This window comes from Microbacterium sp. SGAir0570 (genome assembly GCF_005491085.2).
GTDB classification, from domain to species: domain Bacteria; phylum Actinomycetota; class Actinomycetes; order Actinomycetales; family Microbacteriaceae; genus Microbacterium; species Microbacterium arborescens.
In genome coordinates, this window is sequence record NZ_CP027929.1 from 2,041,099 (window position 1) to 2,097,390 (window position 56,292).

Annotated in this window: 52 protein-coding genes and 3 rRNA genes (1 of these 55 only partly in view); 16 read left to right on the plus strand and 39 right to left on the minus strand. The window is 67.9% G+C overall.

Annotated features, from left to right (window positions below; translation table 11 throughout):
• Both hrpA and C1N74_RS09660 read left to right on the plus strand, forming a co-directional pair.
• A protein-coding gene (gene hrpA, locus C1N74_RS09655; RefSeq protein ID WP_137750424.1) for an ATP-dependent RNA helicase HrpA crosses the window boundary here: on the plus strand, nucleotides 1–202 show its 3' end. It extends 3,770 nt beyond the left edge of the window; only the last 202 of its 3,972 coding nucleotides appear in the window; its start codon lies off the left edge, out of view; its stop codon occupies nucleotides 200–202.
• A 20-nt stretch (nucleotides 203–222) separates the two neighbouring features.
• Entirely contained in the window at nucleotides 223–1,164 is a 942-nt protein-coding gene (locus C1N74_RS09660; RefSeq protein ID WP_088381065.1) for an NADP-dependent oxidoreductase, read from the plus strand.
• A gap of 108 nt (nucleotides 1,165–1,272) precedes the next feature.
• Here C1N74_RS09660 and mmsB read toward each other — a convergent pair whose 3' ends face one another.
• The 5 genes from mmsB to C1N74_RS09685 all read right to left on the minus strand — a co-directional run bounded on the left by mmsB (nucleotide 1,273) and on the right by C1N74_RS09685 (nucleotide 7,227).
• The gene (mmsB, locus tag C1N74_RS09665) at nucleotides 1,273–2,505 is read right to left on the minus strand and encodes a multiple monosaccharide ABC transporter permease (protein ID WP_023950246.1); all 1,233 of its coding nucleotides are present in this window, start codon (nucleotides 2,503–2,505) and stop codon (nucleotides 1,273–1,275) included.
• 23 nt (nucleotides 2,506–2,528) lie between these two features.
• Entirely contained in the window at nucleotides 2,529–4,058 is a 1,530-nt protein-coding gene (gene mmsA / locus C1N74_RS09670; RefSeq protein WP_023950245.1) for a multiple monosaccharide ABC transporter ATP-binding protein, read from the minus strand.
• Between the two features lie 97 nt (nucleotides 4,059–4,155).
• Nucleotides 4,156–5,283, minus strand: coding sequence for a multiple monosaccharide ABC transporter substrate-binding protein (gene chvE / locus C1N74_RS09675; RefSeq protein ID WP_064955581.1), 1,128 nt, complete (start codon nucleotides 5,281–5,283; stop codon nucleotides 4,156–4,158).
• 63 nt (nucleotides 5,284–5,346) lie between these two features.
• On the minus strand, nucleotides 5,347–6,063 hold the full coding sequence (locus C1N74_RS09680; protein WP_071919348.1) for an L-ribulose-5-phosphate 4-epimerase: 717 nt from the start codon (nucleotides 6,061–6,063) through the stop codon (nucleotides 5,347–5,349).
• 156 nt (nucleotides 6,064–6,219) lie between these two features.
• Nucleotides 6,220–7,227, minus strand: a complete 1,008-nt coding sequence (locus C1N74_RS09685; RefSeq protein WP_023950239.1) for a LacI family DNA-binding transcriptional regulator — start codon at nucleotides 7,225–7,227, stop codon at nucleotides 6,220–6,222.
• Between the two features lie 188 nt (nucleotides 7,228–7,415).
• Here C1N74_RS09685 and C1N74_RS09690 point away from each other — a divergent pair, with 188 nt between their 5' ends.
• Complete coding sequence (locus tag C1N74_RS09690) at nucleotides 7,416–7,925, plus strand: hypothetical protein (protein WP_137750425.1); 510 nt, start codon at nucleotides 7,416–7,418, stop codon at nucleotides 7,923–7,925.
• Here C1N74_RS09690 and C1N74_RS09695 read toward each other — a convergent pair.
• Nucleotides 7,918–9,249, minus strand: coding sequence for a M20/M25/M40 family metallo-hydrolase (locus tag C1N74_RS09695; RefSeq protein WP_137750426.1), 1,332 nt, complete (start codon nucleotides 9,247–9,249; stop codon nucleotides 7,918–7,920). The two genes, C1N74_RS09690 and C1N74_RS09695, sit on opposite strands and share 8 nt — an antisense overlap.
• Before the next feature lie 51 nt (nucleotides 9,250–9,300).
• On the opposite strand from C1N74_RS09695, the gene C1N74_RS09700 reads away from it, so the two are divergent.
• Entirely contained in the window at nucleotides 9,301–10,314 is a 1,014-nt protein-coding gene (locus tag C1N74_RS09700; RefSeq protein ID WP_064955584.1) for a Gfo/Idh/MocA family protein, read from the plus strand.
• Between the two features lie 6 nt (nucleotides 10,315–10,320).
• Here C1N74_RS09700 and C1N74_RS09705 read toward each other — a convergent pair whose 3' ends face one another.
• Nucleotides 10,321–11,850 carry a CitMHS family transporter gene (locus tag C1N74_RS09705; protein ID WP_137750427.1) on the minus strand — a complete coding sequence of 510 codons (1,530 nt, stop codon included), beginning with the start codon at nucleotides 11,848–11,850 and terminating at the stop codon, nucleotides 10,321–10,323.
• A gap of 153 nt (nucleotides 11,851–12,003) precedes the next feature.
• Between C1N74_RS09705 and C1N74_RS09710 the strand changes: the two genes are divergently transcribed.
• Nucleotides 12,004–13,662, plus strand: a complete 1,659-nt coding sequence (locus tag C1N74_RS09710) for a sensor histidine kinase (RefSeq protein WP_137750428.1) — start codon at nucleotides 12,004–12,006, stop codon at nucleotides 13,660–13,662.
• On the plus strand, nucleotides 13,659–14,312 hold the full coding sequence (locus C1N74_RS09715; protein ID WP_023950227.1) for a response regulator: 654 nt from the start codon (nucleotides 13,659–13,661) through the stop codon (nucleotides 14,310–14,312). The genes C1N74_RS09710 and C1N74_RS09715 overlap by 4 nt, the downstream gene beginning before the upstream one ends.
• On the opposite strand, the gene C1N74_RS09720 is transcribed toward C1N74_RS09715, so the two are convergent.
• Complete coding sequence (locus tag C1N74_RS09720; protein WP_036304552.1) at nucleotides 14,291–14,686, minus strand: membrane protein; 396 nt, start codon at nucleotides 14,684–14,686, stop codon at nucleotides 14,291–14,293. The genes C1N74_RS09715 and C1N74_RS09720 overlap by 22 nt on opposite strands.
• Before the next feature lie 68 nt (nucleotides 14,687–14,754).
• On the opposite strand from C1N74_RS09720, the gene C1N74_RS09725 reads away from it, so the two are divergent.
• Entirely contained in the window at nucleotides 14,755–15,879 is a 1,125-nt protein-coding gene (locus C1N74_RS09725; protein ID WP_137750429.1) for a class I SAM-dependent methyltransferase, read from the plus strand.
• Nucleotides 15,880–15,885: 6 nt separating this feature from the next.
• Here the strand turns inward: C1N74_RS09725 and C1N74_RS09730 are convergent, their stop codons facing one another.
• From C1N74_RS09730 to C1N74_RS09795, 14 genes are all read right to left on the minus strand, one after another.
• Nucleotides 15,886–16,908, minus strand: a complete 1,023-nt coding sequence (locus C1N74_RS09730; protein WP_023950221.1) for a 1-aminocyclopropane-1-carboxylate deaminase — start codon at nucleotides 16,906–16,908, stop codon at nucleotides 15,886–15,888.
• Between the two features lie 25 nt (nucleotides 16,909–16,933).
• On the minus strand, nucleotides 16,934–17,590 hold the full coding sequence (locus C1N74_RS09735; RefSeq protein WP_137750430.1) for a GntR family transcriptional regulator: 657 nt from the start codon (nucleotides 17,588–17,590) through the stop codon (nucleotides 16,934–16,936).
• Nucleotides 17,591–17,689: 99 nt separating this feature from the next.
• A 5S ribosomal RNA gene (gene rrf, locus C1N74_RS09740) occupies nucleotides 17,690–17,806 on the minus strand.
• Nucleotides 17,807–17,905: 99 nt separating this feature from the next.
• Nucleotides 17,906–21,012 (minus strand): 23S ribosomal RNA (locus tag C1N74_RS09745).
• 374 nt (nucleotides 21,013–21,386) lie between these two features.
• A 16S ribosomal RNA gene (locus C1N74_RS09750) occupies nucleotides 21,387–22,906 on the minus strand.
• Together the 16S, 23S and 5S rRNA genes form the textbook arrangement of a ribosomal RNA operon.
• A 502-nt stretch (nucleotides 22,907–23,408) precedes the next feature.
• Nucleotides 23,409–24,188: an ABC transporter ATP-binding protein gene (locus C1N74_RS09755; protein WP_137750431.1), complete on the minus strand. Its 780-nt coding sequence runs from the start codon at nucleotides 24,186–24,188 to the stop codon at nucleotides 23,409–23,411.
• Nucleotides 24,185–25,000, minus strand: coding sequence for an ABC transporter ATP-binding protein (locus tag C1N74_RS09760; protein WP_137750432.1), 816 nt, complete (start codon nucleotides 24,998–25,000; stop codon nucleotides 24,185–24,187). Before C1N74_RS09760 ends, C1N74_RS09755 begins: the two co-directional genes overlap by 4 nt.
• Nucleotides 24,997–25,872 carry an ABC transporter permease gene (locus C1N74_RS09765; protein WP_137750433.1) on the minus strand — a complete coding sequence of 292 codons (876 nt, stop codon included), beginning with the start codon at nucleotides 25,870–25,872 and terminating at the stop codon, nucleotides 24,997–24,999. Before C1N74_RS09765 ends, C1N74_RS09760 begins: the two co-directional genes overlap by 4 nt.
• On the minus strand, nucleotides 25,869–26,855 hold the full coding sequence (locus C1N74_RS09770) for an ABC transporter permease (RefSeq protein ID WP_309147428.1): 987 nt from the start codon (nucleotides 26,853–26,855) through the stop codon (nucleotides 25,869–25,871). The genes C1N74_RS09765 and C1N74_RS09770 overlap by 4 nt, the downstream gene beginning before the upstream one ends.
• Complete coding sequence (locus tag C1N74_RS09775; RefSeq protein ID WP_023954586.1) at nucleotides 26,852–28,366, minus strand: ABC transporter substrate-binding protein; 1,515 nt, start codon at nucleotides 28,364–28,366, stop codon at nucleotides 26,852–26,854. The genes C1N74_RS09770 and C1N74_RS09775 overlap by 4 nt, the downstream gene beginning before the upstream one ends.
• 79 nt (nucleotides 28,367–28,445) lie before the next feature.
• Entirely contained in the window at nucleotides 28,446–29,210 is a 765-nt protein-coding gene (locus C1N74_RS09780) for a DUF1684 domain-containing protein (RefSeq protein ID WP_064954913.1), read from the minus strand.
• A 57-nt stretch (nucleotides 29,211–29,267) separates the two neighbouring features.
• Entirely contained in the window at nucleotides 29,268–29,672 is a 405-nt protein-coding gene (locus C1N74_RS09785; RefSeq protein WP_137750435.1) for a hypothetical protein, read from the minus strand.
• A 9-nt stretch (nucleotides 29,673–29,681) separates the two neighbouring features.
• On the minus strand, nucleotides 29,682–30,143 hold the full coding sequence (locus C1N74_RS09790; protein WP_023954592.1) for a DUF3817 domain-containing protein: 462 nt from the start codon (nucleotides 30,141–30,143) through the stop codon (nucleotides 29,682–29,684).
• Between the two features lie 22 nt (nucleotides 30,144–30,165).
• Complete coding sequence (locus C1N74_RS09795) at nucleotides 30,166–30,591, minus strand: MarR family winged helix-turn-helix transcriptional regulator (protein WP_081731878.1); 426 nt, start codon at nucleotides 30,589–30,591, stop codon at nucleotides 30,166–30,168.
• Nucleotides 30,592–30,960: 369 nt separating this feature from the next.
• Here C1N74_RS09795 and C1N74_RS09800 point away from each other — a divergent pair, with 369 nt between their 5' ends.
• Nucleotides 30,961–31,389 carry a MarR family winged helix-turn-helix transcriptional regulator gene (locus C1N74_RS09800; protein ID WP_181405511.1) on the plus strand — a complete coding sequence of 143 codons (429 nt, stop codon included), beginning with the start codon at nucleotides 30,961–30,963 and terminating at the stop codon, nucleotides 31,387–31,389.
• Complete coding sequence (locus C1N74_RS09805) at nucleotides 31,386–32,741, plus strand: MFS transporter (protein ID WP_137750437.1); 1,356 nt, start codon at nucleotides 31,386–31,388, stop codon at nucleotides 32,739–32,741. Before C1N74_RS09800 ends, C1N74_RS09805 begins: the two co-directional genes overlap by 4 nt.
• 106 nt (nucleotides 32,742–32,847) lie before the next feature.
• Here the strand turns inward: C1N74_RS09805 and C1N74_RS09810 are convergent, their stop codons facing one another.
• Complete coding sequence (locus C1N74_RS09810; protein ID WP_237049171.1) at nucleotides 32,848–33,345, minus strand: TetR/AcrR family transcriptional regulator; 498 nt, start codon at nucleotides 33,343–33,345, stop codon at nucleotides 32,848–32,850.
• Nucleotides 33,346–33,439: 94 nt separating this feature from the next.
• On the opposite strand from C1N74_RS09810, the gene C1N74_RS09815 reads away from it, so the two are divergent.
• A complete protein-coding gene (locus tag C1N74_RS09815; RefSeq protein WP_071917971.1) occupies nucleotides 33,440–34,150 on the plus strand; it encodes an MBL fold metallo-hydrolase in 711 nt (236 codons plus the stop codon).
• 34 nt (nucleotides 34,151–34,184) lie between these two features.
• On the opposite strand, the gene C1N74_RS09820 is transcribed toward C1N74_RS09815, so the two are convergent.
• The 6 genes from C1N74_RS09820 to nrdH all read right to left on the minus strand — a co-directional run bounded on the left by C1N74_RS09820 (nucleotide 34,185) and on the right by nrdH (nucleotide 40,043).
• On the minus strand, nucleotides 34,185–34,562 hold the full coding sequence (locus C1N74_RS09820) for a hypothetical protein (RefSeq protein ID WP_137750438.1): 378 nt from the start codon (nucleotides 34,560–34,562) through the stop codon (nucleotides 34,185–34,187).
• Between the two features lie 136 nt (nucleotides 34,563–34,698).
• On the minus strand, nucleotides 34,699–35,868 hold the full coding sequence (locus C1N74_RS09825; RefSeq protein ID WP_137750439.1) for an RtcB family protein: 1,170 nt from the start codon (nucleotides 35,866–35,868) through the stop codon (nucleotides 34,699–34,701).
• Nucleotides 35,869–36,205: 337 nt separating this feature from the next.
• Nucleotides 36,206–37,183, minus strand: coding sequence for a class 1b ribonucleoside-diphosphate reductase subunit beta (gene nrdF / locus C1N74_RS09830; RefSeq protein ID WP_023954600.1), 978 nt, complete (start codon nucleotides 37,181–37,183; stop codon nucleotides 36,206–36,208).
• 35 nt (nucleotides 37,184–37,218) lie between these two features.
• Nucleotides 37,219–39,387, minus strand: coding sequence for a class 1b ribonucleoside-diphosphate reductase subunit alpha (gene nrdE, locus C1N74_RS09835; RefSeq protein WP_023954601.1), 2,169 nt, complete (start codon nucleotides 39,385–39,387; stop codon nucleotides 37,219–37,221).
• Nucleotides 39,357–39,806: a class Ib ribonucleoside-diphosphate reductase assembly flavoprotein NrdI gene (nrdI, locus tag C1N74_RS09840; RefSeq protein WP_023954602.1), complete on the minus strand. Its 450-nt coding sequence runs from the start codon at nucleotides 39,804–39,806 to the stop codon at nucleotides 39,357–39,359. Before nrdI ends, nrdE begins: the two co-directional genes overlap by 31 nt.
• A 3-nt stretch (nucleotides 39,807–39,809) precedes the next feature.
• The gene (gene nrdH, locus C1N74_RS09845; protein WP_023954603.1) at nucleotides 39,810–40,043 is read right to left on the minus strand and encodes a glutaredoxin-like protein NrdH; all 234 of its coding nucleotides are present in this window, start codon (nucleotides 40,041–40,043) and stop codon (nucleotides 39,810–39,812) included.
• Nucleotides 40,044–40,426: 383 nt separating this feature from the next.
• On the opposite strand from nrdH, the gene C1N74_RS09850 reads away from it, so the two are divergent.
• On the plus strand, nucleotides 40,427–41,632 hold the full coding sequence (locus C1N74_RS09850) for an MFS transporter (RefSeq protein ID WP_023954604.1): 1,206 nt from the start codon (nucleotides 40,427–40,429) through the stop codon (nucleotides 41,630–41,632).
• Between the two features lie 24 nt (nucleotides 41,633–41,656).
• On the opposite strand, the gene C1N74_RS09855 is transcribed toward C1N74_RS09850, so the two are convergent.
• The gene (locus C1N74_RS09855) at nucleotides 41,657–42,064 is read right to left on the minus strand and encodes a pilus assembly protein CpaE (RefSeq protein WP_137750440.1); all 408 of its coding nucleotides are present in this window, start codon (nucleotides 42,062–42,064) and stop codon (nucleotides 41,657–41,659) included.
• An 80-nt stretch (nucleotides 42,065–42,144) separates the two neighbouring features.
• Between C1N74_RS09855 and C1N74_RS09860 the strand changes: the two genes are divergently transcribed.
• Entirely contained in the window at nucleotides 42,145–43,314 is a 1,170-nt protein-coding gene (locus C1N74_RS09860; RefSeq protein ID WP_137750441.1) for an acyl-CoA dehydrogenase family protein, read from the plus strand.
• A 132-nt stretch (nucleotides 43,315–43,446) separates the two neighbouring features.
• On the opposite strand, the gene C1N74_RS09865 is transcribed toward C1N74_RS09860, so the two are convergent.
• Entirely contained in the window at nucleotides 43,447–43,719 is a 273-nt protein-coding gene (locus C1N74_RS09865) for a metal-sensitive transcriptional regulator (RefSeq protein WP_023954607.1), read from the minus strand.
• 59 nt (nucleotides 43,720–43,778) lie between these two features.
• On the opposite strand from C1N74_RS09865, the gene C1N74_RS09870 reads away from it, so the two are divergent.
• Both C1N74_RS09870 and C1N74_RS09875 read left to right on the plus strand, forming a co-directional pair.
• Nucleotides 43,779–45,059, plus strand: a complete 1,281-nt coding sequence (locus C1N74_RS09870; RefSeq protein ID WP_137750442.1) for a DUF445 domain-containing protein — start codon at nucleotides 43,779–43,781, stop codon at nucleotides 45,057–45,059.
• 4 nt (nucleotides 45,060–45,063) lie between these two features.
• Complete coding sequence (locus C1N74_RS09875) at nucleotides 45,064–45,537, plus strand: histidine phosphatase family protein (RefSeq protein ID WP_137750443.1); 474 nt, start codon at nucleotides 45,064–45,066, stop codon at nucleotides 45,535–45,537.
• A 21-nt stretch (nucleotides 45,538–45,558) separates the two neighbouring features.
• Here the strand turns inward: C1N74_RS09875 and C1N74_RS09880 are convergent, their stop codons facing one another.
• A complete protein-coding gene (locus C1N74_RS09880; protein WP_023954610.1) occupies nucleotides 45,559–46,035 on the minus strand; it encodes a YbaK/EbsC family protein in 477 nt (158 codons plus the stop codon).
• A gap of 94 nt (nucleotides 46,036–46,129) precedes the next feature.
• On the opposite strand from C1N74_RS09880, the gene C1N74_RS09885 reads away from it, so the two are divergent.
• Nucleotides 46,130–47,200, plus strand: coding sequence for a Glu/Leu/Phe/Val dehydrogenase family protein (locus C1N74_RS09885; protein ID WP_023954611.1), 1,071 nt, complete (start codon nucleotides 46,130–46,132; stop codon nucleotides 47,198–47,200).
• Nucleotides 47,201–47,348: 148 nt separating this feature from the next.
• Here the strand turns inward: C1N74_RS09885 and mgtE are convergent, their stop codons facing one another.
• The 5 genes from mgtE to C1N74_RS09910 all read right to left on the minus strand — a co-directional run bounded on the left by mgtE (nucleotide 47,349) and on the right by C1N74_RS09910 (nucleotide 54,168).
• Nucleotides 47,349–48,707 carry a magnesium transporter gene (gene mgtE, locus C1N74_RS09890; protein ID WP_064954926.1) on the minus strand — a complete coding sequence of 453 codons (1,359 nt, stop codon included), beginning with the start codon at nucleotides 48,705–48,707 and terminating at the stop codon, nucleotides 47,349–47,351.
• 368 nt (nucleotides 48,708–49,075) lie between these two features.
• Entirely contained in the window at nucleotides 49,076–50,722 is a 1,647-nt protein-coding gene (locus tag C1N74_RS09895; protein ID WP_137750444.1) for an ABC transporter ATP-binding protein, read from the minus strand.
• On the minus strand, nucleotides 50,719–51,636 hold the full coding sequence (locus tag C1N74_RS09900) for an ABC transporter permease (protein WP_023954614.1): 918 nt from the start codon (nucleotides 51,634–51,636) through the stop codon (nucleotides 50,719–50,721). The genes C1N74_RS09895 and C1N74_RS09900 overlap by 4 nt, the downstream gene beginning before the upstream one ends.
• Nucleotides 51,633–52,598, minus strand: a complete 966-nt coding sequence (locus C1N74_RS09905; protein WP_137750445.1) for an ABC transporter permease — start codon at nucleotides 52,596–52,598, stop codon at nucleotides 51,633–51,635. The genes C1N74_RS09900 and C1N74_RS09905 overlap by 4 nt, the downstream gene beginning before the upstream one ends.
• Before the next feature lie 43 nt (nucleotides 52,599–52,641).
• Nucleotides 52,642–54,168, minus strand: coding sequence for an ABC transporter substrate-binding protein (locus tag C1N74_RS09910; RefSeq protein WP_064954929.1), 1,527 nt, complete (start codon nucleotides 54,166–54,168; stop codon nucleotides 52,642–52,644).
• A 150-nt stretch (nucleotides 54,169–54,318) separates the two neighbouring features.
• Between C1N74_RS09910 and C1N74_RS09915 the strand changes: the two genes are divergently transcribed.
• On the plus strand, nucleotides 54,319–54,987 hold the full coding sequence (locus tag C1N74_RS09915) for a DUF1028 domain-containing protein (protein WP_071917962.1): 669 nt from the start codon (nucleotides 54,319–54,321) through the stop codon (nucleotides 54,985–54,987).
• Here the strand turns inward: C1N74_RS09915 and C1N74_RS09920 are convergent.
• Nucleotides 54,968–55,561 carry a helix-turn-helix domain-containing protein gene (locus C1N74_RS09920; protein WP_023954621.1) on the minus strand — a complete coding sequence of 198 codons (594 nt, stop codon included), beginning with the start codon at nucleotides 55,559–55,561 and terminating at the stop codon, nucleotides 54,968–54,970. The two genes, C1N74_RS09915 and C1N74_RS09920, sit on opposite strands and share 20 nt — an antisense overlap.
• Nucleotides 55,562–55,662: 101 nt before the next feature.
• Entirely contained in the window at nucleotides 55,663–56,229 is a 567-nt protein-coding gene (locus C1N74_RS09925) for an NADPH-dependent FMN reductase (protein WP_137750446.1), read from the minus strand.
• Nucleotides 56,230–56,292 lie beyond the last annotated feature (63 nt).

A 56,292-nucleotide genomic window follows, 5' to 3' on the forward strand; every position in this document is an offset into this window, starting at 1 on the left:
CCTCACGGAGTTCGAGCGCGCCGCGGCGCTCTTCGCCGAGGCGGGCGGGACGATCCCGCCGGCCGACGACGCTCCCGCGAACCTCCGGCATGCCCGATGGCTGCTCGAGGAGTACCGTGTGAGCCTGTTCGCCCAGCGCCTGGGCACCGCCGAGCCGGTATCGATCCAGCGGATCACCAAGACGCTCGCCGGCACGGGCTGATCAGTCGGTAGCGTGGCCCCATGGCCCATGCAGTGACGTATTCCGAGTTCGGCGGACCCGAGGTCCTCACCCTCAGCGAGATCGAGGTGCCCGCGCCGGGCCCCGGTCAGGTGCGGGTGCGCGTGACCGCGGCCGGGGTCAACCCGATCGATCACAAGCTCCGGGCGGGTCTGCGGCCCTCCGCCACGATCTCGAAGCCCCGGCGCGTCGGCAACGACGGCGCCGGCGTCGTCACCGAGGTCGGCGCCGATGTCGACGGTTTTCGCGTCGGCGACGACGTCGTGGTGTTCGGGGCGAGCGGCGTCTACGCGACCGACATCGTCGTCACGCCCGACAAGCTCACGCCTCTCCCCGCCGGCGTCTCCCCCGCCGTCGGCGCGGCGCTCGGCATCCCGGTGGCGACGGCGTACCAGGCGCTGCGGTCCCTCGACGTCGGCCCGGCCGACACCCTGCTGATCCACGGCGGCAGCGGGTCGGTCGGTCAGGCCGCCATCCAGTTCGCCCGGCTCCGCGGAGCGTCCGTCGTCGCCACGGCGAGCGACGCCCGCGCGGACCGCGTCCGCGAGCTCGGCGCGACGCCCGTCGGATACGGCGACGGACTCGCCGACCGCGTCCGGGCTGCCGCGCCGCAGGGCGTGACCGTGGCGCTCGACTGCGCCGGCACCGACGAAGCGCTCGAGGTCTCGCTCGAGCTCGTCGCCGACCGGTCGCGCATCGCGACGATCGTACGCGGAGCGGATGCCGCAGGGCTCGGCATCCGCGCGTTCTCCGGCGGAAGCCCCGAACCGCTCACCGAGCAGCAGGTCGCGTGGCGGGCCGAGGCGATCCCGGTGGTGGCGGCGCTGCTCGCCGCCGGCGCCTTCCGCGTCGAGCTGGGGCCCGAGCTGCCCCTCGCCGAAGCCGCCGAGGCCCACCGTCTCGTCGCGGCCCACACGCCGGGCAAGATCACCCTCGTGCCCTGACCGCCTGACCGCCCGGCGGTGGCTCTGTGGCGCACAGCGAAGCGGCGCCCGCACCGGCGATCCTCGGAAGGATGCCGGCGCGGGCGCCGCTTCGTGTGCGCGCCGGGATCAGTTGCCCGAGCGCCGCTTGTTGTAGACGTCGAAGGCGACCGCGAGCAGCAGCACCAGACCCTTCACGGCCTGCTGCCACTCGATGCCGATGCCCATGATCGACATGCCGTTGTTGAGCACACCGATGATGAGGCCACCGATGATCGCACCGCCGATGGTGCCGACACCACCCTGCACCGCCGCGCCGCCGATGAAGGCCGCCGAGATCGCCTCGAGTTCGAAGCCGTCACCGGCCTTGGGGCCGGCGAGGTTCAGTCGCGCGGTGAAGATGAGTCCGGCGAGAGCGGCGAGCACGCCCATGTTGACGAACAGCCAGAAGTCCGCGCGGCGCGTCTTGATGCCCGAGAGCTCGGCCGCGTGGCGGTTGCCGCCGATCGCGTAGATGTGGCGGCCGAACACCGTGCGGTTCATGACGATGCCGTACACCAGCACCAGCACCGCGAGCACGATCAGGGTGACGGGGATGCCCTTGTATGAGGCGAGCGCCCACGTGAACCATCCGATGACGACGGCGATGAGGGCGAGCTTCGCGACGAACCAGACCAGCGGCTCGACGTCCTGCGAGTACTTCTGGCGTCCGGCGCGGGTGCGCCACTGCTGCACGATCAGGGCGACGATACCGAGCGCGCCGATGACGAGAGTGAACAGGTCGGGATCGGATTCACCGAAGATGCCCGCCAGGAAGCCGTTGCCGAGCGCTCGGTACTCGGTGGGGAACGAACCGATGTTCGCGTTGCCCAGCACGACGAGTGCGAGACCTCGGAAGATGAGCATGCCCGCCAATGTCACGATGAACGCGGGTATGCCGACGTAGGCGACCCAGAAGCCCTGCCAGGCCCCCACGAGCGCGCCGATCAGGAGCGACAGGACGATGGCGAGCCACCACGGCATGCCCATCTTGACCGCGAACACACCGGAGACGGCACCGATGAACGCGGCGACGGATCCGACGGAGAGGTCGATGTGGCCGGCGATGATGATCATCACCATGCCGATGGCCAGCACCAGGATGTAGCCGTTCTGCACCACCAGGTTCGACAGGTTCTGCGGGCGCAGCAGGATGCCGTTGGTGAGGATGGCGAAGAGGGCGACCACCGCGATCAGCGCGATGAAGATGCCGTTCTTGCCGAGGTCGGCGAGGATGTGTCCGAGCCACCGCGTGAAGCGGTTCTCGTTCGGGTTGATCCCGCCGCCGGCGGCGGTCTCGGGAGCGTTCAGGTTCTGAGACATTCGAGGATCTCCTGCGGCCCCGCTCAGCGGGGCTTCTCCATGGTCATGAGTTTGAGGACCGACTCGGGGGTCGCGTCGGCGATGGGCAGCTCACCGGTGATGCGCCCCTCGGAGAGGGCGTACACGCGGTCGGAGATGCCGAGCAGCTCGGGCAGCTCGGACGAGATCACGATGATCCCCTTCCCCGCTGCGGCGAGCTTGTTGATGATCGTGTAGATCTCGTACTTCGCCCCCACGTCGATGCCGCGGGTGGGCTCGTCGAGGATGAGCACCTCGGGATCGGAGTAGATCCACTTCGACAGCACGACCTTCTGCTGGTTGCCGCCGGAGAGCTTGCCGGTCTTGGCCAGGACGGTCGGCGCCTTGATGTTCATGCTCTTGCGGTACTGGTTGGCGACCGAGAACTCCTCGTTGTCGTCGACCAGACCGGCCTTCTCGAGCTTCTTCAGCGACGCCATCGAGATGTTGCGCTTGATGTCCTCGATGAGGTTCAGGCCGTACGTCTTGCGATCCTCGGTGGCGTACGCGAGCCCGTTGGCGATGGCCTCGGAGACGGTGCGCGTGCGGATCTCCTTGCCGCGCATGAACACCTTGCCCGAGATGCGGGTGCCGTAGCTGTGACCGAACAGGCTCATCGCGAACTCGGTGCGCCCGGCGCCCATGAGCCCGGCGATGCCGACGATCTCGCCCGCACGGACGGTCACCGACACGTCGTCGACGACGACGCGGGTCGGGTCCTGCGGGTGGTGCGCGGTCCAGTTCTCGACCCGCAGCAGCTCGTCGCCGATCTGAGGCTCGTGGTCGGGGTAGCGGTGCTCGAGGTCGCGGCCCACCATGTCTTTGATGATGCGGTCCTCGGTGACGTCGTTCTTCGAGATCGTCTCGATGGTCTTGCCGTCGCGGATGACGGTGACGGTGTCGGCGACCTTCTTGATCTCGTTCAGCTTGTGGCTGATGATGATCGACGTGATGCCCTGCTCGCGCAGGCTCAGGATCAGGTCGAGCAGGTGGTCGGAGTCCTCGTCGTTGAGCGCGGCGGTCGGCTCGTCGAGGATGAGGAGCTTGACCTCCTTCGACAGGGCCTTCGCGATCTCGACCAGCTGCTGCTTGCCGACACCGATCTGGTTGACCTTCGTCGTCGGGTTCTCCTTGAGCCCGACGCGACGCAGCAGCTCGGCGGCGGCGAAGTTGGTCTTGTTCCAGTCGATGAGGCCGCCGACGCCCTTCCGTTCGTTGTTGAGGAAGATGTTCTCGGCGATCGAGAGGTACGGACTGAGCGCCAGCTCCTGGTGGATGATGACGATGCCGCGCGCCTCGCTGTCGCGCAGATTCTTGAACTCGACGGTGTCGCCCGCGTAGACGATCTCGCCGTCGTAGGTGCCGTGAGGGTAGACCCCCGACAACACCTTCATGAGGGTCGACTTCCCCGCGCCGTTCTCACCGCAGATCGCATGGATCTCGCCGCGCTGGACGGCGAGATTGACATTCGAGAGCGCCTTGACGCCGGGGAAGGTCTTGGTGATCCCGCGCATCTCGAGGATGGTTTCGCTCACGTCTCCGACTTCCTTGTGGGGTGGATGGTTTCTCGGGTGCGGCGGCGGGAGCGGGGAAGCTCCCGCCGCCGTTCCGAGGATGGGCGGATGCCGCGGCTCAGAGACCGAGCTCTTCGGCGGTCCAGTAACCGGTCTCGACGAGAGCGGACTCGACGTTGTCCTTCACGACGGGGACCGGGGCCAGCAGGAACGAGGGGACCACCTTGACGTCGTTGTCGTACGTCTCGGTGTCGTTGACCTCGGGCTCCTCGCCCTTCAGGGCAGCGGCGGCCATGTCGGCAGCGACCTTGGCGAGCTCGCGGGTGTCCTTGAAGATGGTGGCGTACTGCTCACCGGCGAGGATCGCCTTGACCGAGTCGACCTCGGCGTCCTGGCCCGAGATGATGGGCCACTCGGCGCCGAGCGAGTATCCCGCGCCCTCGAGCGCGGAGATGATGCCGCGCGAGATGCCGTCGTAGGGCGAGAGGACCGCGTCGACCTGCGTGCCGTCGGAGTAGTTGGCCGTGAGGATGTCCTCCATGCGGCTCTGAGCGGTCTCGCCGTCCCAGCGCAGCGTCGCGGCCTGCTCGATGTCGGTCTGGCCCGACTTCACCACGAGCGTGCCGTCGTCGATGAGGGGCTCGAGGACCTCCATCGCGCCGTCCCAGAAGAAGAACGCGTTGTTGTCGTCGAGCGAGCCGGCGAACAGCTCGATGTTGAAGGGGCCCGCGGGGGCGCCGTCGAGCGGGTTGCCCTCGAGGTCGGTCAGACCGAGTCCGTTCAGGACGGTCCATGCCTGCTGACGGCCGACGAGCGCGTTGTCGAACGTGGCGTAGTAGTCGACGTTCTCGGTGCCCTTGATGAGTCGGTCGTAGGCGATGACGGGGATGTCGGCGTCCGCGGCGTTCTGCAGCGCCTCGGTCAGCGTCGTGCCGTCGATCGAGGCCACGATGAGCGCCTCGGCGCCCTTGGTGATCATATTCTCGATCTGCGAGACCTGGGTGGGGATGTCGTCCTCGGCGTACTGGAGGTCGACCTGGTAGCCCTGGTCCTCCAGTGCCTTCTTGACGGCGTCGCCGTCCTGGATCCAGCGCTCCGAGCTCTTGGTGGGCATCGCGACGCCGATGAGGCCGCCGTCGCCGCCGCCCTCACCGCCGCCGGCGCCGCCGCCGGTGTTGGAGCAGGCCGAGAGCGCCAGGGCGCCGACGGCGAGCGTCGCTGCTGCGAACAGGAACTTCTTGTTCACTGTGTGTCCTTTCCAGTGACTTCACTGTCTTGCGGGAAATGGTGACCGCGCCCCGGTGCGGGGCTACCGGCGGTCGTCGGTGGTCTGTCCGTAAACGTTCTGATACCGGTCGTACAACGCATCGATCGCGTCCTGCGGGATCGGGAGCAGCTCCCCCGCCTGCCGGGCGATGTGGACCGTGCGAGCCACGTCCTCCACCATCACCGCAGCCTTGACCGCATCCTTCGCACTCGACCCGATCGTGAACGGCCCATGGTTCTGCATCAGCACCGCCCGAGAACGATGCCCCCGAAGCGTCTGCACGATCCCCCGGCCGATCGAGTCATCACCGATGATCGCGAACGGCCCCACCGGAATCGGACCCCCGAACTCATCGGCCATCGCCGTGATCACACACGGGATCTCCTCACCCCGCGCCGCCCACGCCACCGCGTACGTCGAATGCGTGTGCACCACACCACCTACCTCGGGCATGTTCCGATACACATACGCATGAGCGGCCGTGTCACTCGACGGCGACCGATCACTGCCCGGCGTCCCCGGCACCACATTGCCGTCCAGATCGCACACGATCATGTTCTCCGGAGCCAACTCGTCATACGACACCCCCGACGGCTTGATCACGAACAGATCAGCCCCCGGAACCCGACCCGACACGTTGCCGCCGGTCCACACGACCAGCCCGTAACGCACCAGCTCGGCGTGCAGCGACGCCACCTCGGCCCGAACCCGCGCCACCGCGACTTCGACCTTGACGCCATCGACATACTCGCTGCTGATCGCTGCGTTGCGTGCCACTCGAGTGCTCCTTCGCCCGCCACCTTCGGCGGGCCTCGATCGTGTGACGATCAATGTGACCGTTCACATTGCGACACTATAGCCACGGTCGGATCGGGGGTGTCAACTCCCGGCGTGTCTCGGATCGATAACGACGGCTCAGCGGCGCGCGCCGGTCGAGGACCGCACGACCAGCTCGGGCACGAGCACGGCCGGGTCCACCTCGCCCGATCCCTGGCCGAGCAGCAGGTCCACGCAGCGACGCCCCAGCTCGGCGAAGTCCTGGCGCACGGTCGACAGCGGCGGCCAGAAGTGCGCCGCCTCGGGAATGTCGTCGAATCCGATGATGCTGATGTCGCGGGGGCAGTCCAGCCCCTCATCGCGAATCGCGTGCAGAAGCCCGAGCGCCATCTGGTCGTTCGACGAGAAGATCGCGGTGAAGTCCCGGACGCGCAGCAGCTCACGACCGGCGTAGTACCCGAACTCCGCAGTCCAGTCCCCCAGCACGGGCGCCGTCGTCGGGATGTCCGAGTCGCTCATCTCCTCGAGGAATCCGCGCATCCGCGCCTCGGCCTCGATCCAGTCCTGCGGGCCGGCGATGTGGTAGATCGACCGGTGGCCGAGCTCGATGAGATGGCGCGTGGCCAGCCGGGCGCCGGCGATCTGGTCGACCGACAGCGCGTGGCCCGGGTCCACCTCGGTCGACTGCAGGGTCACGTACGGAATGCCGATCGGCTGGGCGGCGAGAGCACGGAACACGCGCACTTGCGGCGCGATCACGACGAGCCCCTCGACCGCCTGCGCCACCAGGTGGGCGAGCCCCGCCTGGATCGAACTCGGATCCCGGGCGTCGACGTTGGCGGTCGAGACCCAGTAACCGCGCTCGCGCGCAGCCGACTCGATGGCCGCGATGGAGGATGCGGGGCCGTACTGCGTCGCGGACGAGGTCAGCACGCCGATGGTGTGCGACCTGCTCGTCACGAGTGCGCGGGCGGCACGATTGGGGCTGTAGTCGAGCTCGGCCATCACGGCGAGCACGCGCTCTTTGGTCTCGGGGCGGATGCTCGGATGGTTGTTCAGGACGCGCGACACCGTCTGGTGCGATACGCCGGCCAGCCGCGCGACATCGCGAATGCTCGGGCGACGGCCCGCAGCGTCTTCGCTCATGCTTCCTCCGGCCCGATGCGCACGTTCACATCGGCTCGAGCCCATTATGCACCGGCAAGTTTCGAAAACACGCGCCGGGGGAATGTGACAGTCACACGGGAGGGAGCCGCGCGCGTGTGACGGCGGTCCCCGTCGTCACACCGTCGACTCGCGAGGCCGAACCTTCGCCGTCACCGTATGCTGACCGCATGTCCGACGTGGCGCGCTTCCTGCCCCTGAGTCACCGTTCCCCGGACGACGTGACAACGCCCGACCGGCGCGCTCAGATCGCCGCGCTCCTCGCTCTCGCCGCTCCGGTGTTCGACGCCGCCTCCAGCGACCGCCGACGCGCCTTCCTCGACGAGGCGGGGCTGTCGCGCGACATCGACGGCGGCGCGGCCCTCGGTGAGGTCGCCGACGAGATCGCGCAGGGGCGACGCCGCAGCATCCGCGAACTGACCGCGGTCACCCGCGCCTACCTCGGCTTGCCGGGCGACCGACCGCCGCTCCCCTTCGACATCGCCGGCGCGGTCGCGCTCGCGGCCGGGGCGAGAGCGCCGTTCGCGCGACGCGCGGCGATCGCGGGGCACACCGTCCGCGCGACCGATGCGGGCTGGACGTTCGGACGCGGTCCCGAGATCTCGGCGAGCGCCGACGACATCGTGGCGTTCCTCACGGGCGTGTCCGATACCCCGCCGCGGCGGACGCGGATCAGCTGAGACGCAGCAGGTCGCGGTAGAAGCCGATCCCCCGCAGCCACACGTCGACCCTGATGCGCTCGTCGTGCGCGTGGAGGGCTTCGCGCTCGGATGCGGTGAGCCGGAAGGGCGCGAAGCGGTAGACGTTCTCGCAGATCGCTGTGAACCATCTGCTGTCGCTCGCACCGAGCTGCAGGTACGGCGTCGGGACGACATCGGTACCGAGAGCCGAGCCGACTGCCGTCGCGATCCGGCGCCACCCCTCACCGCGCCAGGGCGACACGGGTGAGGGATCCGAGCCGTGGCGGACGTCGATCTCGATCAGCGGGTCGGCTATCGCTCGGCGTGCTCGCTCGGTCGCCTCGGTGACGGAATCGCCCGTGAGCAGACGGATGTTGACCGCCGCGCGAGCCGTCGTCGCGAGGACGTTCTCGCCGTCCGCGCCGCTGAGCTCCGTCACGACGGCGGTCGTCCGCACGAGCGCGTTCGTCTCGGCGCCGAAGCGGGGCAGCACCCGCGCGAGCAGCCCGCCGGTGACCGCGAGGTTCAGGAAGACGGAGCGGAAGGGCTCACGGGCGAACGGTGCGAGGGTGCGGAACATCGCCCGAACGGGCGGCACGAGCCGCACCGGAGCGGGATGCCGCTGCAGCCGATCGATCGCGCGCGCGAGTCTCGCAGTGGCGGGAAGAGGCGGCGGCGTGGATGCGTGGCCCCCCGCTTCTCGGGCCGTGAGGCCCAGGGTCATCACCCCGCGCTCGGCGACGCCGATCATCGCGGTCTCGCTGTCGACGCCCGGCACAGCGCCCGAGACGACCGCACCTCCCTCGTCGAGCACGAGGGCCGGCCGGACGCCTCGCTCGCGCAGAAGGTCGACGATCCCGGGGGCGCCGAGCCCGGCGACCTCCTCGTCGTGACCGAACGCGAGGTACACGTCGCGGGCCGGCCGCCACCCTTCGCCGACGAGGGCCTCGACGGCTTCGAGGATCGCGACGAGCGACCCCTTGTCGTCGATCGCTCCACGCGCGTGGATCGTCGCCTCCTCCCCCTCGCCGGTCAGGACGGCATCGAAGGGCGGATGCGTCCATTCGTCGGGCACGACGGGGACGACGTCGTAGTGCGCCATGAGCACGAGCGGTGCATCGGGCGCGTGGCCGCGCCAGCGGTAGAGCATGGCGTGGTCGCCCACGAGCTCGCCCTCGAGCTCGGCATGAAGGAGCGGGTAGAGCCGGCGGAGCGTGTCGCGGAAGCGGGCGAACGGGGCCGCGTCGGACGCAGCCGGGTCGGTGTGCGAGACGGTCGGGATCCGCAGCAGCTCGCGGAAGCGTTCGACGGCGGCGGTGTCCACCCTGCGAGCCTACGCCGCGCGCGTGGTCGCACCCCTGGCTAGGCTCGCGGTATGACGAATCAGATGACGTCCGGCGCCTCGCACGCCGGCCTGCGGTGGGGCATCCTGGCGACCGGCGGGATCGCCCACGCATTCACCCGCGACCTGCAGACGGCGGGCCGCGAGGTCGTGGCGGTCGGTTCGCGGACGCAGGAGTCCGCCGACCGCTTCGCAGCCGAGTACGGCATCCCTCATGCCCACGCCTCGTACGAGCAGCTCGCGACCGATCCCGAGGTCGACATCATCTACATCGCCACGCCCCACCCCGGGCACCGCGATGCCGCCGCGCTGGCGATCCAGCACGGCAAGCATGTCCTGGTCGAGAAGCCGTTCACGCTCAACCGCGACGAGGCCGTCGCGCTGCGCGACCTCGCGGCCGACGCGGGCGTCCTCGTCATGGAGGCGATGTGGACCCGGTACCTCCCGCACATGGTGCGGCTGCGCGAGATCGTGGCCGCCGGGACCCTGGGAGAGATCCGCACGGTGTTCGCCGACCACACGCAGCGGATCTCGGACGATCCCGCCCACCGGCTCAACGACCTGTCGCTCGGCGGCGGGGCGCTGCTCGACCTCGGCATCTACCCGGTGTCGTTCGTGTGCGACCTGCTGGGACTGCCGACGCAGACCCGCGCGGTGGCCCGGCTGATGGAGACCGGCGCCGATGCCGAGGTCGCCACGGTCATGACGCATCCCTCGGGCGCGATTTCGACCACGGTGTCGTCCTCGCGCGGCGCGGGGCCCAACACGGCCCACATCGTCGGAACCGAGGCCCGCATCGAGATCTCGGGCGTCTGGTACGCCGCCACCGACTTCCGGGTCCTCTCGCATGACGGCACCGTCCTCGAGGAGTACCGGTCCGAGATCCAGGGCCGCGGCATGCAGTTCCAGGCGCTCGAGGCCGAGGCGCTCATCGCCGCCGGGCGGACCGACGGCGACATCCTGCCGATCGCCGAGACCGTCGCGATCATGGGTGTCCTCGACGACATCCGCGCTCAGATCGGCGTGCGCTACCCGCAGGAGAGCTGAGCGCCCTCACGCCGCGAAGGGCACCACCCCGACGAGCACGGCGACGGCGAGCATGACGAGCGAGACGATCGACGCGCGCCACAGCACCTTCTTGTGGTGGTCGCCGAGGTTGACGTTCGCGAGCGACACCAGCAGCAGGATCGCGGGAACGAGCGGGCTCTGCAGATGGACCGGCTGCCCCGTGATGGATGCGCGCGCCATCTCGACCGGCTCGATGCCGTAGGTCGCGGCGCTCTCGGCGAGGATCGGGAGGATGCCGAAGTAGAAGGCGTCGTTCGACATGAAGAACGTGAACGGGATCGACAGGACGCCCGTGATCACCGCGAGGTGCGGTCCGAGCTGCGACGGGATCACCTCGGTGACCCACGAGGCCATCGCCGCCACCATCCCGGTGCCGTTCAACACACCCACGAGCACGCCTGCGGCGAGCACCATCGAGACGACCCCGACGATCGACGGCGCGTGGGCGACGATCTCATCGGCCTGCTGCTTGAGCTTCGGGAAGTTGATGACGAGCGCGAGTGCCGCGCCGACCATGAACACGTAGGCGAGCGGGAACAGGTCGAGGACGAGCAGCACCATCACCGCGAGCGTGAGGGCGAGGTTCACCCACACCAGGCGGGGGCGCAGCGTCGCGCGGTTCGGGTCGAGCATGGTGTCGGCCATCGCGGTGTCGCGCTCCTCGACCCACTGCGCCGCCGGCACGGGCTTGCGCCCGCGCACGGTCACGACGTTGCCGGTGCGCAGCGTCGCGAGAGCACCCGGGCGGGGATCGGCGCCGCGGAAGAGCTTGGGGCCGCCGAGCACGCCGTCTCCCCCGCCGAGACGGGACGTGTCGATGCTGCCGGCGAGCCGTCGACGCTCGGACAGCCCGAGGAACCAGGCGAAGGTCAGCGAGACGACGATGCCGGCCGCGAGCGATGGCAGCATCGGCACGAACACGTCGGTCGGCTGCAGACCGAGCGCCGACGCGGCGCGCACGGTCGGACCGCCCCACGGAACGATGTTCATCGTGCCGTTCATCAGGCCCGCGACGCAGGTGAGCACGACCGGGCTCATGCCCAGGCGCAGATAGATCGGCAGCATCGCCGAGGTCGTGATGATGAAGGTCGTCGAGCCGTCGCCGTCGAGCGAGACGACCGCTGCGAGCACGGCGGTGCCGAGCACGACCTTCGCGGGGTCGTCCTTCAGCACGCGCGTGATCACCCGGATGAGCGGGTCGAACAGGCCCACGTCGATCATGATGCCGAAGTACATGATGGCGAACATGAGCAGTGCCGCCGTCGGCGCCATGCTCGTGATGGCGTCGATGATCATGTCGCCGAGGCCCAGGCCGGCACCGGCGAACAGGCCGAACGCCGTCGGCACGAGGATGAGGGCGACCATCGGCGTGAGCCGGCGGGTCATGATGAGCGCCATGAAGGTGAGCACCATCGTGAACCCGAGTGCGACGAGAACGCCCTCGGGCGGGATGAAGGCGAGGTCGTAGCCCTCGTCTGCGGCAGCAGCAGCAGTGAGGATGGCGGGGTGGGTCATGTCGACTCCTTCGTCGGCGGGCGCACGGGCCAGCGGTGCGATCCGTCGAACCTAGGCCGCGTCGCGCCCGAGTCGCGCGCTTGGGCGCATTCCGGCGACTTGAGCGCGTAGCGTGTGTTCTGCGCATTCTGCGCGCGGACGAGGAGAGGTCGGATGCGGTTCACCACGCGGCTCTTCCTCGTGCAGCTGGCCGTCGTCGCCACCGTGCTGCTCGTGTGCACGGCCGCGTTCGCGGTGATCGCGGTGACGCAGGTGCGCACCGCCGCGGAGGAGAACGCCCTCAACATCGCTCGCTCGGTCGCCGCGGCGCCCGAGGTGCGAGCGGCCGTCGCCCGGTGGTCGGCCGACCCCGGCACCCCGGCCGCCGCCGATCTCGTCGACGGGCCGCTGCAGCGCACCGCCACGGCCGTCGCCGAGCGGACGGACGCGCTCTTCGTCGTGATCACGGACGACCACGGCATCCGGCTCGCGCATCCCAGCCCGCAGCGGCTCGGCGAGACCGTGTCGACCCCGTTCGACCGCGTCCTGGCCGGCGAGGAGGTCGTCGACTGGGAGGTCGGAACCCTCGGCCGGTCGGCCCGAGCGAAGGTGCCCGTCCTGGCACCCGGCGGCGGTGAGCCGGTCGGCGAGGTGAGCGTGGGCTTCGAAGAGGGCAGCGTGCTCGATGACCTGCCGACGGTCCTGCTCGCGATCGGGGTCGCCGCGCTGCTCGCGCTCGGCGTCGGCGTCGCGGCGGGCTCCGTCCTGCGTCGCCGCTGGGAGAAGACGACCCTGGGACTGCAGCCGGAGGAGCTGACGGCGCTCGTGCAGCAGCAGAGCGCCGTGCTCGACGGCATCGGCGACGGCGTGCTCGCCCTCGATGAGAACGGCATCGTCCGCGTCGCGGCGGAGGCGGCGGAACGGCTGCTCGGGATCGAGGGCTCGGTGGGCAGGCCGCTCAGCGAGCTGCCCCTGCCGGAGGCCGTCGTGTCGGCGATCGCGAGGGGGCTCCCCCTGCACGACGTCGTGGTGGGCCCGCGGGTCGTCGCCGTCGACGTCCATCCGGTGCGGCGCGGCGGGCGAGAGCTCGGCGACGTCGTCATCGTCCGAGACCGGACGGATGTCGCCGAGCTCGGCGAGCAGCTCTCTTCGGTACAGACCGTCACCGGCGCTCTCCGGGTGCAGCGGCACGAGTTCTCGAATCGTCTGCACGTCGCGGCCGGCCTGATCGACGCCGAGCGGGTCGCCGACGCCCGGGCCTTCCTCGACGAGCTGCTCGAGCGGGGCAGCGTGCCGACGGCCGTCGCACGCATCGAGCGAGTCGACGACCTGTTCCTGCAGGCCCTGCTGGCAGCGAAGGCGGGCGACGCGGCCGCGAGCGGCGTGAGCATCGTGGTCGGCGAGGACACCCTCGTGCTCGGCGAGCTGGCGCGTGTCGAGGATGCCGCGGCCGTCGTCGGCAACCTCATCGACAACGCGGTGACGGCGGCCGGGCGCGGAACCGAGCCCCGCTGGGTCGAAGTCACCTTCCTCGGCGACGGCGATGCTCTCGTGACCACCGTCGCCGATTCGGGGCCGGGCGTCCCGGCCGGCCGCGATGTGTTCGCGCCGTCGAGCGGACCGAGCGACGACCGTGTCCGAGGGCGAGGGATCGGCCTGCCGTTGTCGCGTGAGCTCGCACGCCGTCTGGGCGGAGACGTGTGGCTGATCGATCCCGGCGGCCACGGCCCCGCGGCATCCGGAGCCGTCTTCGCCGCACGCCTGCCCGGGGTGCTCCGCACCGCTGCAACCCGCGACGCCACTGCATCCCGATCCGAGGAGGACGACTCATGACCACGACTGACCCGCTGCGCGTGCTCGTCGTCGACGACGACTTCCGCGTCGCAGGCCTCCACCGCGACGCGGTCGACGCGGTGCCCGGTTTCCGGGCACTCGAGCCGGCGCGGTCGGTCGCCGCTGCCCGGTCCGCGATCGCGGAGCGGCGACCCGACCTCGTTCTCGTCGACAACTACCTGCCCGACGGCGAGGGCGTCGAGCTCGTGCGCTCCATCGACGTCGATGCCATCGTGCTCTCGGCCGCCGCCGACGCCGAGACGGTGCGCCGTGCCCTGCGCGCAGGTGCCGTCGGCTACCTGATCAAGCCCTTCGAGGCGCGTGCGCTGCGCGAGCGCCTCGAGCGGTACGCCCGCTACCGCAACGTCCTCGATGCCGTCGAGCTCGAGCAGGACGACGTCGACCGGGCACTGTCGATCGTCCACGGGGGTCCCGCGACGACGACGCGCTCGGCGACCGAGCAGATGATCCTCACGACGCTCGGGAGCCGAGAGGCGTCGGCGGGCGAGATCGCGGCCGAGTGCGGCATCTCACGCGCGACGGCGCAGCGTCATCTCGCCACGATGGCCGGTCGAGGTGTCGTCGAGGTGCGGCTGCGTTACGGGTCGACCGGCCGGCCGGAACACCGTTATGCGGTGTCGCGCGGCTGACGGGTCGACCACCACGCCCACACGACGAGCACCGGCTGGAAGAAGAGCCGGACGAAGCGACGCCGGTCGGTGTCGAGCCCGAACGCGCTGCGTCCCTTCCGCCACTGGTCGACGTTGCCGGGGAAGACCGCGATGAAGAACGCCGCGAGCAGAGCGCCGATGCGTGAGCGCTCGCGCGGCAGGGCGAGAAGCGCCACCCCGAACAGAGCCTCGACGGCGCCCGAGGCGACGACCACGCCGTCACGGTCGATCGGAAGTCTGTCGACGATCGCATCGGGCACCTGCGCCTGGAAATCACGTCGCGCCCAGAACAGGTGGCTCAGACCGGCGAAGATCATGGCGCCGGCGAGCAGCCAGCGAAGCATGGTTCTCATGCGTTCAGTCTGCGCGCTCCGCCGCCGCCCGGCTAACCCTTGCATTCGCTCGCACTAGGCTTACCCGGGTGTCCGGCGCGCTCGATCTCTCGCATCTCCGCCGTTGGCCCGATGTCGAGGCACCCGGCCTGGTCGCCGCGGATGCCGCCGACCGCCTGATCCTCGACGAATCCGGCGGGGCCCGTGCCGCGCTCGGGCCGGGCGAGCTGACGGTCATCGGAGACGGCTACGGAGCGCTCACCCTGGGCGCCGCGGCCGCGGGAGCCGAAGGCATCCGGGTCCACCAGGATCCCCTGAGCGGCGAAGCCGCTCTCGCTGCCAACGCGAGGCGTCTCATGCCGCAGGCGACCTTCGCCTCACTTCCGCTCGACGCGGCGCTCGTCTCCGGCGCCCGCGTCGTGCTCCTCCGCCTGCCCCGCTCGCTCGAGGCCCTCGCCGACATCGCGGCGACCGTCGCGGCAGCGGCATCCCCCGATGTCGTCGTCTACGCCGGCGGCCGTGTCAAGCACATGACCACCGCGATGAACGACGTCCTCCGTGGCGCCTTCGAGCGGGTCGATGTGACGCACGCGCGAGCGAAGTCCCGGGTGCTCATCGCGCGGACACCTGGTACGGTCCCGCCTCCCGAGGCGCGGGCGGCCCGGATCGATGGACTGGAGATCCGCGCCTTCGGAGGCGCCTTCGCCGGCGCTCGCATCGATATCGGCACGCGACTGCTGCTCGCCAACCTTCCGTCCTCCCCCGCGGGCGGCACCGCAGAGGACCCGTGGATCGATTTCGCGTGCGGTACTGGCGTCGTCGCGGCGACGTGGGCGCGCCGCCATCCCGGCGCTCGGGTCTACGCCTCCGACCAGTCGGCCGTGGCTGTCGCCTCTGCGAACGCCACCATGCGCGCCAACGGAGTCTCCGACCGCGTCGAGGTCGCTCGCGACGACCTGCTGTCTCGCCGACCGGACGCGAGCGCATCTCTGATCGCGCTGAACCCGCCGTTCCACTCCGGGGCCGCCGTGAGCGACCGCGTCGCACCGCGCCTGTTCCGAGACGCCGCTCGGGTGCTGCGCCCCGGCGGCGAGCTCTGGTGCGTGTGGAACTCCGCCCTGCGGTACCGCCCCGAGCTCGAGCGGATCATCGGACCGACGCGTCAGATCGCTCGTGACCCCAAGTTCACCGTGACGGCCTCGACGCGCCGCTGACGCCGCTCAGTGGTAGCGGCCGCTGTAGGCGTTGATCGCCGGCTGGCCGCCCAGGTGCGCGTAGAGCACGTTCGAATCGGCGGGGATGTCGCGGGTGGAGACCAGGTCGATCAGACCCGCCATGGACTTTCCCTCGTAGACAGGGTCGAGGATGACCCCCTCGAGCCGCCCCGTGAGATGGATCGCCTCGTCCGTGGAAGCGACAGGAATGCCGTATTTGTCTCCCGCCCAGCCCTCCAGCACCTGAATCTCGTCATCACGAAGCTCGCGGCCGACGCCGATCAACTCGGCCGTGCGGCGCGCGATGCGCTCGACCTGGGCGCGGGTCTTCTCGATCGTCGCCGATGCATCGATCCCGAGGACGCGTCGCGGCCGGTCGCCGAAGTTGGCCGCGAGGTCGGCGAATCCGGCCACCATTCCCGCGTGGGTCGACCCCGTCACCGTGCAGACCACGATGGTGTCGAAGAACACCCCGAGCTGCTCCTCCTGCTGCCGCACCTCGTGCGCCCAGTTGGCGAACCCGAGGCCACCGAGGCGGTGATCGCTCGCCCCCGCGGGAATCGCGTAGGGCTTGCCGCCTGCGGCCTCGACATCCGCAATGGCTTCCTTCCACGAGTCCCGGAAGCCGATGTCGAACCCTGCGGGCGAGAGACGCACGTCGGCGCCCATCAGGCGGGAGAGGAGGATGTTGCCGACACGGTCGTTGACGGCATCCGGCCAGTCGACCCAGTTCTCCTGAACGACGACAGCGCGGAGTCCGAGGTGGGCGGCGACCGCAGCGACCTGACGCGTGTGGTTCGACTGGATGCCGCCGATCGACACGAGCGTATCCGCCCCCTGCGCGAGCGCGTCGGGAACGATGTACTCGAGCTTGCGGGTCTTGTTGCCGCCGTAGGCGAGTCCGCTCGAGACGTCCTCCCGCTTGGCCCAGATCCGTGCACCCCCGAGATGCGCCGACAGACGATCGAGAGGATGAACGGGGCTCGGACCGAAGGTCAACGGGTGGCGCGGGAAGTCGGCGAGGGTCATGGGTTCTCCTGGAGTCGGGTGGAGCTCAGGCGGGATCGGGATGGGTCAGAAGGCGCTCGAGGGTCAGCCAGTTCTCGCGCGTCGCGGCTGCCGCTCCGTCGACGTCGCAGTCGGCAGCGAGCTCGATGATGCGCTCGTGAGCCGACACGGAGTCTCGCCCCGCGAGGCTCGAGAATCGCGCACGCTCGAGGCGTCGCAGGAGCGGGGTCACCTGCTCGAGCAACGTGCCGAGCAGAGGGTTCGCACTCGCCGTCACGGCGACGCCATGGAAGTCGTCGTCCGCCGCCACCGCCGAGTCGACGTCGGCGTCCCGCAGCGCGAGCGCGAAGCGATCGTTGGCGGCGCGCATCGCATCGATCCCCGACGCCGTCAGCTGAGGCACGGCCTCTCGGATGGCCAGCTCGTGCAGCGACGCCGCGATGCGTTGCGCGGCCAGAGCCTCGCGCTCGTCGAGAGGCGCGACTTCCGTCGCCTTCGCGCGACGTGTGCGTACCAGGCCCGCCAGTTCAAGGCGGGCGATCGCCTCGCGGATGGGCGTGCGGCTCACGCCGAGCCACTCCTCCAACTCGCTGTCCCGCAGACGCGCGCCGGGCTCGAGCCGTCCGCTCACGATCGCGTCGCGCAACGCCGTGTACGCGTGGTCGCGCAGCGACACCGGACGGGAGACGGGGGCCAGCGACATGCAATATATTGCACACCACACAGCCGCGAGAGTCAACTCAGCGGTCACACGGGCACGAAAAAGGGCCACCCAACATTGGGTGGCCCTCTTACGAAAGAAGTCCGGCGGTGTCCTACTCTCCCACAGGGTCCCCCCTGCAGTACCATCGGCGCTGTGAGGCTTAGCTTCCGGGTTCGGAATGTAACCGGGCGTTTCCCTCACGCTATGGCCGCCGAAACACTATTGATGTTTCAGTCTGCACAACGATTGATCGTTATGCGGTTCTCGACCGTACATCGAGAACCACTCAGTGGACGCAAGCACCAAAAACGGTGTGTTATCAAGTCATCGGCTTATTAGTACCGGTCAGCTTCACGTGTTACCACGCTTCCACATCCGGCCTATCAACCCAGTAGTCTAGCTGGGAGCCTCTCGCCCGAAGGCATGGAAATCTCATCTTGAGGCCGGCTTCCCGCTTAGATGCTTTCAGCGGTTATCCATCCCGAACGTAGCTAACCAGCGGTGCTCCTGGCGGAACAACTGGCACACCAGAGGTTCGTCCAACCCGGTCCTCTCGTACTAGGGTCAGATCCTCTCAAATTTCCTACGCGCGCAGCGGATAGGGACCGAACTGTCTCACGACGTTCTAAACCCAGCTCGCGTACCGCTTTAATGGGCGAACAGCCCAACCCTTGGGACCTACTCCAGCCCCAGGATGCGACGAGCCGACATCGAGGTGCCAAACCATGCCGTCGATATGGACTCTTGGGCAAGATCAGCCTGTTATCCCCGAGGTACCTTTTATCCGTTGAGCGACAGCGCTTCCACAAGCCACTGCCGGATCACTAGTCCCGACTTTCGTCCCTGCTCGACCTGTCAGTCTCACAGTCAAGCTCCCTTGTGCACTTACACTCGCCACCTGATTGCCAACCAGGTTGAGGGAACCTTTGGGCGCCTCCGTTACTTTTTGGGAGGCAACCGCCCCAGTTAAACTACCCACCAGGCACTGTCCCTGAACCGGATTACGGTTCGAAGTTAGATATCCAGAGTGACCAGAGTGGTATTTCAACAATGACTCCACGGTAACTGGCGTCACCGCTTCAAAGTCTCCCACCTATCCTACACAAGCCACACCGAACACCAATACCAAGCTGTAGTAAAGGTCACGGGGTCTTTCCGTCCTGCTGCGCGTAACGAGCATCTTTACTCGTAGTGCAATTTCGCCGAGTTCGCGGTTGAGACAGTTGGGAAGTCGTTACGCCATTCGTGCAGGTCGGAACTTACCCGACAAGGAATTTCGCTACCTTAGGATGGTTATAGTTACCACCGCCGTTTACTGGGGCTTAAATTCTCAGCTTCGCCTTGCGGCTAACCGGTCCTCTTAACCTTCCAGCACCGGGCAGGCGTCAGTCCGTATACATCGTCTTGCGACTTGGCACGGACCTGTGTTTTTAGTAAACAGTCGCTACCCACTAGTCTCTGCGGCCTCCACACCCTTTCGGAGTAAATCCTAATAAGTGGAAGGCCCCCCTTCTCCCGAAGTTACGGGGGCATTTTGCCGAGTTCCTTAACCACGATTCTCTCGATCTCCTTGGTATTCTCTACCTGACCACCTGAGTCGGTTTGGGGTACGGGCAGCTAGAACCTCGCGTCGATGCTTTTCTCGGCAGCATAGGATCACCCACTTTTTATCCGCATCGTGTCTCAGCCTGTATGAGTCACGGATTTGCCTATGACTCGGCCTACGCACTTGCCCCGGGACAACCATCGCCCGGGTTGGGCTACCTTCCTGCGTCACACCTGTTAATACGCTAGCCGCACCAGCATGGGGTCGAGCGTTAGACCGGACCGTCTCACCCCGAAGGGATCAACTAAGCCCGGGTTAGGACTCTTAGCACCACTGGATTAGCTTGGGCGGTTCTTCGCCGGTACGGGAATATCAACCCGTTGTCCATCGACTACGCCTGTCGGCCTCGCCTTAGGTCCCGACTTACCCAGGGAAGATTAGCTTGACCCTGGAACCCTTGGTCTTTCGGAGGACGTGTTTCTCACACGTCTTTCGCTACTCATGCCTGCATTCTCACTCGTGTGCCGTCCACGGCTGGGTCACCCCGCCGCTTCACCCGGCACACGACGCTCTCCTACCCATCAACACGGCTGGACCACGAAGGCCTACCAATAATGTCAATGCCACAACTTCGGTGGCGTGCTTGAGCCCCGTTACATTGTCGGCGCGGAATCACTTGACCAGTGAGCTATTACGCACTCTTTCAAGGGTGGCTGCTTCTAAGCCAACCTCCTGGTTGTCAGAGCAACTCCACATCCTTTCCCACTTAGCACGCGCTTTGGGACCTTAGTTGGTGGTCTGGGTTGTTTCCCTCTCGACTATGAAGCTTATCCCCCACAGTCTCACTGCTGCGCTCTCACTTACCGGCATTCGGAGTTTGGCTGACGTCAGTAACCTTGTAGGGCCCATCGGCCATCCAGTAGCTCTACCTCCGGCAAGAAACACGCAACGCTGCACCTAAATGCATTTCGGAGAGAACCAGCTATCACGAAGTTTGATTGGCCTTTCACCCCTATCCACAGCTCATCCCCTCAGTTTTCAACCTAAGTGGGTTCGGTCCTCCACGACGTCTTACCGTCGCTTCAACCTGGCCATGGATAGATCACTTCGCTTCGGGTCTAGGACACGCGACTGAATCGCCCTATTCAGACTCGCTTTCGCTACGGCTACCCCACACGGGTTAACCTCGCCACGTATCGCTAACTCGCAGGCTCATTCTTCAAAAGGCACGCTGTCACCCCTACTAAGGAGGCTCCAACGGTTTGTAAGCAAACGGTTTCAGGTACTATTTCACTCCCCTCCCGGGGTACTTTTCACCTTTCCCTCACGGTACTTGTCCGCTATCGGTCATCTGGGAGTATTTAGGCTTATCAGGTGGTCCTGACAGATTCACACGGGATTTCTCGGGCCCCGTGCTACTTGGGATACTCTTCACGCCAAGAGAAGCATTTCGACTACGGGGTTCGCACCCTCTATGACCAGGCATTCAAACCTGTTCGTCTATACCTTCTTGTAACGTCGACCACTCGGCAGAATGATCAGAAAAGTCCCACAACCCCCAACGTGCAACGCCTGCCGGCTATCACACACGCAAGGTTTAGCCTGATCCGGTTTCGCTCGCCACTACTAACGGAATCGCTGTTGCTTTCTCTTCCTGTGGGTACTGAGATGTTTCACTTCCCCACGTTCCCTCTACCCGCCCTATATATTCAGGCGGGAGTCACTAGGTCGGCACGCCGCCCAGCGGGGTTTCCCCATTCGGACACCCTCGGATCACAGTGTGCTTATCCACTCCCCGAGGCTTATCGCAGATTGCTACGTCCTTCTTCGGCTCCAGATGCCAAGGCATCCACCGTTTGCTCTTAAAGACTTGAAATCACATGAGTTGAATCGTCAAAAAATTGACTAATGATCTTTAAGATCATCTTCACGACACAACACCCGAAGGTGTCGCATCGAAGATGCTCGCGTCCACTGTGTAGTTCTCAAAGTACGGGCGGTACCCTCCCCACATGCCACCCAAGCAGCATGAAGAAAAGGCCCAGAGGTTGCGGACTCTCATCCGGTCCCTCAGGACCCAACAGCGTGCAGGTGCGACACCCGAAACCCTCCCCGTTCCCACCGCAAGCGGCGTACTAGAGAAGAACCTCATCCTTCGCACCATGTCAAATGTTCCACCCATGAGCTCCCAGCGAAGAACATGTGCCTTCGAACTGGGTTCTGGACTCCGAAGAGTCAGATGCTCCTTAGAAAGGAGGTGATCCAGCCGCACCTTCCGGTACGGCTACCTTGTTACGACTTAGTCCTAATTACCGATCCCACCTTCGACGGCTCCCTCCACAAGGGTTGGGCCACCGGCTTCAGGTGTTACCGACTTTCATGACTTGACGGGCGGTGTGTACAAGACCCGGGAACGTATTCACCGCAGCGTTGCTGATCTGCGATTACTAGCGACTCCGACTTCATGAGGTCGAGTTGCAGACCTCAATCCGAACTGGGACCGGCTTTTTGGGATTCGCTCCACCTCACGGTATTGCAGCCCTTTGTACCGGCCATTGTAGCATGCGTGAAGCCCAAGACATAAGGGGCATGATGATTTGACGTCATCCCCACCTTCCTCCGAGTTGACCCCGGCAGTATCCCATGAGTTCCCACCATTACGTGCTGGCAACATAGAACGAGGGTTGCGCTCGTTGCGGGACTTAACCCAACATCTCACGACACGAGCTGACGACAACCATGCACCACCTGTATAGAGACCTTGCGGGGCGACTGTTTCCAGACGTTTCCTCTATATGTCAAGCCTTGGTAAGGTTCTTCGCGTTGCATCGAATTAATCCGCATGCTCCGCCGCTTGTGCGGGTCCCCGTCAATTCCTTTGAGTTTTAGCCTTGCGGCCGTACTCCCCAGGCGGGGAACTTAATGCGTTAGCTGCGTCACGGAATCCGTGGAATGGACCCCACAACTAGTTCCCAACGTTTACGGGGTGGACTACCAGGGTATCTAAGCCTGTTTGCTCCCCACCCTTTCGCTCCTCAGCGTCAGTTACGGCCCAGAGATCTGCCTTCGCCATCGGTGTTCCTCCTGATATCTGCGCATTCCACCGCTACACCAGGAATTCCAATCTCCCCTACCGCACTCTAGTCTGCCCGTACCCACTGCAGGCCCGAGGTTGAGCCTCGGGTTTTCACAGCAGACGCGACAGACCGCCTACGAGCTCTTTACGCCCAATAATTCCGGATAACGCTTGCGCCCTACGTATTACCGCGGCTGCTGGCACGTAGTTAGCCGGCGCTTTTTCTGCAGGTACCGTCACTTTCGCTTCTTCCCTGCTAAAAGAGGTTTACAACCCGAAGGCCGTCATCCCTCACGCGGCGTTGCTGCATCAGGCTTGCGCCCATTGTGCAATATTCCCCACTGCTGCCTCCCGTAGGAGTCTGGGCCGTGTCTCAGTCCCAGTGTGGCCGGTCACCCTCTCAGGCCGGCTACCCGTCGACGCCTTGGTGAGCCATTACCTCACCAACAAGCTGATAGGCCGCGAGCTCATCCCTGACCGAAATTCTTTCCAGCTACTGACCATGCGGTCGCAGCTCGTATCCGGTATTAGACGCCGTTTCCAGCGCTTATCCCAGAGTCAGGGGCAGATTGCTCACGTGTTACTCACCCGTTCGCCACTGATCCACAGAGCAAGCTCTGCTTCACCGTTCGACTTGCATGTGTTAAGCACGCCGCCAGCGTTCATCCTGAGCCAGGATCAAACTCTCCGTAAAGAAAATTTGCTGCGACCAGCCGGAAAAAGACTGGAGCAGCGAGTTTGATGCTGACCAAAGAGATAAATCATTGCTGACTATCCGTTGCCTCCCCCAAAGAGGAGGTCTTTGATCCAAAGGAATCTCACCCCACCGAAGTGGAGTCGAGGTTATTTGGCATTTGACAAGTGCACGCTGTTGAGTTCTCAAGGATCGGACGCTCCCCCAACTGACCTCACAGCCAGCCCAGAGGGCAACTTCACAACCATACCCCACCCTTGACCTGTTCATAACCAGAGCCGGAGACCGACTCGGTTGTGAGGTGTGGTGGGGACCCTGTGGCAGGTCTTGGACCTGCGACGCTCGGAAGCGTCTGTTTCGGGTTGTTCTCCGCTTGAGGGAGGCGGGACCTTCCGGCCCTCTCGCTCTTCCCTGTGGGGCGAACAAGTAATAAGTTACGCGGCTCCCGGCATCCTGGCAAAGCGGCGCGACATCCCGGGCGTGTCGCGGTCGCGGATCCCCGTCATTCCGCGGGAAGCCGCGGCACGGCGGCCACGAGCTTCGCGGTGTACTCGTCGCGGGGCGACGTGAGCAGCTGAGATGTCGGCCCCTCCTCCACGACGCGACCGGCGCGGAGCACCGTCATGCGCTCGCACAGCGCCGACACGATCGTCAGGTCGTGCGAGACCAGCAGCATGCCGATGCCCTGCTCCGCGGCGAGCCGCTGGAACAGATCGATGACGTGCATGCGCACCGACGTGTCGAGAGCGCTCACCGGCTCGTCCGCCAGAAGCAGACGGGGGCGAGGCGCGAGGGCACGGGCGATCGCGATGCGTTGGCGCTGCCCACCCGAGAACGCGTCGGGGTAGCGGGACGCCGCCTCCACGTCGAGGTCGACGGCCGTGAGCAGCTCGCCGACCCGCGCGTCGATGCGACTCCGGTCGCGTGTGATACCGAGGGACCGCAGCGGTTCGGCGATGGACTGCCCCACCGTCATCCGCGGGTCGAGCGACGAGAACGGGTCCTGGTAGACCGGCTGCACGGCGCGGCGCAGCGACCGCATCTGCGCGCGGTCGCCGACGCGAAGCGGTGCGCCGTCGAAGAGAGCGCGACCCGATGTCGGTGCCGCCAGGCCCAGCAGCAGGCGGAGAACGGATGTCTTCCCCGCGCCCGACTCCCCCACGAGTCCGACCGTCTCGCCGGGCGCGAGCGAGAGCGAGACATCGTGGAGCACGGCCGCTCCGCGACCGTAGGCGAAGTCGACGTGCTCGAGTGCGAGTTTCGCGTGACCGTCGGCCGTCATCGGGTTCCCTTCGCCGGCAGGAAGTCGTCGAGAGCGCGCGAGGCGGCGACCAGCTGCGCGGTGTACTCGTGCCGGGGCGACCGGAGCAGCTGCGCCGTGTCGCCGAGCTCGACCTGACGCCCGTCACGCATGACGAGCACGCGGTCGGCGATCTGCGAGACGACCGGCAGATCGTGGCTGATGAACAGCAGCGTCATCCCCCGCTCGGTCACCTCACGCTGGAGCATATCGAGGATGCCGGCCTGCACGGTGACGTCGAGCGCGGTCGTCGGCTCATCGGCGATGAGGATGCTCGGGCCCGCCGCCAGGGCGAGCGCGATCGCGACGCGCTGCCGCTGGCCCCCGGAGATCTCGTGGATGAACGACCGTGCGATGCGCTCCGGGTCGGGCAGCTGAACATCTGTCAGGGCATCGAGCACGCCGCGCCGCAGCGCGTCTCCGGCCAGCCCGCGGTGCTTCGCGAGCGGCCAGGCCAGCTGCTTGCCCACGCGCATGAGCGGATCGAGCGAGGCCAGCGGCTCTTGGAAGACCGCTGAGATCGTCCGGCCCCGCACCCGATCGAGGCGGCGCGACGGGGTTCCGACGACCTCCACCTCGCCCTCGGCGGTCGCGATCGTCGTCGATCCGAACGGCGTCAGCGGGTACGCGAGCAGGCCGAGCATCGCGAGGGCGGTCAGCGACTTGCCCGAGCCGGACTCGCCGATGATGCCCAGGCGTTCGCCGGGTTCGAGCGTCACGTCGACGCCGTGCACGAGCGTGCGGTCGTCACCCAGCCGCACGCCGAGACCGGATGCGGTCAGCGCGGCGGTCATCCGATGCTCCTCGTGGTCGGATCGGCGATGTCGCGCAGGCCGTCGGCCAGCAGGTTCGCGCCGATGATGAAGGCGACCAGCAGGACGCCGGGGAGGATCGCCGCGGTCGGGGCGACGAGCACGGTGCTCTGCGCCTCCTCCAGCATCCGGCCCCACGAGGCGTTCGGCGGCGGGGAGCCGAGCCCGAGGTACGACAGCGACGCCTCCGCACCGACCGCTCCGCCGAACTGGAGTGCCAGCGGCACGATGAGGGTGGGCCAGACGTTGCGCAGCACGTGCCGGAACACGATGCCCAGCCTGCCCGTGCCCGAGGTGCGTGCAGCAGTGACGTAGTCCATCGCGAGGACGCGCGTCGCGGCGATGCGCGTGAGCCGGGCGATCACCGCCGAGCCGGCGAGGCCGATCGCGAGGATCGCCGAATCGACCGATGCCCCGCGCCAGGCGACGATCAGCATCGCCAGCAGCAGGGTCGGGAAGGCGATCGCGATGTCGAGCAGGCTCGTGAGGGCGTCGTCCACCCATCGGCGTGCGACGGCGGCGAGCAGCCCGAGACCGATGCCGACGATCGCCGCGATCAACACCGATCCGAACCCGACGGTGAGGGCCAGCCGCGCTCCGATCATGAGCTGCGTGAACAGGTCGCGGCCGAGGCGGTCGGTGCCGGCCCAGTGCTCGGCGGACGGCGGTTGCAGCCGGCCGCCGCTGGTGTCGTCGAAGGTGAACGGGGTCCACAGCAGCGAGATCAGGCCGATCACCGCGATGGCGCCGAACAGGATGCCGCCGACGGCGAGGTTGATCGAGCGTCGGCGGCGGGGCCGGGCGGGCCTTGTCGCCGGGACGGTGCCCGTGTCGGGAAGGGTCGTTGCCGTCATGCCGCCACCCTCGCTCTGCGATTGCCCGAGATCGTGTCGCGCAGTCGCGGGTCGATGATGCGCTGCACGATGTCGGCGGCGAAACCGAGCAGAAGCACGAGGGCGGTCGAGAAGAGCAGCACCCCCTGGACGCTCGGGAAGTCCTGCTCCTTGATGCCGACCAGCAGCATGTCGCCGAGACCGGGGAGCGCGAAGACCCGCTCGATGATGACGGCGCCGACGAAGGTCGTCGACAGCTGGATCGCGAGGATCGAGATCAACGGGACGACGGCGTTTCGCACGCCGTGACGCCAGATGGCCGTGGCGAAGCTCTGCCCCGTGGCCCGAGCCGCGCGCAGATACTGCTGGCCGAGCACGTCGAGCGTCGCGCTGCGGACGTAACGTGCGAGATCGCTGCCCGCCACGATCGCGATCGTGAGCACCGGAAGCGTGAGTGACACGAGCGCGGCCCCGGGGTCCTCCCAGTCGCGCCGCGGGAAGCCGCCCGCCGGCAGCAATCGCCAGTTCAGCGCGAACACCGCGACGAGCAGGATGCCGACCCAGAAGACGGGAATCGCGCCGCCGAGCTGCGACACGGCCGAGAAGGCGGTTCCGTACCAGGTGCGCGCCTTCCAGGCCGCGATGAACCCCACCGGCACCGCGATCAGCACCGACAGCGTGAACGCGATGAGGGTCAGGGGCAGCGTGACGTTGAGCCGGCGCAGGATCTCGTCGCCGACGGGGAGGTTGTTGGTGAACGATCGCCCCAGGTCGAAGCTCGCGAGCTGGCCGAGATAGGCCAGGAACTGCTCCGGGATCGGCCGGTCGACGCCCAGCCGCGCGGCGGCGGCCGCGATCTCGGCATCCGTCGCCCCCACCGAGATGAGAGCGAAGACCGGGTTGCCGAGAACGCGCAGCACGACGAACAGGATCACCACCGCCAGCGCGAACGCCAGCAGCAGCAATCCTGTCCGTCGGATCAGATACCGGGTGATGGAGATCAGGCCTTCGTGATGTCGGAGACGTAGAACAGCGAGTTCAGTCCATTCTTGGGCACGCCCGACACGCCTTCGGCCGCGATGCGCAGCTGCGGGTTGAGGTAGAGCCAGACGCTGGCTGCGTCGTCCGAGATCTGCTGGTTCGCCTTCTTGATCAGTTCGGTCTGCTCATCGACGGATGCCGCGGCCTCCGAGTCGGCCAGCCAGGTCTGCACGTCGGCGTTGTCGTAGCCCCAGTAGAAGTCGGGGTTGCCGTAGAAGTTGATGTCGCGGTCGTTGACGTGGCCCTGCAGCGTCGCCTCGAAGTTCTTCTCGGTGTAGACCTTCTGGTACCACTCGTCGTCGGTGATGATGTTGATGTTCAACGTGATGCCGACCTTCGCCAGCTCCGACTTGAGGAACTCCGCGACCGTCGAGTGGACGCCCGAGTCGGGGGTGTCGACCGTGAACGTGAACCCGCCGGACTGACCGGCCTCGGCGAGCAGCTTCTCCGACAGCGCCGGGTCGTAGGGGTTGTTGTCGGCCAGATCGATGTACCAGGGCTCGGAGGGCGGCACCATCGATCCGATGAGTTCGCCGCGGCCGTCCCAGATCGCATCGAGCAGCTTCTCGCGGTCGATCGCGGAATAGATCGCCTTGCGCACGCGCGCGTCGTTGAACGGAGCGATCCGGTCGTTGAACGCCAGCAGCTCCTTCGTCGTCGAGGTGCCCTCGATGATCTGGAAGCCGGCAGCCTCGAACTCCGCGATGCTGTCGGGGTTCGACTGGCTCGTGACGAGGTCGACCGCACCGGTCGTCAGGGCGTTGTTCAGGGCCGTCGGGTCGGCGTAGTACTGGTAGACGACCCCGCCGTTCTTCGGCGCGACGCCCCAGTAGGAGTCGTTGACGTCGAGGGTGATCGAGTCGCCCTTGCGATAGTCGCCGAGCTCGTAGGGCCCGGTGCCGTCGGCGGTGGCCGTCAGGTCGCCGGCATCCTCGTTGACGATCCAGACGTAGCCGAGGTTGTAGGTGAAGCTGATCGACGGCTGCGAGAGGGTCACCTCGACGGTCTTGTCGTCGACCGCCGTGACGGTGTCGATGACGCTCAACTGGCGCTTGCGCGCCGCGATCGACTCGTCGCCGACGAACCGCTCCAGGCTGTACTTCACATCGGCGGCGGTCAGCTCCTTGCCCGAGTGGAAGGTGGCGTCCTCAAGGGTGAACGTGTAGACGAGACCGTCTGCCGACACGCTGGTCTCCGCGGCCAGCAACGGCTCGACCTGGGCGTCGTCGGTGATCCGGAACAGACCCTCGTACACGTTGCCGGTGAAGACCTCGGTGACGCCCGACGAGCCGCCGAAGATCTGATCGAGGTTGGTCGGCTCGTTCTGCGATCCGACGACGATCTCGGCGTTCGGGTCGCTCGCGCCGGCCGAACCGGCCGGGTCTGCGGATCCGGAGCATCCGGCCAGGACGAGAAGACCGGCCGTCGCAGCCGCGGTGGCGGCGACGATCCGGGAGAAGCCGCGTGAAGTCACGGGTGTTCCTTTGCTGTGTGGAGGGGGCGGCGGAGCGAGGTGCGGGCGCTCCGCCGTTTCGGGTGTTGCAGGAAGGAGATCAGAGCGAGAAGTCGCCGGCGAACCGGACCTTCTTCTCACCGGCGCGAACCGGGAAGGGCAGACGGTTCTGCAGCGGCGGCAGGGGGCAGTTCATCTGGTTCGAGAAGCCGCACGGCGGGACGACGGCCCGGTTGAAGTCGACCGTGACGGGCGTGCTGTCACCGGGGGCCAGGTCGCCGGTCGCGCCCGGGTGGTCGAGGAAGAGGAACCGGCCGGCACCGTAGGACTCGGCGCCGTTGGTCTGGTCGCCGAAGACGAGGTGCAGCTTCGGACCGCCGTAGTTGGTGTCGAAAGCGGCGAGTCGGTACTCGGTGCCGTCGATCTCGAAGACCAGGTCGCCCGAGACCGGGAGGCCGCGCGTCGCGCCGCCGTCCTTGATGTGCTCGAAGGGGACCACCCGGTCTTCATCGACGAGCTCGAAGCGGCCCTCGATCACCCAGGCCGGGTCGTACTCCCAGCGCTCGATGTCTTCGAACGCTTCGTTCGCGGGCGAGTCCTGCCGCCAGATGCGGTAGCCCTCCTGCGGAAGACCGGTCTCGATGTCGGTTCGCTGCAGACGGGTGAGCAGCGCATCGACCGGATGCCCGGCGCGCGCAGTCTCGTCGTCGACGGCGGGCTCGCCCGGAGCCGACCAGTGCGTGAGCACGAGGGCGAGGGATCCCTGCGGGGCCGCGACCGACTCCCGGCGGAAAGCCGCCCAAGCTCGGTAGTCGGACTCAGCCGAGGAGACGGATGCTGCTGCGGATGCGGATGTACTCACCATGACAGGCAACCAAACGTGGGACCGCCACGAGAAATTCCGTGTCGGACTGTTGCGCCCTCAGCGGGACCGCCCGGGGATGTCGGTGCCGCCCGCCCACAGCGCCCACGCGACGAGCACGGGCTGGAGGAAGAGTCGGCCGAAGCGCCGCTCATCGGTGTCGAGTCCGGGAGCCGACGCACCGGTGCGCCACTGGTGCACGTTGCCCGGGAACACGGCGACGAAGAAGGCGGCGATCGCCGCGGCGATGCGACGGCGTTCGCGTGGTAGCGCGACGAGCCCGGCGCCGAGCATCACCTCGACCGCACCGCTGGCCACGACGATCATGTCCTTATCGGTGCGCAGCAGCCGCGCCGCCCAGTCCGGGACCGCGATGCGATAGCCGCGTCGGAGGACGGTCAGATGCGCCGCTCCCGCCGCGATCAGCAGAGCGGCGAGGGCGAGGCGGGCAACGGTGCGCGGCATCCGATCACGTTACGCCCGTCCGGGCGGTCCGATCACCAGCAGCACGACGTATGCGGCGATGATGCCGATCGCGAGGATCATCGCCAGCACCACGGGACGGCGGACGAACCATCGCAGGAACCGGTCGACCGCGCGCCGGTCGCGCGGGTCGTCGGTCGCCTCGGTCCGCCACTCCCCCTCGAGAAGGCCGCGCCGGCGCAGCACGATCTCGGTCGGCACGGTCGCATAGGGGACCACGGCGGCGCCGACGGCGCAGATCGTCGGGACGATCGACCACCGGTTGTTCCAGGCGACGAGCACGGCGGTCGCGCCATAGCAGAGGAAGACGAAGCCGTGGATGCCGCCGCCGATCGTCACGGCGACCGGCAGGTCGAGCGCTGTGCGGAGAATCAGGCCGAGGATCAGCAGCGTCCACGAGACGGCCTCGGCGATCGCGAGCGAACGGAATGCGGTCGACGGTGTTCGGAACACCCCCGAACCCTATCCAGCCGACCTAGACGATTCCTGCACGGATGCCGTCCATCGAGGCCGCCAGGCCCGGCATGTTGTCGCTCAGCGTGGCGTCGAGCTCGAGCAGCCGCTGGTGAGCCTGCTCCATGACCGCGATGCCCTTGGCCGTGATGCGCAGGTCGGACGCCGAGCCTGCGTGCGCCGTCGCATCGGCGACGAGCCCCTCGTCGACGAGGGTGCGGACGGCGGTGTGCGCGGATTGCACCGTGATGTGCGAGCGACGCGCGAGCTCCGAGAACGAGATACCCGGCTCCGAGCCGATGTGCCCGAGCAGGCCGAACTTGCGGGTGGAGAGGCCGAGGTCGCGCAGGGCTGCGGAGAGCCGGCCTTCCCACGACGCCGAGACGGCGATGAGCGCGATGACCGGGCTGAAGCGCGGCTCGCGCGTGAGGGCAGGAGTTTCCGACACGGTCACGATTGTAGGAGGCGGGGGCTCACTCGTGCGGGTGATAGCCGCCAGAAAAGCTGTGTCGCATCCCTAACGCGCCGCGCGCCGTTCGTCAAGGACCGAGCGTCGACGCGAGCGGATGTTCATGATGAGTTCCACGGAAGAAGCGGGGAGGTCACCATGATCACGAACGAAGAGCAGGACGAGCAACACACCGACATCCGCGGCGAGAAGCCGTTCGGTCAATGGCTCGGACTGATCAACGGCGGCCGCTGACGCCACGCGAAAGCCCCCGGCATCCTCTCTCGCGAGGAGGATGCCGGGGGCTTCGTCATTCTCGGGAGCGCGACTTTTTACATAGCTAGACTATGCATGTTGTATAGTGAAGCTATGCAGTTGCCCGACTCCCCTATCCGCCTGATGTCGGCGTCGAGCCGGTTCAACCGGGCTGTGGCCCGCCGAGTCGAGACGTCCGCCGCCGCAGGAACCTGGCGTGCGCTCGCCGCCCTCGACGAGCTCGGCCCCACACGGGTCAGCGACCTCGCCGAGTGGCAGCGCGTGAGCCAGCCGACCATGACGACGCTGGTTCGCCGGATGGAAGCGGAGGGCCTCGTGGATCGTGCGCCCGACCCCGGGGACGGCCGGGCCTCGCTCGTGTCGATCACCGACGAGGGGCGGCGCCAGTTCGAGGCGTTCCGCTCGCAAGCGCTGGAGGTGACCGCGCCGGCGTGGTCGCGGCTCAGCGACGCCGACCGGTCGGCTCTCGCGCGCGCGGCCGAGGTTCTCGCCGCGCTGCTCGAGGAGCCGGAACTGCAATGACCCCGACAGACTCCGACGAGAGGAAGGTGCGCGTGACGAGCGCGACGAAAACAGAACGGTCCGCGACCGGCGATCAGACGAAGGCGACAGCCGAGACCGCGAAGGCGTCGATCTGGCGCCAACCCGTCGCGGTATGGGCGATCGCCTTCGCCTGCACGGTGTCGTTCATGGGCATCGGCCTGGTCGATCCGATCCTCCCGGCGATCAGCCGCGAGCTGGATGCGACGCCGTCCGAGACGATGCTCCTGTTCACCAGCTACCTCTTCATCACCGGCATCGTCATGCTCTTCGCCAGCTGGGTGTCGTCGAGACTCGGCGTGAAGAAGACCCTGCTGCTGGGGATCGCCCTCATCGTCGTCTTCGCTGCGGCCGCAGGCCTCTCCGGTGGCGTGGTCGAGATCATCGGATTCCGCGCCGGTTGGGGAATCGGCAACGCGCTCTTCATCGCGACGGCGCTGGCCGCCATCGTCGGGGCCGCCAGCGGCGGAAGCCGTCAGGCGATCGTGCTGTACGAGGCATCCCTCGGCATCGGCCTCGCGGTCGGACCGCTCCTCGGCGGCGCGCTCGGCGAGCTGTCGTGGCGCGGCCCCTTCTTCGGGACCGCGGCGCTCATGGCCATCGCGCTCCTCGCGATCCTCGTCGTGTTCCGCTCCCCCGCACCCGCTGCCGGGGCTGCAGCGCCGGCGAAGGTGTCGCTTCTCGCGTCGTTCCGTGCGCTGCGCAACCCGGCCCTGCTGACCCTGTCACTGACGGCGTTCTTCTACAACGTCGCGTTCTTCGTGCTTCTGGCCTACAGCCCGTACCCGATCGAGTCCGCCGCGGCGCAGGCCGGGATGACGTTCGGAGCTCACGAGCTCGGCCTCGTCTTCTTCGGCTGGGGACTCGCCGTGGCGCTCACCTCGGTGCTCGCAGCTCCCCTGCTGACCCGCCGGCTGGGCCTGCGCCCCGTGCTCTTCACGATGCTCGGGCTGCTGGCCGTCGCCGAAGCCGTCCTCGCGATCGGCATCGACAGCGCCACCGTGCTCATCGTCACTGTCATCGTCGCCGGCCTGTTCCTCGGCGTGCTCAACACAGCACTGACCGAGGCCGTCATGGAGGCCACCGACCTGCCCCGGAACGTCGCGAGCGGCACCTACTCGGGCGTGCGCTTCATCGGTGGCGCGATCGCTCCCGCCGTGGCAGGCCCCCTCGCCGCCGCGATCACCCCGAGTGCGCCGTACTGGCTCGGTGTCGCCGCGCTCGTCGTCGCGATCGCGATCCTCGCCGCCGCAGGCCGCACGCTGCGCCACCTCGGCCGCCCGCACGAGACCGCGATCGCCGAGGCCGCCGACATCGGCCAGGGCGACGCCTGACCGGAGGGCATCTGCATGTCGGAGGGCGGGCTCCTGAAAGCCACCCTCCGACATGCTCTTCTCCGCGTGGACGGAAGCGCGGGGCGCACGCACAGCCCGGGGCGCGTCAGCCGCGCAGCGAGCCGACCAGGTGCGCGACGCCGTAGGCGTAGGCCTCGTCGAGATCCCCGCCGAGTCGGAACGCGCCGGCGAGCTCCATCGTGACGAAGCCCGTCGCCCACGCGGTCAGCAACCGCGCGGCATCGAGGGCGTGGCCGGCACCGACCGCGGCGGTCGTGGCTCGAAGAACCGGCGCGCTCGTCGCCGCGAGCTTGTCGGGATCGACCGTGCTCGTGAAGAGCAGGCGGAACGCCTCGGGGCGCTCACGCCCGAAGCGCCGGAAGGCGCCGAGCATCTCTTCGAGACTGCCGGATGCCGCGTCGAGACGTTTCGTCAGGTCGTCCGCAGCCGCGCCACCGACGAGAGCCAGAAGGGCTTCACGGTCACGCACGCGTTTGTAGAGCGACGGCGCCTTCACCCCGACCGCCTGAGCCACCGCCTGCATAGTCACTGCAGAGACACCTCCGCTTTCGAGCAGCGCCGTTGCCGCGTCGATGATGCTCACGAGCGTCGTTCGTTCCGGTGTCGGCATCGCCCCTCCCAAAGCTACGGTCATAAGCTATCATGGCTACACGCATTAGCCATGACCCGAGGACATCATGCAACTCACTCCTTCACTCCATCGGATCGGCAACGACATCGTCGCCGCTTACCTCATCGTCACGGCCGAAGGCATCACCGTCGTCGACGCCGGCCTGCCCGGCTTTCATCGCGACCTGCGACGAGAGCTGGCCGGCATCGGGCGCACCCTCGACGACATCCGCGGTGTGGTCCTCACTCACGGCGACAGCGACCACGTCGGCTTCGCGGAGCGGCTGCGGCGCGAGCAGGGCGTTCCCGTCTACGTCCACGCTGCGGATGCCGCTCGCGCGCGCGGCGGCGAGAAGCCCAAGACCCCGCTCGGTCCCGTCCGTCTCGGTCCCCTTCTGCAGTTCGCCGCCTACGGCGCGCGAAAGGGGATGCGGCCGCAGTGGCTGACCGCCGTCGAGGAGGTCTCCGGCGGGGACGTCCTGCCGCTGCCCGGCGAACCGCGCGTCATCGACATGCCGGGCCACTCCCCGGGCAGTATCGCCGTGTACTCCCCCGCCGCCGCAGCCATCTTCGTGGGCGACGCGCTGACAACTCGGCACGTGCTGACCGGGCGCACCGGCCCCGGCCCGGCGCCCTTCAGCGATGACCCCGCCGAGGCGATCGCCTCGCTCGACCGCATTGCCGGCCTGCCAGCCGCATGGGTGCTGCCGGGACACGGACCGGCGTTCCACGGATCGCCGGCCGAGGCTGTCGCCGCGGTTCAGGCAGCCAGCTCGTAGGAGAGGCGCGTTGATCGAGCCAGCAGCGGAGCTCTCACCCCATGCCCGACATCCGGTCCCACTCGATCGACCGGAACTGCAGGTACGCACACAGATCGCTCGCGACGCGCAGTTCGGCCGCGAAGCCGGCCAGCCGCTGCGGACTGACCGTCAGGTCTTCATCCCGCCCCGTGAGCGTGATCACCCACTCAGCCCGGTCGGGTCCCGCAGGTTGCATGTAGACCTCTGCCGGCGTCCCGAACGGAACCATGATCACAAGACCGGTGTCTTTGCCGAGAGACTCGTCTTGGATGGCGACCTTGAACGACGACGACGTCCGCGGCCCGGTCGCGAGATAGTCGGCCAGCCATTGCTCGAGGAGAGCCTTCGAGCGCACGGGGTATCCGGGCCGGTGGCGGGTCTCGGAGTTCATGTCGTCAGCGTAAGCGACGGCGTGGGCGCCGGCGTTCCCGTAGGGCGACGCCTGACCCCCGGGCGTCCGCGTGTCGGAGGGCGGGCTCCGGGAAGCCACCCTCCGACACGCTTTTCTCCTCCGATGGGGATGCGGGTCAATCGCCTTTCACGTTGACCAGCTGACGCAGCGTGTGCCGCACCTCGACGAGGTCGGCGGCATCCGCCATGACGCGATCGATCGGCTTGTAGGCCTGCGGGATCTCGTCGATGAAGGCATCCGTGTCGCGGAACTCGATGCCCACCATGGCCTCACGCAGCTGGTCGTGCGTGAAGGTTCGGCGCGCGGCCGACCGCGAGTACTCCCGCCCTGCCCCGTGCGGCGACGAGTTCAGTGACAGCGGGTTGCCGAGCCCCGAGACGACGTACGACGCCGTGCCCATGGATCCCGGGATGAGGCCGGGCCGGCCGGCATCCGCCTGAATCGCGCCCTTGCGCGACACCCACACCTGCTTGCCGAAGTGCTTCTCGCTCTCGGTGAAGTTGTGGTGGCAGTTGATGCGCTCGAGCTCCTCGACGTCGGCGCCCATCGTCTCGGACAGCTGACGGGCGACGCGGTCCATCATCTCCTCGCGGTTCAGGAGCGCGAAGTGCTGCGCCCACCGGAGCTCGCGGATGTAGCGCCGGAACTCCTCCGTGCCCTCGACGAGGTACGCCAGGTCGGGATCGGGCAGGTCGACCCACCACTGCTTCGCGAGCCGCTGAGCGACGCCGATGTGGTGCGTCGCGATTCTGTTGCCCACTCCCCGCGAGCCGGAGTGCAGGAACATCCACACCGCGTCGGTCTCGTCGACCGACACCTCGATGAAGTGGTTGCCCGAGCCGAGCGACCCGAGCTGGTTGCGCCAGTGCCCGGCGTAGCGCGCGGGGTCGAACTCGTGCTTCTCGGCGAGCTCCTCCAGCTCGGCGATGCGCGGCTCCGCGGTCGCGACGACCTTGCGGTTGTCGCGACCGGCCGACAGCGGAATCGCCCGCTCGATCTGCTCGCGCAGCGTCCCCAGGTCGCGGCCGAGCAGCTGCGACTTCGTGAACTGCGTGCGGACGGCGATCATCCCGCACCCGATGTCGACGCCGACGGCAGCCGGCATGATCGCCCCGAGCGTCGGGATGACCGACCCGACGGTCGCCCCCTTGCCGAGGTGCGCATCGGGCATGAGCGCCAGATGCGGGTGGATGAACGGCATGCCAGACGCGGTGCGAGCCTGATCGAGGGTCTTCTCGTCGATGATGCTCGCCCATGACAGCAGCCTGTTCGAGAGCTTCTCCATGGTTCCTTTCCTTGTGATGACGGTCCGGGAACGGGCGCATGGAGAGGAACACACGAACGCCCCGGACCTGTGCGGTGCGGGGCGTGCTGACAGTGGCGGGTCAGACGTCTCGCACCGGAGGGTACGACTCATTGCGGAGCTGGAACTGGTCCAGGTCCGCTGCGATCAGGCGCTCGTTGCGCATGGTCATGTCGTTCCTCCGGTGATGCCGTGCCTCGTGGCGCAGCCTCGCAACCCTATGCGTGGGCATGGCGCGGCGTCAACGAAAAAGTGGCGCGTGCGCCGGGAACCGCCGGAGCGATCCCGTCACACGCGCCACTTTCGTGCGCGAGTCAGCTTAGAAGTCCCAGTCCTCGTCTTCGGTGGCCTCGGCCTTGCCGATGACGTACGACGAGCCCGACCCCGAGAAGAAGTCGTGGTTCTCGTCGGCGTTCGGCGACAGGGCCGACAGGATCGCCGGGTTCACGTTGGTGACCGTGGCGGGGAACATCGCCTCGAATCCGAGGTTCATCAGCGCCTTGTTGGCGTTGTAGTGCAGGAACTTCTTGACGTCCTCGGTCAGGCCGACGGCGTCGTAGAGGTCCTGCGTGTACTGCACCTCGTTGTCGTAGAGCTCGTAGAGCAGCGAGAACGTGTAGTCCTTGATCTCGTCGCGCTCGGCCTGCGAGAGCTGCTCGTAGCCCTTCTGGAACTTGTAGCCGATGTAGTAGCCGTGCACGGCCTCGTCACGAATGATGAGGCGGATGATGTCGGCGGTGTTCGTCAGCTTCGCCTTCGCCGACCAGTGCAGCGGCAGGTAGAACCCCGAGTAGAAGAGGAACGACTCGAGCAGGGTCGAGGCGACCTTGCGCTTGAGCGGCTCGTCGCCACGGTAGTAATCCATGACGATCGAGGCCTTCTTCTGAAGGTTCGGGTTCTCGACCGACCAGCGGAACGCGTCGTCGATCTCGGGCGTCGAGGCGAGCGTCGAGAAGATCGACGAGTAGCTCTTCGCGTGCACCGACTCCATGAACGCGATGTTCGTGTAGACGGCCTCCTCGTGCGGGGTGATCGCATCGGGGATGAGCGAGACGGCGCCGACGGTGCCCTGGATCGTGTCGAGGAGCGTCAGCCCCGTGAACACGCGCATGGTGAGCGTCTGCTCGTCGGGCGTCAGCGTGTTCCACGACTGGATGTCGTTCGACAGCGGCACCTTCTCGGGCAGCCAGAAGTTGTTCACCAGACGGTTCCAGACCTCGAGGTCCTTGTCGTCCTGGATGCGGTTCCAGTTGATCGCCTGCACGTGGTCGACGAGCTTGAGCGGTTCGGGAGTCATTTCGCTTCAGTTCCTGGTTCGGGTTCCGGCATCCGTCACAGCATGCAGCTGACGCACTCGGACATGTCGGTGCCCTCGAGCGCCATCTGCCGCAGGCGGATGTAGTAGATCGTCTTGATGCCCTTGCGCCAGGCGTAGATCTGGGCCTTGTTGATGTCGCGCGTGGTCGCGGTGTCCTTGAAGAACAACGTGAGCGACAGACCCTGGTCGACGTGCTGGGTCGCGGCGGCGTAGGTGTCGATGACCTTCTCGTAGCCGATCTCGTACGCGTCCTCGTAGTACTCGAGGTTGTCGTTCGTCATGAACGGCGCCGGATAGTAGACGCGGCCGAGCTTGCCTTCCTTGCGGATCTCGATCTTCGACGCGATCGGGTGAATCGACGACGTCGAGTTGTTGATGTACGAGATCGAGCCGGTCGGGGGCACCGCCTGCAGGTTCTGGTTATAGATACCGTGCTGCTGGATGGATGCCTTCAGCTCGCGCCAGTCGTCCTGCGTCGGGATGTGGATGCCGTCGAACAGACCCTTCACCTTGTCGGTCTGGGGCGCCCACTCCTGCTCGATGTACTTGTCGAAGAACTCGCCCGACGCGTAGGTCGAGTCGGGGAAGCCCTCGAAGTACGTGCCGCGCTCGATCGCGATCTTGTTCGAGGCCCGCAGCGCGTGGAACAGCACCGTGTAGAAGTAGATGTTCGTGAAGTCCAGGCCCTCTTCGGAGCCGTAGTGGACGTGCTCGCGCGCCAGGTAGCCGTGCAGGTTCATCTGTCCGAGCCCGATCGCGTGCGAACGGTCGTTGCCGTCCTCGATCGAGCGGACCGAGGCGATGTGGCTCTGGTCGCTGACCGCGGTGAGGGCACGGATGCTGGTCTCGACGGTCTGGGCGAGGTCCTTGCCGTCCATCGCGAGGGCGATGTTCATCGACCCCAGGTTGCAAGAGATGTCCTTGCCGATCTGGGCGTACGAGAGGTCTTCGTTGTACGTCGTCGGGGTGTTGACCTGGAGGATCTCCGAGCACAGGTTCGACATGTTGATCCGGCCCTTGATCGGGTTGGCCTTGTTCACCGTGTCCTCGAACATGATGTACGGGTAGCCCGACTCGAACTGGATCTCGGCGAGGGTCTGGAAGAACTCGCGCGCGTTGATCTTCGTCTTCTTGATGCGCGCGTCGTCGACCATCTCGCGGTACTTCTCGGTGACCGAGATGTCGCCGAACGGAACGCCGTAGACCTTCTCGACGTCGTAGGGCGAGAACAGGTACATGTCCTCGCCGTTCTTGGCGAGCTCGAAGGTGATGTCGGGGATGACGACACCCAGCGACAGCGTCTTGATGCGGATCTTCTCGTCGGCGTTCTCGCGCTTGGTGTCGAGGAACTTCAGGATGTCGGGGTGGTGCGCCGAGAGGTACACCGCGCCGGCGCCCTGACGCGCGCCGAGCTGGTTGGCGTAGCTGAAGCTGTCTTCGAGCAGCTTCATGACGGGGATGATGCCCGACGACTGGTTCTCGATCTGCTTGATCGGAGCACCGGCCTCGCGGATGTTCGACAGCAGCAGAGCCACGCCGCCGCCGCGCTTCGAGAGCTGCAGGGCGGAGTTGATGCCGCGGGCGATCGACTCCATGTTGTCTTCGATGCGGAGCAGGAAGCACGACACGAGCTCGCCGCGCTGCGCCTTGCCGGTGTTGAGGAACGTCGGGGTGGCGGGCTGGAAACGACCCGAGATGATCTCGTCGACGAGCTGCATCGCGAGGTTCTCGTCACCGTCGGCGAGACCGAGGGCGGTCATCACAACGCGGTCCTCGAAGCGCTCGAGGTAACGCTTGCCGTCGAAGGTCTTCAGCGTGTAGCTCGTGTAGTACTTGAACGCGCCGAGGAAGGTCTCGAAGCGGAACTTCTTGCCGTAGGCGAAGTCGTTGAGCTTCTGGATGAACTCGAGCGAGTACTTCTCGATGACCTTGGGCTCGTAGTACTCCTTCTCGACGAGGTAGTCGAGACGCTCCTTGAGGGAGTGGAAGAAGACCGTGTTCTGGTTGACGTGCTGGAGGAAGTACTCCCGCGCCGCGCGCTTGTCGGCGTCGAACTGGATCTTGCCGTCCGCGCCGTAGAGGTTGAGCATCGCGTTGAGGGCGTGGTAGTCGAGCCCGTCGAAGCGCGCGTCGACCTTGAAGCCGTTATCGGTCAAGGCTGTTTCCAGTGCTGATTCCACCATCGTTCCAATCCTGCGCTCACGCGCTCGACGTCTTCGGGCGTGCCGAACAGTTCCACCTTGTCCAAGTGCGGCACGGAGCACTTGCGGCTGATGATGTCGCCGGCGAGGCAGTACGACTCGCCGAAATTCGTGTTGCCGGTGGAGATGACTCCACGAAGCAGGGTGCGGTTGCGCACATCGTTCAAGAAGCGAACGACCTGCTTGGGCACCGCACCCTTCTCCTCACCGCGCCCCTGTCCCCCGCCGTAGGTAGGGGTGACGAGCACAAAGGGCTCGGTCATGACGAGGGGCGTCGGTGAGGAGTGAAGGGGGATGCGGAGCGCCGGCAGTCCGAGCTTGTCGATGAATCGCGCGGTGTTGCCGGAGACGCTCGAGAAGTACACGAGCAGAGGCGCCCGCGTCGCGACCGCCGTGCTCATGGCTCAGGCGAAGCGAGCGGCCAGCTCGTCGATCTTGTCGGGACGGAAGCCCGACCAGTGGTCCTCGTCGGTGATGACGACGGGGGCCTGCAGGTAGCCGAGCGACTTGACGCGCTCGAGTGCCGCCGGGTCCTCGGAGAGGTCGAGGACGTCGTATTCGATGCCCTTGGAGTCCAGCGCACGGTACGTTGCGTTGCACTGCACGCAGGAGGGCTTGGTGTAGACCGTGATCGCCATGTCGAGTGTGGTTTCCCTTCGCTTCTTACGCATCTCCGGCTGAGAACCCGCCGGGACCTCAATACTACATATGGGTGCCGACATCGGGGGGCACCACAAGGGGTAGTAGTTACAAGTCTGTAGTTTTGCACCGCTCTCCCCAGGTACAACACATCTTGTCCACCGTTTCATCCACAGATCGCGAGATCGGTCGAAGCCCGGTTCGACGCGTGATTCCGCGCTTCGTCGAGGTGCTCGCGCAGTCTGTCCACAGGTCGGACGGTAGACCGACCCACCGACATCCGATTCGGACCGATCTCGTCGCTTCGGCGTGTCGCGGGCGTGTCGCGGCGATGCTCGACCGAACGTCGCCGAGGAGCCCCCGGAATCGCTACCGTTGAGGGGTGGCGGGATACGGAGAACTGCTGCGCACACCGGGTGTCGCGCGCATCATCGCCGCACAGTTGACCGCGCGCTTTCCGAGCGGGATGACGAGCCTCGCCATCCTGCTCCACATCGAGCACGTGACCGGTTCCTACGGGTCCGCCGGTCTGGTCCTGGCGGCCACCTCAGTCGGACAGGCGATCGCCGGCCCGGTGACGAGTCGATGGATGGGCGTCTGGGGCATGCGGCGCGTGCTGACGCTGACGCTCGCCGTCTGCGCGGCGGCGATCGGCCTGCTCGCGGTGCTCGACGTCCCGCTGTGGGTCTACATGACACTCGGCCTCATCGCGGGCCTGTCGACCCCGCCGGTGCAGTCGGCCGTGCGCACCATCTACCCCAAGATGGTCACCTCGCGGCAGCTCACACCGCTCTTCTCGCTCGACGCGTCGCTGCAGGAGATCATCTGGATCATCGCGCCTGTGCTCATCACCTTCGTGGCGCTGCAGGCCGGTACCGTACCGGGGCTGCTGCTCGTCGTCGTCATCCTCATCGGCGGCGGTGCGTGGTTCATCTCCTCCCCCGAGCTCGGCCGCGTCCGCATCCCGCGCAGCCGGCGCAGCCTGGGCCGTGTGCTGCTGAAGCCACCGGTCATGCTCGCGACCGCGACCGGGTTCCTCCTCATCGGCGCGTGCTCCGCGGTCGAAGCGGGCGTCGTCGCATCCTTCGGTCACGGCGGACTCGAGTCCGGCATCGTGCTCGCGGTGTTCGCCGTCGGCAGTCTGGCGGGCGGCCTGTCGTTCGGTCACATCCCAATCGGGCGCTGGGCCATGGCTCGCCGCTTCCTCATCGTCACCGTCGGGCTCGCGGCGACGATCTTCTCGCTCAACGCGTGGTGGCTCGGCGGCTCGCTCCTGGTCGCGGGCATCGGTATCGCGCCGGCGCTGGCGGTCATGTTCGCCATCACCTCGGCGAGCGTGAAGTTCAGCGAGACGGCGGAGGCCTACGGCTGGATCGGTACCGGCCAGCTCATCGGCGCGGCCGCGGGTTCGGCCATCGCGGGATTCCTCATCGACGGTGTCGGTCCCCAGGGCGCCTACGTCGCCGCGACGCTGTTCGCGGCGGCCGGCCTCATCGTCGCCGCGACGTGCGTGCAGTGGTTCCCCGATCTGCGGGGTCGGGATTCGTCGCCCATCCCCGACACCGAGCCGGTCCACACGATCACGTGAGCCGCGGGGCGACCCCGCCTGCGCTCAGTCGCTGACCCGTCGCAGCATCGCGAGCACCGCTGCCGCGTAGGCGTCCTCGGGCTGCGGATGCTCGAACGCCAGCTCCTCGCCGGCGAACTCGATCTCCACACGGTGGGTGTCCGCGAGCCGGCGCAGGCTCCGGAATCCACCGCGCAGCATCTCGCGCAGCTGGTCCTCGCGAGGAAGCCACAGCGCCTCGTCGAGCGCGACGGAGTCGAGCGCCCATTCGGTCGTGCCGTTGAACGCGAGGATCGTGCCGGTCGGATACCGACGCGGTTCGACCGTCATCTCGCTGACGGTGAAGATGTCGGCCTCGAACTCCGGCTCGTTGAGCTGGAAACGGTCTCCGGATGCCGGGTGCCAGACGAGCCCGGCCTCGCGCAGGGCGAGCGCGGCGTCGGTCGAGATCATGTCCCCATCCTGCACCAGGACATCGGGTGCGCGGCGGGCCCCGCCGGACACGCGACCCGCTGCGCGGGGGCGGGAGCAGAATGGATGCCGTGAGCGACTTCGACTCGGCCCGATACCTGCCCGACGACCTCCTCGACCGGATACGCGGGCGCGCCGCGGGCGTCGATGCCGACAACGTCTTCCCCGAAGACGACCTCGCCGAGCTGCGGGAGGCGGGCTACCTCGGCATCCTCGTTCCGGAAGAGCTCGGCGGCGCGGGCCTGTCGCTCGCGCAGGCATCCGTTCTGCAGCAGCGGCTCGCTGGCGCCGCGCCCGCGACAGCCCTCGCGATCAACATGCACCTCGTGTGGACCGGTGTCGCCAAGGCGCTGTCCGACCGCGGCGACGACGCCCTGCGTTTCGTGCAGGAAGGCGCCGCAGCGGGCGAGGTGTTCGCGTTCGGAATCAGCGAGGCGGGCAACGACCTCGTCCTGTTCGGCAGCGACACCGTCGCCGAGCCTCAGCCGGATGGCGGATACGCCTTCACGGGCACGAAGATCTTCACCTCGCTCGCACCGGTGTGGGACCGCCTCGGGCTCCACGGCCTCGACACCACGAGCGAGGACGCACCGAAGCTGGTGTTCGCCTTCGTCGACCGCACCGACGCGGTGCGCACGCGCGACGACTGGGACACCGTCGGCATGCGCGGAACCCAATCACGCACGACGGAGTTGCACGGCGCGGTCGCATCACCCGACCGCGTCGTCCGTCGGCTCTCTCCCGGCCCGAACCCGGACCCGCTCGTGTTCGGGATCTTCTCAGTCTTCGAGCTGCTGCTCGCGTCGGTGTACACCGGCATCGCCCGGCGCGCCCTCGACCTCGCTGTCGTGGCCGCGACGTCGCGCACGTCGAAGAAGACGGGGATGGCGTACAGCCAGGATCCCGACATCCGCTGGCGCATCGCCGACATGGCGCTGACGTACGACGGGATGCTGCCGCAGCTCGAGGCGATCGCGCACGACATCGATGAACGGGCCGATCACGGCGGCCTGTGGTTCGCGAAGCTCAGCGGCCTGAAGCACCGCGCGGTCACGGCGGCGAAGGCCGTCGTCGACGAGGCGATGCTCGTGGCGGGCGGTTCGTCGTACTTCTCCCGCTCCGAGCTCGGCCGCCTCTACCGCGACGTCATCGCGGGGATGTTCCACCCCTCCGACCCGGAGTCCGCCCACAGCACCGTCGCCACCGCCTGGCTCGGCCCCCTGACCCCCTGACCCCTGACCCCCTGCCCGCGCGGTGCCTCCGTGCCGGTCGAGTCGCCACGAAACGCGGATGCCGGGGCCCCCGGATCCGCACTTCCTGGCGACTCGACGGGGTCGGGGAGGGCCGGGAAGGGAGGGATCCGGTCAGCGGGTCTCTAGGTCGTAGGCCTTGAGCAGCTCGGCGACGGCCTGCTCGCGGTCCGCGCCGCCGTTCTCGAACATGTGCGTCACGTGGGTGCGGAGGTGGTTCTCGATGAGGAGCTTGTCGAGCGACGCGAGGGCCTTCTGGATGGCCCGTGACTGGGCGATGATGTCCATGCAGTAGTCCTCGTTCTCGATCATCCGGGCCAGCCCGCGGACCTGTCCTTCGAGGATGCTCGTGCGGCGCAGGGCTCGCTTCTGGATGTCGTCGATCACGCGGTCAGGATACGCCGTGACCGGCCCCGCCCGGCGAACCACCGTGGGAGGATGACCGGATGGCACGCACGCCGACCTCCCTGCTCTCCCCCGCCGACCAGGCTCGACGCCAGGGCCTGCGGCGGATGAAGGCCGTCGCCCTCGGTGCGCTGATCTTCATGGCGATCGTCTTCGCGATCTCGTTCCCCCTGCAGCAGACCGTCCCCGCGTTCGGATACGTCCGCGCAGCCGCGGAGGGCGGCATGGTCGGAGCTCTCGCCGACTGGTTCGCGGTCACCGCGCTGTTCCGGCATCCGCTCGGCCTGCCCATTCCGCACACCGCGATCATCCCGAGACGCAAGGACGAGATCGGCCGCACCCTGGGTGAGTTCGTCGAGACGAACTTCCTCGAAGCCGGCGTCATCCGCGGCAAGCTCGAGTCGACAGGCATCGCGACGCGGCTCGGCGCGTGGCTGCGGCGCCCCGAGAACGCCGAGCGCGTGTCGGCCGAGGCGTCGGCTGCGGCATCCGGCATCCTCACCGCGCTGAGCGACGACGAGGTGCAGGACCTCCTCGAAGACCTGGCGCGCGAGCACCTGCTGGCGCCCTCGTGGGGACCGTCGATCGGCGGGTGGCTCGAGCGTGTCGTCGGCGCCGGGGCCCACCACGGTGCGGTCGACCTCGCGATCGACAACATCGAGACCTGGCTCGTCGCCAATCGCTCGGTGTTCACCGGGCTCGTCTCCCGCCGCCTGCCGTCGTGGCTGCCGTCGGTGGCGACACGGCTCGTCGACGACACGGTCTACCGTGAGGCGCTGACCTTCGTCGCAGCCGTGCGCAGCGATCCCGAGCACCCGGCGCGGAAGGCGATCGACGGCTACCTCGCTCGTCTCGCCGGCGATCTGCAGGGCGAAACCGACACGGCGGCGCGGCTCGAGGCGGCCAAGGCGGCGGTCTTCGACAGTCCCCGTGTCCGTGCCCTGGCCGCCGAGGCGTGGGGCACGGCGAAGGCCGGTCTCGTCCGTTCACTCGGTGACGCCGAGAGCCCGCTCCGCCGCCGCATCGCGGCCGCGCTCACCGAGGTCGGCGAACGTCTGTCGACCGATCCGGCGCTGCAGCAGCGCATCGACGCCCGCGTCATCGACGCCGCCGCGACGCTCGTTGCCCGCCATCGCGCCGACATCGCCTCGGTGATCACCGAGACGGTCGAGCGCTGGGATGCCCAGGAGACGACCGAGAAGATCGAGCTCATGGTCGGCCGCGATCTGCAGTACATCCGGCTCAACGGCACGATCGTGGGATCGCTCGCCGGACTCGTCATCTTCACGATCGCGCATGCGGTCTTCGGCGCGGGAGGATAATTCCATGACGACGCTCATCCTCGTGCGACATGCCAAGAGCGACTGGGGCTCGCCCGCCCTCGATGACCACGACCGTCCGCTGAACGAGCGCGGCATGCGCGACGCCCCCGCGATGGCCGAGCGCCTGGCGGCCACCGGCGTCACCGTCGAGCGCATCCTCGCGTCGACGGCGCTTCGTGCTCGCACGACGGCCGCAGCCTTCGGCGCCGCGCTCGGGCTCGATCCCGACCTGCGCGACGAGCTCTACGGCGCTTCGGCACGCGTGCTCCTCGACGCGGCGAGCGGCAGCGGTGCTCGCTCGGTGCTCGTGGTCGCGCACGACCCGGGGATGACGGTGCTCGCCGAGCGCCTGTCGAACGGGGGCATCGGCGGAATGCCGACGTGCGCGGTGGCCACCTTCACGTGGCGGACCGACGACTGGGATGTCGCGACCGCGACCGATCCCGACGAGTGGAGCTTCGACAGCCCGAAGGGCTGAGTCCGCGCCGCAAACTGCGGATCAGACGACGGCGACGACCGTGCCGCCGGTCAGACGCACCAGGTCGTCGAACGTCAGCGGGAAGACGGTGTGCGGGGTGCCGCCGGCCGCCCAGATCTCGTCGTACTGCGCGAGGTCTTCGTCGATGAGCGTCGTGAGGGGCGCGGGGTGTCCCGTCGGCGCGACCCCGCCGATCGCCTGGCCCGTCGCGGCACGCACCTGTTCGACGCTCGCGCGCGTGATCGCGCTGCGTCCCGTGCGCTCGGCCAGGGCGGCGGTGTCGACGCGGTGCGCGCCGCTGGTCATGACCAGCAGCGGCTCACCGTCCGACCAGAAGACCAGGCTGTTGGCGATCGCCCCCACTTCGACACCGAGCGCTGCAGCGGCGAGGGCGGCGGTGGATGCGGCATCCGGCAGCACGACGATGTCGCCGGGGATGCCGGCGGCGCGCAGGGACTCGTGGACGATACGGCTTCGCGAAGGCAGATCGGTGGTCACGCTGACACTCTAGAAGAGGCACAATGGGCGGGGTGCCGCAACGCCGCGGCACGGAGAGCACGAGCCCACAAGGCTCCGCCGAAAGAGGATCGCGATGACCCACGCCCTGCCCCTGCCCGATTTCACGCACGAGCGCGTGGAGGTGATCACGGGGCGGCGAAGCGGCCTGTTCATCGCCGCCGCGTTGCACTCCTCGGTGCTCGGCCCCGCCCTGGGCGGCGCCCGGGTGTGGACCTACCCGCACTGGAGCGATGCCCTCGGCGACGCCCTGCGCCTGTCGGCGGCGATGACGCTGAAGAACGCGGCCGCGGGTCTGGATGCCGGTGGCGGCAAGGCTGTGATCGGACTACCTCCGGGGACCGTGCTCGACGCCGAGCGTCGACGGGCGGCATTCCTCGATCTCGGTGACGCTGTCGAGTCGCTGGGCGGCCTGTACCGCACGGCGGAGGATGTCGGCTCGACCACCGACGACATGCTGACCGTCAGCGAGCGCACGGCGCACGTCGTGGGGCTCCCCGACCGTGTGGGCGGCTCGGGCGAGCCCGCAGGCCCCACGAGCATCGGCGTGCACGCGTCGCTGCTCGCGACGCTCGAGCGCGCGACCGGTTCTCGCGAGGTCGCCGGACGCCGGGTCACGATCGCCGGGCTCGGACAGGTGGGCAGCCGGCTTGCCGTGCAGCTCGCCGCCGAGGGCGCGGAGCTCACCGTGACCGATGTGAACCCGGCCAAGCGCGAGCTCGCGACGAGCCTGGGCGCCACCTGGATCGAGCCCGCCGAGGCCCACCTCGCCTCGGCCGACGTGTTCGTGCCCGCCGGCATCGGCGGCGTGCTGACCGACGAGGTGATCGATGCCCTCGATGCGCGGGCGGTGTGCGGACCGGCGAACAACCCGCTGGCGCACCGTTCCGGCGCCGACCGGCTGGCCGCCCGCGGCATCCTGTACGCCCCCGACTTCGTCGTGAACGCCGGCGGCGTCATCTACCTCGACCTCGCCGCCAAGCAGCGCGACCGCAGCGAGATCGCGACGCGTGTCGAGGGCATCGGCGATGTTCTGCGGCGCATCTTCGACGAGGCCGACGCGCGCGGTGTCACCCCGCTCGCCGCCGCGGAGTCGCTGGCCGCCGAACGCCTCGCCGCCGGAGCCGCCCGCGACGCCCTGGTCTGACCCCAGTCAAGTCCGCTGCCCGCTCGCTTCCGCGCGGACGCGGATGCAAGGGATCGTGGCCGACACGCCGGCGGAGCGGCATCCGCACCGGCGCGCCGCGCCCGATCCCTTGCATCCCGGCACCATCATCCACGGCGCAGGCGGGGGCTCAGATCTGCAGGATGGCGCGCGCGATCAGGAAGTACAGGATCAGGCCGCTGGCGTCGACGAAGGTCGTGATGAACGGGTTCGAGAAGACAGCGGGGTCCACCCGGATGGCCCGTGCGAGAAGCGGCATGACTCCCCCGACCGTCGCGGCCATCGTGCACACCGCGATCAGGGTCGCCCCGATGACGAGTCCGATGCGCGGCTCGTACACGAGCGACGTGACCGCGAACCCGACGAGCCCCAGGATGCTGCCGAGGAAGAATCCCACCCGCACCTCGCGGCTCAGCACCCGCACGACATCGCGGGGTCGCACATCCCCCAGCGCGAGCGCACGCGTGACCGTCGTCGCCGCCTGGTTGCCGGTGTTACCGCCGGTTCCGATGAGCAGCGGGACGAAAAGCGCGAGCACCGTGATCTGGGCGAGCGTCGCCTCGAACGCCGACAGCACCTGCACGGTCAGGGTCGCTCCGACAGCCAGCACCAGCAGCCAGACGACGCGTGACCGCACGATCTGCAGGATCGGCGTCGAGAGGTAGGGCCGGCGCAGCGGCTCGGCGCCGCCCTGGCGCGCGGCATCCTCGCTCTCCTCGTGCTCCAGGATGCGGGCGGCGTCGTCGACCGTCAGGATGCCGACGAGCCGCTCCTCACTGTCGACGATGGGCAGCGCGAGCAGGCCCCGCTCGGTGCAGCGACGCGCGGCGGTCTCGGCGTCGTCGTCCACGCTCGCGGTCTGCGCGCTCTGCATGATGTCGCGCACGTCGGCGTCGGGGTCGGCGGCGAGCAGGTCGCGCAGGCTGACGACCCCGGCGACGCGACGACCCGCGTCGACGACGGGGAGCGTGTACACCGTCTCGGCGTCGTGCAGACGCGCCCGCACCCGGTCGAGCGCTCCCGCGACCGTGCTGCCGATCGGAACCGACACGAACTCCGGGCTCATGCGGCGCCCGATCGAGCCGCGACGGTAGCCGAGCACGGCGGCGGTCATCTCGCGCTCATGAGCGGGAAGCCCGCGCATCAGCCGGGATGCGAGCGAGGCCGGCAGCTCGTCGACGAGCCAGGCGCGGTCGTCGGGATCGAGGTCGCCGAAGATGTGCGCCACCTCGGCGTCGCGCAGGTCTCCGATGAGCTCCCCCTGCATGTTCGGCGAGAGCGCTTCGAAGACCTGCAGCGCGTGGTCCTTCGGCAGCAGCCGGTAGGCGACGGCGCGGCGACGACCGTCGAGTCGCTCGAGCACCTCGGCGAGACGCCCGGGCTCGACGTCGGCGAGAGCGGCCGCGGCCGACGGCAGATCACCGCGCGACAGGGGCGCGGCGATGCCGTCGACGACGATGGTCAGTTCGTTGATCTGCTCCGGAGTCATGGGAGCCCTCCTCATGTGGACGCGCGCACATCCGTGGCATCGTCACGAAGACGACGGCACGGAGAACATCGCGAAGCCTGCTGGCGCGTCGCACCGCGGCTCGTCCGCTCAGGAGTCGATTCGGTCGACGAGCGGGCCGGCAGCGGGCGCGGCGCTGATGATCTCGCGATGGCAACTATCACCGCTCATTGAGCACCTCACCTCGCTTCCTTTTTCTCGCAGGTCGATGACGGGCAGATGAGGATCTGCCGTCGATCACGGGCCGGGCGGCGGCACATCGGATGCCGCGGGCCGAACCCCGCCGACCATGCTACGCCTCGCACCTGAACGAACCCGACCATCGCCGGAGAACCCCTTCCGGCCTCGCGTCAAGAGAGCGTCAGGCGGGCCCGTGGCTCCTCGGGCGGCACAGCGGCCAGGAGTCGCCGGGTGTACTCGTCCGACGGCTCGGCGAAGATGCGCCGGGCAGGGGCCGACTCGACGACCTTGCCGTCCCGCAGCACGACCACGTCGTGACTCATCTGCTGCACGATCGCGAGGTCGTGGGCGATGAAGAGGTACGTCAGTCCCAGCTCGCTCTGCAGGTCGCGCAAAAGGTCGAGCACGTGCGCCTGCACAGACACGTCGAGCGACGCCGTCGCCTCGTCGAGGATCATCAGCTCCGGTTCGAGGGCGAGGGCGCGAGCGATCGAGATGCGCTGACGCTGCCCGCCCGACAGCTCGTGCGGGAACCGGGTAGCGAACGCCGCGGGAAGACCTACCATGTCGAGCAGTTCTGCGGTGCGCCGCTCTCGCGCGGCGGCGGTCGGCCCGCCGAGCCGGTGCACGGCGAGCGGCTCGATGATGGCGTCGCCGACGCTCCGCCGAGGGTCGAGCGAGGCGAACGGGTCTTGGAAGACCATGGAGATCCGCCGGCGGTCGCGCCGCCCGGAGCGCAGAACGTCGCGTCCGGCGAGCGTCGCGGTGCCCGAGTCGGGTCGCACGAGACCCGTCAGCGCATTCGCGATCGTCGATTTGCCCGACCCCGACTCGCCCACGAGAGCCGTCGTGCAGCCGCGCCGCACCGAAAACGACACCCCGTCGACGGCGTGGATGGTACGGCGTCCGGTGGGAGTCGGAATCGTGAACGACACATCGAGATCCGTCACCTCGAGAAGGGACTCGGATGCCGCGGGCTCGGGCGGACCGGCATCGGCCACGATCCGCGGCCGCGCGCGGAGGAGCTCGCGCGTGTAGTCGTCTTCAGGGGCGGCGTAGACGTCTTCGACGGGTCGGTGCTCGCGGGTCCGTCCCTCGCGCAGCACGAGGACGTCGTCGGCCACTTGCCCGATGACGCCGAGGTCGTGGCTGATCCACACCACGGCGGTACCGCGCTCGTTCTGGAGCTCGCGCACGAGGTCGATGATCTGGGCCTGGGTGGTGACGTCGAGGGCGGTCGTCGGCTCGTCGGCGATCAGGAGCGCCGGATCGCAGGCGAGCGCGATCGCGATCATCGCGCGCTGACGCTGCCCCCCGGAGAACTGGTGCGGGTAGGCGTCGACACGCTCGTCGGGTCGGGGCAGGCCGACGGCGTCGAGCAGGTCGATCGCACGCGTGCGCGCCGCGCGGCGGGACAGACGGCGATGGGTCTCGAGCGACTCGGTGATCTGCCGACCCACGGTCAGGAACGGGTTGAGCGACGTCGACGGGTCCTGGAAGACGAAACCGACGCGGTCGCCGTGCACGCTGCGCAGCGTGCGCTCGGATGCGCCCACCAGCTCCACGCCCGCGGCATCGATGCTGCCGTCATCGTTCCGGCGGCGCAGCACGCTCGATCCGCTGACGCGGGCCCCCGGGGTGTCGATGAGTCCGGTCGCCGCCAGCACCGACATCGTCTTGCCCGACCCCGACTCGCCCACGATGCCGAGCGTCTGGCCGGCGATGACGTCGAAGCCGAGGCCGTGAACGATCTCCTTCGTTCCGATGGCCACGCGCAGATCGCGCACCGAGAGCACCGGGTGAGCAGCGGCGGTCATCGCGCCCTCCTCGCTTCGATCAGGGTCCGCTGACGCGGATCGAGGATGTCGCGCAGGCCGTCGCCCACGAGGTTGAAGGCGAGCGCCGTGACGAAGATCGCGGCCCCCGGGAAGACGCTCATCCACCAGGCCTGGCCGAGGAAGCCCTGCGCGGTGAACAGCATCCCTCCCCACGATGGCGCCGGGGGCTGCACCCCGAGCCCGAGGAACGACAGCGCCGCCTCGGAGAGGATCGCGAAGGCGAGCGACAGCGACGTCTGAACGACGACGGGACCGGCGATGTTCGGAAGCACATGGCGGGTGAGGATCCACCACCCGGGCGTCCCCATCGTCTGCGACACCTGGACGAACGCAGAGGTGCGCACCGACAGCGCGCTGGCTCGGGCCACCCGCGCGAAGATCGGGGTGTAGACGATGCCGATCGCGATCGTCGTCGTCACCTGGCCCGGCTGGAAGATCGCGACGATCGCGAGCGCGAGCAGCAGCACCGGGAACGCGAACATCACGTCGACGACCCGCATGAGGGCGGCATCCACCCACCCGCCGCGGTAACCCGCAACGGCGCCTATCGCGAGGCCGAGGACGAGGGCGAACAGCACGGCGACCACCGCGATCGTGAGCGAGGTCGACCCCGCCACGAGCACGCGCGAGAGGACGTCGCGACCGAGTTCATCGGTGCCGAACCAGTGGTCGGGGCCGGGGGGCTGCAACGCGCGCGAGACGTCGATGTCGTTGATGCCGAAGGGGGCGATCCAGCCCGACAGCACCGAGAGCAGCACGATGGCGAACAGGCCGGCACCACTGACCACCGTCGTCGGGTTGGACAGCAACAGACGCCAGGCGGGCGTGCGGCCGCGGTCGGCGACGGCGGGTGCCGTGGCGGGCTCGGGGGTGGCGGAGGCATCGATGGTCATGAGACTCGGATCCTCGGGTCGGCGATCGCGTAGAGCACGTCCACGATGAGGTTGACGGCGATGAACATCACGGCCACCAGCAGGACGGCTCCCTGGATGAGCGGATAGTCGCGGGCAGCCACGGCTTCGAAGACGAGACGTCCGAGACCCGGCCAGGCGAAGACGACTTCGACCACGACGACTCCGCCGAGGATCGTCGCGAGCTGGATACCGGCGATCGTCAGAACCGGCACCAGGGCTCCGCGCACGATATGCCGGAATGTCACGACCCGGCGCGGAAGCCCCTTTGACACCGCGGTGCGGACATACCCTGCCGACGCCACGTCGATGACGGCCGCTCGGATGTAGCGGGTGATGATCGCCCCCGCGACCAGGCCGACGGTGAGCCCCGGCAGGAACACCTGTCGCAGCCATCCGCCGGGATCCGTTCCGAAGGCGACGTAGCCGCTCGCCGGCAGCCAGCCGAGCGTCACGGAGAACAGCGAGATGAGCAGCATCCCGAGCCAGAAGTCCGGGATCGAGACGCCGAATTGACTGGTGAGCCGCACGATGACATCACTCACGCGTCCTTCGCGCAGCGCCGAGTGGATTCCCGCGGGGACGGCCAGGACGAGGGCGATGACGAGACCCACCAGAGCCAGCGAGACCGTCGCGGGCAGGCGGTCGAGCAGCGTTACGGTCACCGGCTGCCCGTTGCGGAAGCTCACCCCGAGGTCACCCGTGACGGCGCTGCCGAGGTAGCCGAAGAACTGTTCCCACAGGGGGCGATCGAGGCCGGATGCCGCGCGCAGGGCCTCGTAGGCCTCGGGCGTGTACCGCGTGCCGAGGGCCAGGCGCACCGGGTCGCCCGGCACGAGCTGGATGAGGGCGAAGACGACGACGGCGACCCCGAGCAGCACGAGCGCCGACGAGAGCAGGCGCACGCCGAGGAACCGGGCGATACGCGCGGGGCTGATTCTCATGAGGCCTCCTCTCGGACGGACCGTGCTGCTCGAGGTCGTCACCTCAGTCGCCGATCGATGCGTCGTCGAACCGGATGGCGCGGTCGGCACGCGTCTCGTAGCCCGAGACCTGCGGCGACCACACCTGGATGACCGACGGGTTGTAGAGGTAGATGTAGCTGGCCTCGTCGGCGATGATCGTCGCGGCCTGGGCGTAGAGGCCCTTGCGCGCGTCCTGGTCGACCTCGACGCGAGCGGCGTCGAGCAGTCCGTCGACCTCGCTGTTGGAGTACTTCTGCGCGTTGCTGGCCCCGTCGGTGTGGTGCTGCGAATAGTAGAAGTCGTCGGGGTCGATGTTGCCGAGCCAGCCCATCATGAGCATGTCGAAGTTTCCGGAGTTCTGCTCGTCGAGCCAGGTGGAGAAGTCGGGCTGGCGGATCTGCACGTCGATGCCGAGCGGCTCGAGGTTCGCGGCGATGATCTGCGCGGCCGTGACGGTCTCGGGATAGTCCGACGTCGCGAGCAGGTCGAGCGTTCCGCCGGTGAAGCCGGCCTCGTCGAGCAGCCCGCGAGCGGTGTCGAGGTCGGTCGAGTACCGGTCGTAGGAGGTGTACCAGACGCTCTGCTCGGGGATCGCGAGCTGGTTCTGCGCGGCGGTTCCGTAGCTGACCGCCTGGACGATCGCGTCCCGATCGATCGCATACGCGATCGCCTGCCGCACCCGCACGTCGCTCCACGGTCCCCGCGCTTCATTCAGGGCCAGGTACCAGTAGTCGCTCGAGGGGGTGAGGCCGAGCTGCACGGCGTCGTCGCCCTGCAGGTCGGAGACCTGCTGCGTCGGGACGACATCGGTCCATTGGATGTCTCCGGCGCGAAGTGCGGCGAGAGCCGTGGCCGGCTCCGAGATGAAGCGGAACTCGACACCGCCGAGCTCGGGTGCACCACCCCAGTAGTCCTCGTTGGCGGCGAGTTCGATGCGGTCGCCGGCCGTGTAGCTCGCGACCGAGAAAGGCCCGGTGCCGATCGGCGCGGTGGTGATGTCGCCCGACTCGACGTTCTCCTTCTTCACGATCGCCATGCCCTTGAAGCCGCCGAGGTTGCTCAGCAGGTTCGGCGTGGGCTGCGAGACGGTGATGACGACGGTGTCGTCGTCGGGAGCGGTGACGTCGGTGACCGCGCTGAACTTCCACGCGTTGGCGAGTTCTTCGTCGATGATGCGGTCGTAGGAGTAGACGACATCCGCACTCGTGAAGTCGGAGCCGTCGTGGAAGGTGACGCCGTCGCGCAGATCGAAGGTCCATGTCAGCTGGTCATCGCTGACTTCCCAGCTCTCGGCGAGGGCGGGCTGCATCTCGAGATTCTCGTCGGGGGCGACGAGTGTGTCGAAGACGTTCTCGAGCACCTCGAACGCGAAGTACGAGCTCGTGCGATGGGGGTCGAGCTGGTCGGGTTCACCGCCGATGGCCGCGACGAGGACGTCGCCTTCGACGCCGGCGGCGCCGTCGATATCGACGCCTTCGCCCGCGGAGCAACCGGCCAGGGTGAGCGCCGCGACGAGGGTCACGGCGCCGAATGCGGTGCGCTTGTTCATGGTCTGCCTATCGGGTCATCGGTCGGGGCATCATCGCTGGTGCATCATTTTGATGATGATTCGATCAGTATGTGCCACCATGAGGGAGGGCGACAAGCGCACGCCCAACTCGAAACAGAATCTTCACAATCGCCCCGCGAGAGGAATCGCATGACCTTCACCGTCCTGGCACGCGATGGTCGTACGGACCTGATCGGCGCCGCCACGGCGAGCAAGTCGCTCGCCGTGGGCAACGCCGTCATCGATGTGCGGCGGGGTGTCGGCGCGGCGGCGAGCCAGGCATGGACCAATCGGGCGCTGCGGGGCCGACTTCTCGACGCGGTCGCGTCGGGATCCGCAGCGGATGCCGTCGCACTCATCCCCCGCTGGGACGACGAGCCGGCACTGCGCCAGGCCGCCGTTCTGCCGGCGGCGGGCGCGGGGGCAGCCCACACGGGTGCGGACACGTCGCCGTGGAGCGGCCACCTCGTCGAGAGTGACCTGATCGTCGCCGGCAACCTGCTGACGGGCGAAGACGTGCTCGGCGCCATGCGAGACGCATGGCTGGCTGGCGACGAAGACCCGACAATCACGCCCGCCCCCGATGCAGCCGCTTTCGCTGCGCGCCTCGTCGCCGTCCTCGCGGCGGGTGAAGCGCAGGGCGGCGATCGCCGGGGACGCCAGAGCGCCGCGGTCATGGTGACGTCGTCGGGTGTCGCCGGCGACGCGTGGGTCGACCTCCGGGTCGACGACCACGACGACCCGCTCGCGGAACTCCACCGGCTCGTGGAGCTGCGCGCGAGCGATCTGCGCCTGGATCTCAGCGCTCGAAAGGCGTGACGGCGCCGAGCACGACCGTGACGTCGTCGTGGCCGTTGGCCCACCAGTGCGCCTCGGAGCAGCCGTAGGTCACCGTGTCGCCGGTTTCGAGCCGCACGCGACGCTCGCCCTGCGCGACGATGAGCACCCCGCGCTCGACCGTGACCGTCTCGGTGCCGATGTGGCGGAACGGACGGCTTTCATTGCTGAATCCGACCGGTAGGGTCGACCGGATCAGCTGGAGCATCGATTCGCCCCGCGGCGTCAGCAGCTCGCGGACCGACTGCTGATCGGCGGGGATATCGGCGATCGGCGGCATCCGGTGCCCCTGGCCGGCGGCCACGACGGCGAGCTCCCCCGCCGGCTCGTCGAGCAACTGGCCGACCGGCACACCGAGGGCACCCGCGAGTCGATGGATCGACTGGAGCGACGGATTGCCCATTCCGCGCTCGAGCTGGCTGACGAGCCCGAAGCTCACTCCCGCCTTCTCCGCGAGGGCGTGCACGCTCAGCCCGAGGCGCTTACGCGAGTCACGGACGGTCGCGCCGAGAGCGCGCACCGCTTGGGCTTCGTCAGTCTCGGGAGGGCGCGTCACGCCTGTCACCCTACCGGCGACGACACCATGCGCCGGGGTGCATCACGACGACAGGGCGCCCGACCGTGTGGTCGGGCGCCCTGTCGAGAGGGGTCTGCTGATCAGCTGGCGGCAGCGAGGTTCTTCGCGACGTGCGCGTACACGGCCTTCAGCCACGAGAGCAGGAACTCTGACGTCGACTCGTTGGTGACGGTGCCGTCGTCGTCGATCAGCCCCTCGGTGAGCTGCAGGTAGCCCTCGGGCTGCGAGAGTTCGGGCGACGCGAGGAACGAGAGGATCGAGCGCAGGTGCTGCTGCGCGACGGCGGTGCCCACCGCGCCGATGGAGATGCCGATGACAGCGGACGGCTTGCCGGCGAAGCTGTTGTCGCCCCACGGACGGCTCGCGGTGTCGAGAGCGTTCTTCAGAACGCCGGGCACCGAGCGGTTGTACTCGGGGGTGACGATGATGACGCCGTCGGCCTTCTCGACCGCAGCCTTGAACTCGGCAGCCTCGGCGGGAATCGACGCGTCGTTGTCAGCCGAGTAGAAGGGCAGCGGTGCGATCGGGATCTCGGTGAGCTCGAGCCCGGCCTGCGGGGCCAGCTTGGTGAGCGCCTTCGCCAGACGACGGTTGATCGAGGTCGACGAGATGCTGCCGACGATGACGCCGACGTTGTAGGTGGTCATGGACGAAACCTCCCGGGGGATCGATTCAGTTGCATGCATTCTACGCCCCCTCGCCGACCGGCT

Excerpts from the sequence above, each read along its gene's own strand:
- C1N74_RS09660 (WP_088381065.1), top strand. The coding sequence starts at position 223 with ATGGCCCATGCAGTGACGTATTCCGAGTTCGGCGGACCCGAGGTCCTC.
- mmsB (WP_023950246.1), bottom strand. The coding sequence starts at position 2,505 with ATGTCTCAGAACCTGAACGCTCCCGAGACCGCCGCCGGCGGCGGGATC.
- C1N74_RS09685 (WP_023950239.1), bottom strand. The coding sequence starts at position 7,227 with ATGAGCGAAGACGCTGCGGGCCGTCGCCCGAGCATTCGCGATGTCGCG.
- C1N74_RS09690 (WP_137750425.1), top strand. The coding sequence starts at position 7,416 with ATGTCCGACGTGGCGCGCTTCCTGCCCCTGAGTCACCGTTCCCCGGAC.
- C1N74_RS09700 (WP_064955584.1), top strand. The coding sequence starts at position 9,301 with ATGACGAATCAGATGACGTCCGGCGCCTCGCACGCCGGCCTGCGGTGG.
- C1N74_RS09705 (WP_137750427.1), bottom strand. The coding sequence starts at position 11,850 with ATGACCCACCCCGCCATCCTCACTGCTGCTGCTGCCGCAGACGAGGGC.
- C1N74_RS09710 (WP_137750428.1), top strand. The coding sequence starts at position 12,004 with ATGCGGTTCACCACGCGGCTCTTCCTCGTGCAGCTGGCCGTCGTCGCC.
- C1N74_RS09715 (WP_023950227.1), top strand. The coding sequence starts at position 13,659 with ATGACCACGACTGACCCGCTGCGCGTGCTCGTCGTCGACGACGACTTC.
- C1N74_RS09720 (WP_036304552.1), bottom strand. The coding sequence starts at position 14,686 with ATGAGAACCATGCTTCGCTGGCTGCTCGCCGGCGCCATGATCTTCGCC.
- C1N74_RS09730 (WP_023950221.1), bottom strand. The coding sequence starts at position 16,908 with ATGACCCTCGCCGACTTCCCGCGCCACCCGTTGACCTTCGGTCCGAGC.
- C1N74_RS09735 (WP_137750430.1), bottom strand. The coding sequence starts at position 17,590 with ATGTCGCTGGCCCCCGTCTCCCGTCCGGTGTCGCTGCGCGACCACGCG.
- C1N74_RS09755 (WP_137750431.1), bottom strand. The coding sequence starts at position 24,188 with ATGACGGCCGACGGTCACGCGAAACTCGCACTCGAGCACGTCGACTTC.
- C1N74_RS09760 (WP_137750432.1), bottom strand. The coding sequence starts at position 25,000 with ATGACCGCCGCGCTGACCGCATCCGGTCTCGGCGTGCGGCTGGGTGAC.
- C1N74_RS09765 (WP_137750433.1), bottom strand. The coding sequence starts at position 25,872 with ATGACGGCAACGACCCTTCCCGACACGGGCACCGTCCCGGCGACAAGG.
- C1N74_RS09780 (WP_064954913.1), bottom strand. The coding sequence starts at position 29,210 with ATGGTGAGTACATCCGCATCCGCAGCAGCATCCGTCTCCTCGGCTGAG.
- C1N74_RS09785 (WP_137750435.1), bottom strand. The coding sequence starts at position 29,672 with ATGCCGCGCACCGTTGCCCGCCTCGCCCTCGCCGCTCTGCTGATCGCG.
- C1N74_RS09800 (WP_181405511.1), top strand. The coding sequence starts at position 30,961 with ATGCAGTTGCCCGACTCCCCTATCCGCCTGATGTCGGCGTCGAGCCGG.
- C1N74_RS09805 (WP_137750437.1), top strand. The coding sequence starts at position 31,386 with ATGACCCCGACAGACTCCGACGAGAGGAAGGTGCGCGTGACGAGCGCG.
- C1N74_RS09815 (WP_071917971.1), top strand. The coding sequence starts at position 33,440 with ATGCAACTCACTCCTTCACTCCATCGGATCGGCAACGACATCGTCGCC.
- C1N74_RS09820 (WP_137750438.1), bottom strand. The coding sequence starts at position 34,562 with ATGAACTCCGAGACCCGCCACCGGCCCGGATACCCCGTGCGCTCGAAG.
- C1N74_RS09825 (WP_137750439.1), bottom strand. The coding sequence starts at position 35,868 with ATGGAGAAGCTCTCGAACAGGCTGCTGTCATGGGCGAGCATCATCGAC.
- nrdF (WP_023954600.1), bottom strand. The coding sequence starts at position 37,183 with ATGACTCCCGAACCGCTCAAGCTCGTCGACCACGTGCAGGCGATCAAC.
- nrdE (WP_023954601.1), bottom strand. The coding sequence starts at position 39,387 with ATGGTGGAATCAGCACTGGAAACAGCCTTGACCGATAACGGCTTCAAG.
- nrdI (WP_023954602.1), bottom strand. The coding sequence starts at position 39,806 with ATGAGCACGGCGGTCGCGACGCGGGCGCCTCTGCTCGTGTACTTCTCG.
- nrdH (WP_023954603.1), bottom strand. The coding sequence starts at position 40,043 with ATGGCGATCACGGTCTACACCAAGCCCTCCTGCGTGCAGTGCAACGCA.
- C1N74_RS09855 (WP_137750440.1), bottom strand. The coding sequence starts at position 42,064 with ATGATCTCGACCGACGCCGCGCTCGCCCTGCGCGAGGCCGGGCTCGTC.
- C1N74_RS09860 (WP_137750441.1), top strand. The coding sequence starts at position 42,145 with ATGGATGCCGTGAGCGACTTCGACTCGGCCCGATACCTGCCCGACGAC.
- C1N74_RS09870 (WP_137750442.1), top strand. The coding sequence starts at position 43,779 with ATGGCACGCACGCCGACCTCCCTGCTCTCCCCCGCCGACCAGGCTCGA.
- C1N74_RS09875 (WP_137750443.1), top strand. The coding sequence starts at position 45,064 with ATGACGACGCTCATCCTCGTGCGACATGCCAAGAGCGACTGGGGCTCG.
- C1N74_RS09885 (WP_023954611.1), top strand. The coding sequence starts at position 46,130 with ATGACCCACGCCCTGCCCCTGCCCGATTTCACGCACGAGCGCGTGGAG.
- mgtE (WP_064954926.1), bottom strand. The coding sequence starts at position 48,707 with ATGACTCCGGAGCAGATCAACGAACTGACCATCGTCGTCGACGGCATC.
- C1N74_RS09895 (WP_137750444.1), bottom strand. The coding sequence starts at position 50,722 with ATGACCGCCGCTGCTCACCCGGTGCTCTCGGTGCGCGATCTGCGCGTG.
- C1N74_RS09900 (WP_023954614.1), bottom strand. The coding sequence starts at position 51,636 with ATGACCATCGATGCCTCCGCCACCCCCGAGCCCGCCACGGCACCCGCC.
- C1N74_RS09905 (WP_137750445.1), bottom strand. The coding sequence starts at position 52,598 with ATGAGAATCAGCCCCGCGCGTATCGCCCGGTTCCTCGGCGTGCGCCTG.
- C1N74_RS09910 (WP_064954929.1), bottom strand. The coding sequence starts at position 54,168 with ATGAACAAGCGCACCGCATTCGGCGCCGTGACCCTCGTCGCGGCGCTC.
- C1N74_RS09915 (WP_071917962.1), top strand. The coding sequence starts at position 54,319 with ATGACCTTCACCGTCCTGGCACGCGATGGTCGTACGGACCTGATCGGC.
- C1N74_RS09925 (WP_137750446.1), bottom strand. The coding sequence starts at position 56,229 with ATGACCACCTACAACGTCGGCGTCATCGTCGGCAGCATCTCGTCGACC.